Source organism: Paenibacillus tyrphae, assembly GCF_027925525.1.
GTDB lineage: Bacteria > Bacillota > Bacilli > Paenibacillales > NBRC-103111 > Paenibacillus_G > Paenibacillus_G tyrfis_B.
On sequence record NZ_BSDJ01000038.1, the window covers coordinates 1 to 57,671 of the forward strand.

Here is a 57,671-nt window from a genome sequence, read left to right on the forward strand (position 1 = left end):
CCAATCAAGTTCACGGGTTTCAAGAGCGGCTGGAGGGATATACCCCACCGGTGTATGCAGAGAATTTCTACGCGAAGCGGGTTTCTCAACAAGCGAAGCCCCTAACCTTTCACATGGTCAAGGGGCTCGCAATTCTAACCTTAATCCGTCAAACGGCAAGTAAACGTGGACTTCGCCATCCGTTTCCCGTCGCAGAAAATATCCACTTCGATCTTCCCGTACCTGCGGCTCATCTCCAGCACGTTCGGCACGCATTCGATTACGCTATCGATCGGGATCGGCAGCAAAAAATAATTCGAGGAACTGTCCACGATTAAGTCGCCTCTTTTTTGCTCCCGGATCGTGCGGATCGCAACCTGGCTCATCAGAGTCGTCAAAATGCCTTCCGACACCGTCCCGATCGGATTGGTCATTTGGGCGGTAACGGTTCCCCTGTAATAAAATTCACCGTCCTTGCCCCGCACTTTCTCCATCCCGGACCAGATTTGATCCTCAAGGGTTTCCCCGTGCTGCGGCTGCGTTTGCAAATACTGCATCGCCTTGAGCACATCGTCCCGGCTGATCACGCCGACCATTTTTCCGTCCTTGCCGACTACGGGCAGCAGCTCGATGCCCTCCCACACCATCGTATGGCTGACCGAGGCGACGGGTGCCTGGTCGCTCACGGTGAGCGGGTCCAGCGTCATGAGCTGGTGAATCGGCTGTCCCGCTTCGGCGCCGACGACGTCCTTTGCCGTCACCATGCCGATCGGCTTGTTCCGTTCGTCCGCGACCGGGAAGCGGGTATGCCCAGTTTCGTCCATCCAATGGCGCATGTCCGAGACGGTATCCTCGGCGCGCAGCGAATAGACTCGGGTATCCGTTCGGATAATGTCGCGGACGAGCATAATTTTTTTCTTGATCAATTGGTCGTAGATCGCGCGGTTGATCATCGTCGCCACGGTGAACGTATCGTAGCTGGTGCTAATAATCGGCAGCTCAAGCTCGTCGGCCAGCTCCTTGGCCTCGTCCAGCGTCTGGAAGCCGCCCGTCACGAGGATGCCGGCGCCCTGCCCCAACGCATAGAGATGCGCCTGGGTACGGTTGCCGACAATGAGCAGATTGCCCGGCTCGATGTAGCGTTTCATCGCTTCGAGCTGCATCGCCCCGATCACGAATTTATTCAAAGACTTATGAAGGCCGCCCGCACCGCCGAGCACCTCGCCGTCCACAATGTTGACCACCTCGGCGAACGTCAGCTTATCGATCGCCTGCGGTTCTTTTTTCTCCACCCGCACCGTGCCCGTACGGTCCTTCGTGCTGACATAACCCAGACTTTCCGCTTCCTTCATCGCGCGGTAGGCCGTTCCCTCGCTGACTTCGAGGGCCTGGGCAATTTTACGGACGGAGATGTGCGTTCCTACGCTCAATTCCTCGATGTATCGAATGATCTGCTCGTGCTTGGTCAGCGTCTCTTCCTGCATCACTTCACCCGCCTAGTTTACAACGGTAACAATCTTTAACAATTATACTATAAGCGGATGCACAAAAATAGAGCCCAGACACCGACAAGTGTGACTTGCATTCATTCTTTTACCGGCTCGCTGGGAACTTCAACACCTGAGGTATATCCTCCGCTGTTGATTAACCCGGTAAAGGCCGGGCCTTGAAATCCCGGGTCGATGATCTGACGGGTACGCGAATGAACGCCATCGCAGCCGATCAGGTAGTCTCCGGAGACGCTGGTGCCGTCCTGAAAAGTCGCAACGGCTCCTCCTTCCGCGGCTGCCTTAATATCTTCCAGCTTTTTGCCGCGAAGGATGGGGATGCCCTGGCGTTCGACTTCATCCGAGAGGATGTTGCCTAGAGGAACGCGCTTGATAAAAACGCTTTTCAAGCCTCCTCCCACCAGCACGCCGCCGCCCAAATGCTTCCCCCTTCCATTCCACATCTTCCATTTACTTACCGCAGATCCTTCCTTCAAGACCGCTTGGTCAAGTCCGAGCTCCTGCAGGACAGCCAACCCGTTGCAAGATAACGTAAGCGAGAACCCTTCGGAAGATGTTCGTGCTTCGTAAATCTCCGCCTCAATACCCACTGCCATTCGGCCATCAGCACCGCCCGCTTATACTCGGTTTCAAGCATGAACAATCTGGGGATAGTATCTTTGTAGGTTTGCAGATCCGAGCTTACGCGTTGAATTTCTTTTTCAAGAAGGGACGATCTTCGTTCCAACTGCTGCAAGACGTCATCCGGCGTCAGTAGAGACAGGAAAGATACGGCAACGGGAAAATCGGGGAACTCTTGAGAAGGCACAGACAGCATATCCCGAAGCCATTCCCGAAATAGCTTCCGACCGTCCTCCGTAGATTCGTAAACCGTACGGTCGGGTTTTCCGGGTTCCTTCAACGTTTCACGAACTGCGATCAATCCGTCCCGCAGCAGACGATCGATCGTTTGATAAATACTCGTACGTTGGCGTACGTTAATCACTTCATCCTTTCCTCTTTCTTTAAGCAGTTGCTGCATTCGGTATGGGTGCATCGGTTCTTCCGCAAGAAGCGCAAGGATGGCCAGGGCGACGGGGGAACGTTGGATTGTATTCGTCTTTTTCATAGTTATAATGTTACTATCTATAACTATGTCAACTGGTTTCATCACTTCCGTACTTGAAAAGACCTATCGTACTAAATTATTATGTTCATTATCATCCTAACGCAGAAAGAAGTGGCCGAATTGCATCAATATATTGCACACCTAGGTTCTTTTCCCATTCGTTCGTACAGCATCTTGTTTGTTTTGGCGATTATCCTTGGCGTTGGATTTACGATCACGTTAGCCAAGCTGCAAAAAAAAGATCACTTGGCAGAGCATTTGATGAACTTGATTGTGCCGATGATGATCGGAGCCATTATCGGTTCCAGATTTTGGACGGTATTTTTCTTTGATTGGGAGTTTTACTCCAAACATCCGGGAGAGATTATCGCGATATGGCATGGCGGCTTGTCGATTCAGGGGGGAGTAATAGGGGCGATTCTTGTAGGGATTTGGTATGTTCGTAAGCACAAACTATCGTTTTGGGAAATGGCAGACTTGTGCGCTCCGGGTCTCATTCTTGCCCAAAGTATCGGCCGCGATGCCAACTTGATGAACGGCGATGCTTTTGGCGATCCGACAGGCGGCAATTTTGGTATTTTGTATCCCGAAGGCACCAACGCAAGAGCCACCTATGGCGATCAACCGCTATGGCCCGCCGAAGTATGGGAAGGACAAATGGATATTGTCATTTTTGCCCTGCTCATGATTCTTTTGAGAAAAAAATTAAAACGCGGCTATCTGTTTCTTGCGTACAATATCCTCTACAATATAGGACGATTCCTGTTGGAAATGCTGCGCGGCGATTCGCCAAGATATTTATTTCATTGGACGGCAGCGCAATGGACATCGGCAACGATCGTTATACTTTCATTAGCAATTGGCGTTTACCTTCATTTTCGGGCTCCACAAACGGAAGAAGGCACGGCATAGCCATCCATCATTCGTCCGGTAAGGCTTGCAAAATATGTTCTTCAGGTCGCGAAAAATATCGCGGCTCTTTTTTTCTTGACCCTCCCCTTGGAGGAGTCTGTACACTAAAATACGAAAGGAGGAACACGACATACTGTATACGGTCAAAGAAATATCTTCACTGTCCGGCGTAACCGTCAAGACGCTGCATCATTACCATAAAATCGGGCTTCTGCTGCCGTGCGCGGTCAGCGAAGCGGGATACCGGTTATATGGGATGAAAGAGCTGGAACGTCTGCAGCACATTTTGTTTTACCGGGAATTGGAACTTCCTTTGAAGGAAATTGCGCGGCTGCTTGAGGAGGAACCTGAGCGGCACTCGATTCTCGCGCGGCAGGAGGAACTGCTTCTGCTCCGCAAGCAAAGGCTGGAAACGATTATTCAAACCTTACAACAATCCATGTCCAGCATGGAGAAGGGAGAAATCATGAACAGTAAAGATATGTTCAAAGGATTCGAAAGCGCGCAGGAATGGGAAGAGGCATTGGAGGAACAGAATCGGCATTTGAAGGACGCCTACGGCTACGACATGCTCGATTCCGCAGAAATCGATGCGCAAAACATGAATGAGCAAGCTCTAGAGGCAGCGGCATTTATGAACCATATCGCAGAAGCTTTGCGAACGGGGATCAAGCACAGCGATGCGGAAATTCAGCGGCTGATCCGGGAACACCTAGACTTTATGAACAAGCACGGGCATACCGTCACCGCTGCGGATTTTGCGGCCCAAACGCGTTTTTTCCTCGGCGACGACTTTCATCTTCGCATGCTGGAAGGCCAGCAAACCGGATTGGCGTATTACCTGTCCGCGGCAGCCGAGTCCTACGCGGCGGCAGAACAACAATAAACAACATAGTCTCCCCAAAAAACTACAGCTCCCTTCCGCGCAGGAAAGGAGCTGTTTTTTTGCGAGTCGATACGGCCCGCTACTCTTGAATTGCCGAATTGTACATGCTCAGAAAGATGGGCGACAGCGGATAAAATACCGTTTCCGAGCACTTATAGCATTCCGTATGATAGCAGTCCGCCAGCTCCTCTACCGTTTCACCGCAGCGGCTGCAGCACTTGGCCGGAAGCTGTTCGTAAAATTTCGTCGATGATTGAAACATATTTCTTCTCCTCCGTTCCTTATAAATGTGCGTAGCTTGGGATGGTCAAAAAGTCCTCGAATGTCGCGGACGTCGTCATATCGCTAAACAGCGTTTTCGCCAGCATGTATTGTCCTTGTTCGAAACGGTCCGCGCCGACGCGCTCCCGAATCGCCTTCAGTTCTTCTTCGAGCAGCTCTCCGAACAGATCGGCCGTAACTTTGCGCCCGTCCTCCAGAATGCCCTTCGGATGATGAATCCATTGCCACAGCTGCGCCCGCGAAATTTCCGCAGTCGCCACGTCCTCCATCAGGTTGCGGATCGGAACCGCGCCGTAGCCCCGCAGCCACGCTTCCAAATAATGAAGCCCGACATGAATGTTCGTGCGCACGCCGGCTTCCGTAATCGGTCCCTGCGGAACTTCGAGCAGGTCGGCGGCCGTCACTTCGATGCCCGTCAGCTGCCGGTCGATCTGATTGGGCGCCGGCATCAGGCGGTCGAACACTTCCCGGGCAATCGGCACAAGGCCCGGATGGGCGACCCATGTTCCGTCATGCCCTTGTGTCGCTTCGCGCGTCTTATCCGCACGGACCTTCCGCATGGCCTCCTCGTTGGCTTCGGGATCGTCCTTGATCGGAATTTGCGCGGCCATGCCGCCGATGCAGGGCGCTCCCCGCTTGTGGCACGTCTGGATCGCGAGCAGCGAATATGCCCGCATAAACGGCGATTCCATCGTCACCAGGCCGCGGTCCGGCAAAATGACATGCTCCTGATTTCTGAGCTTTTTGATGTAGCTGAAAATATAATCCCATCGTCCGCAGTTGAGACCTGCGCTGTGCTCCCGCAGCTCATACAAAATTTCGTCCATTTCAAAAGCCGCCAGGATCGTCTCGATCAGCACCGTCGCTTTGATCGTGCCTACGGGGATGCCCAGCTTCTCTTCGGCAAAGGTGAAGACATCGTTCCACAATCTCGCTTCCAGATGGCTTTCCAGCTTCGGCAAGTAGAAGTACGGGGCGCTCCCCCGATCCAGCAGTTCCTGCGCGTTGTGGAAGAAGAACAGGCCGAAATCGAATAGTCCTGCCGACATCGGACGCTGATCGATCCATACGTGCTTTTCCTCCAAATGCCAGCCCCGGGGGCGGACCTTCAGCACGGCCGTCTGTTCATTCAGCGCATACGTCTTGCCTTCCGGGGACTCAAAGCGGATTGTTCGCCGCACGGCGTCCCGCATGTTGATTTGTCCTTCGATGCAATTGCTCCACTGCGGCGAATTCGCATCTTCAAAATCCGCCATATACAGCTTCGCACCGGAATTCAGCGCGTTGATGACCATTTTCCGGTCGCCGGCAGGCCCGGTGATCTCGACTCTGCGGTCGGCCAGATCGGGCGGGATCGGCGCAATGCGCCAATCCCCGCTGCGAACTTCCGCCGTCTCCTTCAAAAAATCGGGCAGTTCCCCTGCATCGATCCGCTCCTGCCGCTCTTCCCGCTGTTTCAGCAAGGAGAGACGCCGATGACCGAATTTTTTCTCCAATTCCGCTATAAATTCCAGCGCGTCGGGAGTCAAGATTTCAAAGTAAGCCGGGTTGTGCATTCGGCCCTTCAGCAGCACGCCTTGTGAAACCGCATGATACGTCATCGCCTTGGCCTCCTTAGCCCGCAAACTGTTCCGCTTCGGTAGAATCCTTGAGCGCCGTCGTCACGGAATCGCCTCCGGACAAGACAAGCGATACTTCATCGAAGTAGCCGGTTCCGACTTCGCGTTGGTGGCGGGTCGCTTCGTAGCCGTAGCGCTCGCTGGCGAACTCCGACTGCTGCAGTTCCGAGTAGGCGGCCATTCCGTGGTCGCGGTACCCTCTAGCCAATTCGAACATGCTGTGGTTCAACGAATGGAAGCCGGCCAGCGTTACGAATTGGAATTTGTAGCCCATCTTTCCTAATTCCCGTTGGAACGCCGCGATCGTGGCATCGTCCAGCTTCTTCTTCCAGTTGAACGAAGGCGAGCAGTTGTAGGCGAGCAGCTTGCCAGGGTACTTCGCGTGGATCGCTTCCGCAAACCGCCGCGCTTCCTCCAGATTCGGCTCAGACGTTTCGCACCAGACCATATCGGCATAAGGAGCGTATGCGAGACCGCGGGAAATGGCTTGGTCCAGCCCGTCTTTGACATAATAGAAGCCTTCCGGCGAACGCTCGCCTGTTAGGAACGGCTTGTCGTTATCGTCGATATCGCTGGTCAGCAGCTTGGCTGCGTTCGCATCCGTTCTGGCGATGATCATCGTGTCGACGCCCATGACGTCGGCAGCGAGCCTGGCGGCGATCAGATGGCGGACCGCCTGCCGGGTAGGCAGCAGCACCTTGCCACCCATATGACCGCATTTCTTTTCGGAGGAGAGCTGATCCTCGAAGTGAACGGCCGCAGCTCCCGCTTCGATCATCGCTTTCATTAATTCGAAGACGTTGAGCGGTCCGCCGAAGCCCGCTTCCGCATCAGCCACGATCGGCAGGAAAAAGTCGATGTTCTCTTTCCCTTCCGCATTCTGGATTTGATCCGCTCTTTGCAGCGTCTGATTGATCCGCTTGACTACGGCAGGTACGCTGTTCGCAGGATACAAGCTTTGGTCGGGATACATCTGGCCGCTCAGGTTGGCGTCCGCCGCCACCTGCCAGCCGCTGAGATAGATGGCCTTCAGTCCCGCCTTCGCCTGCTGGAGAGCTTGATTGCCTGTCAGGGCGCCCAGGGCATGAACGTAATCTTCCGTATGAACCAGCTTCCACAGCTTCTCCGCTCCCCGCTGTGCCAGTGTGTGCTCGATCAGTACCGAGCCACGCAAGCGAAGCACGTCTTCCGGACTGTAAGGGCGCCGTACCCCTTCGAACCGTTTCGAATTCCATTTTTGCTGAAGCTGTTCCGATTGCGCTTTACGATTATTGTTTGTCATCCCTTTTGCCCTCCTGAAATTGGTTATAAGTTATATGAGTGATTTCGATGTTAGCGATTGGAAATCGATGCGGACTACTCGTGGCTTTCTACGTAGCCGTTGCCGCAGCACCAGAAGCAGATGGTAACCTTCTTGCCTAAAGCGTCCCGGTATTCCGGCGTCTGCTTTTCGTCGTTCGCAGATACGCCGCCGGAATGAAAGTTAGGGGATTCAATTTCGCCATGACCGTGACATATCGGACAATTCATGTGAACTACCTCCATTTGTTATTATTATAGTACAGTGTTTTTGTTCGATGAGGTTATTATATAACAATAATTCGAACTGTTCAATACTGTTTTTAAAATTTTTTATCTGTTTTATAACAGCATATGCAAAACAAGCTTTGCCTGCATGCTCCAAATCCGCGATAAAACGCCAAAAAGCGGCTCCTCCCTTTTCGGGAAAAGCCGCTTCTCGGATGTGTATTGAACCCATGTTACTCCGCCGAAGAGCGCGCCCGCTCCGAACCGGAATCGTCCGCTCCCCCGGCGAGGCCGTCCATCACCCGCTCCACGAATTTGCTGATTCCATCGGTCGCTGCCCTATCCTCCTGATCCGGAGGTGTCGTAATGCTGTTATTCGTAAAATGTTCGAAATACCCCTCTTGTTGTTCTTCCCGCTCCATCGCCAAACCTCCACCTGTCAAGATGAAGATAGGGTTGACGCCAGGCGCGATAATTATTCACTTAACAAAACAAACTCCCTTATCGCCGGCCGGGCAATAAAGGGAGTTTGTTCATGCTGCAGCGTTATGACGACGCGGTTATTATTACTGCACCGCTTTTTCCGCTTCTTTCACCATCTCGGCCACGGAAAGCAAGCCGCCGCCGGACAGGTACCAGTAGTTCGAATCCAGATAAATGATTTTGCCGCTTTTGTAGGCTTTCGTTTTCTTCGTCAGTTCATTTTCCACGATTTGCTTCGCCGGCGTTCCGTTACCGACAACGGCGTCGCGGTCGACGACAAACAGATAGTCCGGGTCTTTCTGTGCCACGTACTCGAACGTTACGCTTTGACCGTGCGTCTCCACCTTGATATCTTTGTCTGCAGGCGTGAAGCCGAATACGTCGTGGATAATGCCGAAGCGCGAGCCTTGGCCGTAAGCGCTGGTCTTGCCGCCGGTCGTCAAGATGACCAATGCGGTTTTGCCGCCTGCGGACGCTTTTTCCTTCAGCTTCTTGACGGAGTCGCTGATGGCGGCGAACTCCTTCTCCGCTGCCGCTTCCTTGCCGAAAATTTGGCCGAGCAGCTTCACGTTGTCTTCGAACGATTTCATGTAGCTTTTATCGTCCACGCCCATAAAGATCGTCGGAGCGATCGCTTTGAACTCATCGTATTTGGCCGATTGCCGTGCGGAAATGATGATCAGATCGGGCTTGAGCTGGTTGATCTTCTCAAAGTCCGGCTCCATCAGGCCGCCTACGTTCGCATACTTGCTGTCCTTGTATTTGGACAAATAGGAAGGCAGGTTTTTCGACGGAACGCCGGCCACTTCTACGCCCAGTTTATCCAGCGAATCCAACGTGCCAAAGTCGAATACAACGACCTTCTTCGGGTTTTTCTTGACTTTCGTTTCTCCAAGCTTATGTTTAATCGTCAGCTCTTCACTATCTTTCGGTGCGGCCGTGTTCGCGTTCTTCGCATCGCCGCTGCCTGCGCCCCCTGCCGCATTGTTGGAGCTGCCCGAACCGTTCGTTCCGCACGCCGCAACCATAACGGCCAGCAGCACGATCATGAGCATCCATGACACTTTTTTCATCTTTGACCACCTCGATAATCGTAATATTTATTGCAAAGGACGGCATAGCGTCCCTTGGACAATCAACTAAGTAAAATACACGCAAATCTTGTTCTCGTTGATATCCTCGATATGAATATCCATGTCGTAAATGTCCTTGAGCACGGATTCCTCGATGATCTCCGCCGTCGGGCCTTCGCGGACCAGCTTCCCGTCCTTGAGCGCCACGATGTAATCGGCATGGCAGGAGGCAAAATTGATGTCGTGGATCACGATGACAATCGTCTTGCCCAGCTCGTCGACCAGCCGCCGCAGCACCTTCATAATCTGTACCGAATGCTTCATATCCAGATTGTTGAGCGGCTCATCCAGCAAAATGTACTCGGTATTCTGCGCGATGACCATGGCGATGTAAGCCCGCTGCCGCTGGCCGCCGCTCAATTGGTCGATATACTTGTGCTGCATGTCTTCGAGCTCCATGTAGCGGATCGCTTCTTCGACGAACGCCCAATCTTCCTTCGTCAGCTTGCCCTGCGAATAAGGGAAGCGGCCGAAGCTGACCAGTTCGCGCACCGTCAAGCGGATGCCGATGTGGTTGGACTGCTTCAGAATCGAGATTTTTTTGGCCAGCTCGCCGCTCTTGTACTGCCCGATTTCTTTGCCTTCGATCCATACTTCTCCCTCGTCCCTCGTCAGAAGGCGGCTCATCATGGACAGCAGCGTGCTTTTGCCAGCGCCGTTCGGCCCGATAAATGCGGTGATGCTTCCCTTGTTGACCTTGACGGAGACTTGATCGACGACGCGCTTGTTCCCGTAGGTTTTCGTTACGTTGCGTACTTCTACCACGATTTGTTCTCCTTCAACAAAAGATATAGAAAGTAAGACCCGCCGATGAAATTCACGATGACGCTGAGCGTGGTCGTAAAGGTGAACACCCGTTCCACCATCAATTGCCCGCCGACCAAGGCGATCATCCCGATCAGGACCGCTCCGACAATAAGCTGGCTGTGCCTGTACGTGCGCAAAAATTGGTGCGTGACGTTGGCGACAAGCAGCCCGAAGAACGTAATCGGTCCGACCAGGGCGGTGGCGATCGACGCCAGAATCGCGACGACGATCAGCAGTCTTTTCACGATGCTGTCGTACGGCACGCCCAGATTGATCGCATGCTCTTTCCCTAACGAAATCACATCCAAGTAGGTAAGAAGCTTCTTGAAATACAGCGTAATGACCAGCACCGCGACGACCGAGATCGTCAAAAGATCGGAGTTGACGCTGCTGAAGCTGGCAAACAGCTTGCCCTGCAGCACCAGAAACGCGTTCGGGTTGATCAGCATTTGCATAAACGAGGACGTGCTTTGAAACAGCGTTCCGAGCACGAGCCCGACGAGCAGCAAATAGTAAATGTTCGTTCCCTCTTTGCGGAACATCAGTCGATGCAGCAGAAGCGCGAACAGCACCATCAAACCGACGGACAGCCCGAAATTCCATTGATTGCTGATCGTCGTCAGGCCGGTTGCGCCGAAAATAAAGACGATCGCGGTTTGGATCAGCATATACAGCCAATCGAGCCCGATCATGCTTGGCGTCAGTATCCGGTTGTTCGTAATCGTCTGAAATATCATGGTTGAGAAAGCGATACAGAAGCCAGTAAGCAGCAGCGCGAGCACCTTTTTGCCCCGGCGGGGAAGGATATAATCCCAATTGCCGCCCGACTGGATGACCATAAACAGCACAATCAAAGCCACCGCGATCACGGCAAGCAAGATTAACTTGGCTTTATTGCTCATATTTCTTTCTCCTCATAAGCAGGTAAAGAAAAATCCCGCTTCCGATAACCCCCACGGTCAATCCGATCGAAATTTCATACGGATAAATGATCACCCGCCCGAAAATGTCGCAGGCCAACACGAAGACGGCTCCGAGCAAAGCGGTATGGGGAAGATTTTTTTTCAGGTTGTCCCCTTGATAAATGGTGACGATATTCGGAATGATCAAGCCCAGAAATGGAATCATGCCCACCGTCAGCACGACGACCGAGGTGACCAGGGCAGCGATCACTAGTCCGATGTTGACCACCTGCCTGTAATTCAATCCGAGGTTGACGGAAAAATCCTCGCCCATCCCCGCGACCGTAAACTTATTGGCGAACAAGTACGCCAGCACTGTGGCGGGAATGCTGATATACAGCAGCTCGTAGCGGCCTTTCAGCACACCCGAGAAGTCCCCGTGCAGCCACGACGACATGCTTTGAATCAGATCGTATTTATAGGCGAAAAAGGTTGTCATCGATTCGATCAGATTGCCGAGCATAAGACCGATGAGCGGGATGAAGATCGCATCCTTAAATTTCACCCGGTCGAGAATTTTCATAAACACGTATGTACCGGCCAGCGAAAAGATAAAGGCGACGGACATCTTCAGCAGCGGAGTCGCCTCCGTGAAGACCAGCAGGGCGACCAGAATGCCCAGACTGGCCGAATCCATCGTGCCCGCGGTCGACGGGGAGACGAATTTGTTGCGGCTGAGCTGCTGCATAATGAGGCCCACGATGCTCATGCTCATGCCCGCGATCAGAATGCTGATCAAACGCGGGAAGCGGCTGATCATTAGCACCTCGACCTTTTCCTCGTTCCACTGCACGATATCGGTCAGCGTCAAATCTTTCGCGCCAATGAATAAAGAAGCAACGGATAAAACAATCAGGGCAAGGACCAAATAAGTTTTTCTCATAACGTTTCCTAACAATAGTTTAGTGGTAAATAATCCGATAATGATATTCATTATCAATGTAACGATATTGAGAATCATTCTTAATGAACAATCTTAAATTATATTAGACAACAAGGCTGTGTCAGTCAAGGCTTTTTTCGAAATTTACCGGAAACAGAGTAGTCATTTGAGGGAATAGATGTTACGAAGGGGTGAAGTTTCTACTTCCGGTCATTGCTCCACCCCACAAAGTGAAGTCGAATCGGGGAAGCTTGGTCCCGGTAGGGACAGCTGGAAATTTTGATTGAAGCCGCTTAATTGTGCTATATCTTCTCGATAGGGAAAAATAAAGACAATTCACCGTTATTATCTTTAGGGTCATAAAATTCTTGAACTGCTCCAGCCAATATGTGGGAATTACTTGGTAAATAATCTTCCATGATATGATTAAATGTTTCTTTATAGGAATCTAGATTACACTTAACCACAACATATTTAAATGATGGAATGATCCATTTAACCCAGCCATGCGGGGCTTCAGCATCGTCTAACACCTCACACCCCGCTAAGTATTTCCCCTCGTTTCTCCACCTTTCGAACTTTCCATCCACATCACTCATGGCACCCCAAATCCCAACAATACTACCGTCAGAATTCAATTTTGCAAGATTGCTTATTTCAGCAAATTTACTGTTTGCCTCTTTCCATAATGGCGGTATCCAAACGGAACCTTCCGTGGCAAGTCCCTCCCCCATCTTGCCGATAACTGTAAATTTCCGTTTAACAATAATATCGACCACTTGTTTTCCCCCTCATACTAAAGATTTAGCACGCACACAAACGCGCTCATTGCCGACCTGAATCCATCCTTCTCCAATCCCCGCAATACCGATAGCTTCCGAAGCTGCAGAACACCATCATGCTTTTTATCAAAATTTCTTTTCACGAGCCTTCCGGCAAGCTTCATTCCACCGGTGGTTGGGAATCTCCGCCATGCGCTAAATCGTAGTCGGCTCTCGCCGCCTCGACATGCGGGTAATTTACTCTTGCCCATTGCCTTAGCTCTTTCATCGGTTGAAGCAGCGTTTCGCCCAGCGGGGTTAGCGAATAGTCGACGGTTGGGGGCACGGTTGGCGTAACATGGCGTCGGACCAGCCCGTCCCGCTCCAGCTTTCGGACCGTTTGCGTCAGCATTTTTTTGGAAATCCCGTCGATTCTTCTTCCCATTTCCCCGTAGCGGACGCTCCCGTCTTCCAGGGTGTACATGACGAGCGCCGTCCATTTATCGGATATCAATTCAAGAACTCTGCTGTAGCCGCAAGTCGCCGGCGAGTTTCCGCGTGGTCTCGTTTCGGTTGAAGATGTCAAATGATTTCCCTCCTATGCACCTGGAAGTATCCAGGACACCAAAAAGTGCCTACTTATGTAATTTTAGTTTATCTACTATTGTATGTCTATGCCGCCCGCCAAAGTTGAAATCCGGAGCATGAGCGAGCGTACAAGCGAATATATTTGTTTACTAATGGGAGGAATGAACATGTCAAATCTAATGAAAGCCCGGCCCAAGCTGTATGTGATGGACAACGGCCGGATGAGCATGGACAAAAACTGGCTGATCGCCATGCACAATCCGGCAACGGTCAGCAACCCCAATGCGCAGACGCAGTTCGTTGAATTTCCGATTTACACCGTATTGATCGATCATCCGGAAGGGAAAATTTTGTTCGATACGTCCTGCAATCCGAACTCGATGGGCGCCCAAGGACGCTGGACCCAAGCGACCCAGCAGGCGTTTCCCTGGGTGGCAAGCGAGGAATGCTACCTGCATAACCGGCTGGAGCAGCTGAAAGTAAGACCCGAGGACATCAAGTTCGTAATTGCCTCCCATCTGCATCTGGACCATGCCGGATGCCTGGAGATGTTCACGAACGCGACGATTATCGTCCACGAGGACGAGCTGAACGGCGCGCTGCAATCCTATGCCCGCAATCAAAAAGAAGGCGGCTATATTTGGGCGGACATCGATGCGTGGATCAAAAACCATTTGCAGTGGAAAACGGTCAAGCGCACTGAAGATAACCTGGATCTGGCCGAAGGCATCAAGATTCTTAATTTTGGAAGCGGCCATGCCTGGGGCATGATAGGCTTGCACGTCGACATGCCGGAAACGGGCGGAATCATCCTCGCTTCCGATGCCATCTATACGGCGGAAAGCTTCGGCCCGCCGGTCAGGCCACCGGGCATTTTGTACGATTCGCTCGGTTACCGGAGCGCGGTAGAGAAAATCCGGACGCTGGCTAAGCGAACGAACTCTCAAGTGTGGTTCGGGCACGATGCGGATCAATTCAAAACGTTCCGCAAATCGACTGAAGGATATTACCAGTAAAAATTTTCGGACATTCGAAAGGAAATGCCCTGTTTGTATCGAATAGTTTTGTAGACAACCGCATAACGAAATCGATAAGGTGCCTTTGCGCAGAGCAAAGGGTAACAGGGAATCGGGTGCAAATCCCGAGCGGTCCCGCCACTGTATTCGGGGAGTTTCTTTCCATGACGTCACTCGATTCACCCATCGGGGAAGGCGAAAGAAAACGACGATCCGAGAGCCAGGAGACCTACCTTATGGATGCACCCCAAAGCCTTCGCGGAAAGGAGCGGTGTACGAACATAGCCGGACAATGACCTGTGTATTGTCGTTTGTTGGCACGCGTACCCGAGACCCATCCTACAGGATGGGTCTTTTTTAGGTTTACGAGTATCGTTCAGGAGGAAAAATTTATGAAAAAGAAAAAGACGATCGGCACCCTGCTTTTGGTAAGCGGTTTAACGCTGTATTTGTCGTTGAACGCACCCGAATCCGCTTACGCCATGCACATTATGGAAGGATTTCTTCCGTTCGGCTGGGCCGTTTTCTGGTGGGCCGCCTTTCTGCCCTTCTTCATTCTCGGGCTGCGGGCGCTCCGGAAAATAACGAAGGAAACGCCGGAGCTGAAAATTATGCTCGGTCTGGCCGGGGCCTTCACCTTCGTGCTGTCGGCACTGAAAATTCCGTCCGTGACGGGAAGCAGCTCGCATCCGACGGGCACAGGGCTCGGAGCGGTCATGTTCGGTCCGCTGCCGATGAGCGTGCTGGGCTCCATCGTGCTGCTGTTTCAAGCTCTGCTGCTTGCCCACGGCGGGCTGACGACCCTCGGAGCCAACGCGTTCTCCATGGCTGTCGCAGGTCCGTTCGTAGGTTACATGGTGTACAAAGGAATGATGAAGTCGACCGGTAAGCAGAAGCTGTCCATCTTCACGGCGGCGACGCTCGCCGACCTGTCCACTTATATCGTAACGTCGCTTCAATTGGCGCTCGCTTTTCCAGCCGAGCAAGGCGGCGTAGCGGCTTCGTTCCTCAAATTCGGCGGCATTTTCGCCATCACGCAAATTCCGCTGGCCATCAGCGAAGGTCTGTTGACCGTATTGATCTGGAATTGGCTGCAAGCCTACAGCTCGGAAGAGCTGTCACTGCTGCAGCGTAAAATGAAAGGAGCGCGCGAGCTATGAAAACCGGAACCAAAAACATCCTGCTGCTTGTCGCCGTCGTCCTGCTGGCCGTGCTGCCGCTGCTCTTCGTGAACGCGGAGTTCGGCGGTGCCGATGGCGCCGCCGAAGAAATGATCAAGACGATCCAGCCGTCCTACGAGCCCTGGTTCTCGTCGCTGCTGGAGCCGCCGGCCGAAACCGAAAGCATGCTGTTCGCGCTGCAGGCTGCCATCGGAGCCGGATTTATCGGATACGTGATCGGCCTGTTCCGGGGTAAGGCGTCCAAGTCGAAACCGCAATGATTCGGCTGATCGATTCGCTTTCTTACAGCAACCGGCTGCGCGGCATGTCCCCGATGTGGAAATGCGGCTTCGCAGCCGCGCTGTTCATACTGTCGTACGGGTCGCATCCTCCCGTCCAAGCAGCGATTTTCGCCTGGATGATCGTGTGGGTCGTCCGGTATGCCCGAATTCCGCTGAAAGCTCATATGGTGATGCTGGGAACGGCTTGCCTGTTTTTTATCGCCAGTCTGCCGGCCCTGCTCATCGAGATCCAGCCGGGAAGCGTCGCCGCTCCCGGCTCCTCTGCGTTCGTTCTGTGGTCTCGGCCGTACGGGTCCGTCTATGTCACCGAGACAGGGCTGCATACGGCTGCGGCGTTGTTCATGCGGGCGGCGGCTTGCTTGTCGGCCGTTTCGTTCGTCATGTTCACGACCCCGGTGGCCGAGCTATTTCAAGTGATGAAACGGCTGCGGGTTCCGACTCTGGCGCTTGAGCTGATGCTGATCACGTACCGCTTCCTGTTTATTTTGACGGAGACGGCGCACGATCTGTATACCGCGCAGCGGGCCCGCGGAGGACACAACGGCTTTCGCGGCAAGCTGAACGACACGGCAATGCTGATCGTCCGGCTGTTCGTCAAAACGATGCATCGCTACAAAGGATTGTCGCACGGTCTTGTCTCCAGAGGATTTACCGAGGAAATCCGTCTTGCCCCTTACCGGGCCGGTACGGTTCCTGCCCGTTACCGCCTCGAAAGCGGCATCGGCATCGCGATATTATTGCTGCTGGAGTGTTGGCTCCGTTGGAGGGGAATCGTATGAAACCGATGTTGGAAGCACTGGACCTCCGGTACAGCTATCCCGGTACCCGGAAGGAAGCGCTGCGCAGCTTGACCTTGATAATACCGCAAGGAAAAAAGACGGCGATCTGCGGCCATAACGGGTCCGGCAAATCGACCTTTTTCCTGCATGCGATCGGCATCCACCGCCCCGCTTCGGGACAGCTGAAGCTGAAGGGCGCGCCTTTATCGTACCGCCGCGACGACCTGCTGCGGCTTCGCCGGCAGGTCGGTCTTGTATTCCAGGACCCGGAGCAGCAGCTGATCTTGAATACGCCATACGAAGACGTCTCTTACGGTCTGCGTAATGCCGGGCTTCCGGAGGACGAGATTGCCGTCCGTACGGAGCGGATGCTGCTCTCCATGGGGTTGAAGCCTCTCGCCGACACCCCGCTCCACCAACTGAGTCTGGGGCAAAAGAAGCGCGTCGCGCTGGCGGGCGTGCTCGTGCTGGAGCCCGAGCTTCTGCTGCTGGACGAGCCGACGGCCTACCTCGACCGCTTGTCCGAGCGGCAGCTGCTGGAAGAGCTGGACCTTGCCCAAGAGCAAGGGATTACGGTAGCGATGGCGACCCACGATATGAATCTGGCCTACGCTTGGGCCGATTGGGTGCTGGTCATGGACCAAGGCGCATGCTGTATGGCGGGTCCGCCGAACGAAGTATTCGCCGACGAAGAGAAGCTGCGCTCGCTTGGACTGGAGCCGCCGATGCTGCTGGAGCTATGGCAAGCGCTCCCGGCCGCCGTCCGCAAAGGCCATGTCCCGCCCCGCAGCATCGAAGCGATGAAAGCTTTTTTGCAAAACGGCTATGGGACTGCAGGCGCTCTTTAGCAAGCAAACCAAGCGGCTCCGCCTCCGCTGGAAATACTGCCTTTTTAAAATAATACTTGTATCATTATCGGTTTAGTTGTATATTGTTACAGAATCACAACTGAATATTGTGGGAACAGGTGCTCCCCTACGTTCGCGTATCGGAGCTTAAAAGGGAAGCCGGTGAAAAACCGGCGCGGTCCCGCCACTGTAACGGAGGAGTTTTACGCCATACTTAGCCACTGATCTGCGGATTGGGAAGGCCGGCGCAAGACCATGATTCCGGAGCCAGGAGACCTGCCTGTTCTGACAGCACTGCTTTACCTACGGGAGATAGGGAGGTGTTAAAGATGGCAGCCGCCGTGCGTATTCAACGAGGGGCATCTTTATCCTTTTTCGCTTTAGGGTAAAGATGCCTTTTTTTGTGTTTTCAGGATTCAAATAACAGACAAAAACAAATTTGAGGAGGCTCGTAAACATGAGTCGGATCGTAAGCAGCAATATCGGGTACCCGCGCATCGGGGCGAAACGGGAATGGAAAAAGCTTCTGGAATCGTTCTGGGCAGGCAAATTGCCGGAGGAGCAGTTTTTGAGCGGGCTGGAAACGCTCCGCCTGGCGCATCTCAAGGTTCAGCAGGAAAAAGGAATTGAGCTGATTCCGGTAGGAGATTTTTCGTTATACGACCATATGCTTGATACGGCGGCGATGTTCGGGCTCGTTCCGAAACGTTTTGCTTACGACGGCGGTCCGGTTCCTCTCGCCACCTATTATGCCATGGCCCGCGGAACCCAAGGCGCTCCGGCGTGCGAGATGACCAAATGGTTCAACACGAACTATCACTACATCGTGCCCGAATTGAACGGTCTGACTCCAACATTGACCGTGAACAACCCGCTGGAGGCTTACCGCGAGGCGAAGCGCACGCTCGGGATCGACGGGAAGCCGGTCCTGATCGGACCGTATACGTTCCTGAAGCTGTCCAAAGGCTATGCGCCGGAGCAGCTGGACGCCTTGATCGAATTGTTCCTGCCGCTGTATAAACAAATTTTGACCGAGCTGGAGCAGGAAGGCGCCGCGTGGGTACAGATCGACGAGCCGATTCTGGTTACATCCTTATCCGAGACCGATATGGAGCGAATTGCAGACATTTATTCGCAGCTGCACGCTGCCGCACCCGGTCTGAAGCTGATGCTGCAGACGTATTTCGATTCGGTCGAGCACTACGAGCGGACGGTCGCCCTGCCGGTTCAAGGCATCGGACTCGATTTCGTCCACGGAGCAGAGCGGAATATCGCCGCCCTGCGGACACATGGGTTCCCGGCGGACAAGGCACTGGGCGTCGGATTGATCGACGGGCGCAACGTATGGCTGGCCAACCTCGAAGCCAAGCTGCAGCTGCTGGATGAGGTGTCCGCTCTCGTCCCGTCGGGGACGTTGATCGTTCAGCCTTCCTGCAGCCTGCTGCACGTCCCGGTGACGACCCGGACGGAAGAGCAGGCCAACGCCGAACTGCTGCCCTTCCTGGCCTTCGCCGACGAGAAGCTGGACGAAATCGTTCTGCTGAGCAAGGCGGCGGCCGGAGAACGAACGGACGCCGTACGGTCCGGGCTGGAAGGAAGCGCACGGCTTGTTCGGGAGCTGAACGATTCTCCGTTCCGCAACCGGACAACCGTCCGTGCGGCTACCCGGCATATTGCCGGAGGTTCATCGGCCAGACAAAGCTCTTATTCCGTGCGCCATATTCTCCAGCAAAATAAATTCCAGCTTCCGCTCCTGCCGACAACGACGATCGGCAGCTTCCCGCAGACGCCGGAAGTGAGACAAGCGCGCAAACGCTGGAGAACCGGGGAATGGAACGAAGCGCAGTACCGGACCTTCATTCAGGAGCAAATCCAAGCCTGGATCAAGATTCAGGAAGAGCTTGGCTTGGACGTGCTGGTGCACGGCGAGTTCGAACGGACGGATATGGTGGAATTTTTCGGCGAGAAGCTGGACGGCTTCCTGTTCACCCGGAATGGCTGGGTTCAATCATACGGCTCCCGCTGCGTCAAACCGCCGGTCATCTACGGCGATGTCGAATTCGTCCAGCCGATGACGGTGGAGGAAACGGTCTATGCGCAGTCGCTGACGAGCAAGCCGGTCAAGGGCATGCTTACCGGTCCGGTCACCATCCTGAACTGGTCGTTCGTCCGCGACGATATCTCCCGGGAGCAAGTCTCCTACCAGATCGCCTTGGCATTGCGTCAGGAGGTGGAGGCGTTGGAAAGCGCCGGCATCGGCATGATCCAGATCGACGAGCCCGCGCTGCGCGAAGGCTTGCCGTTGAAACAGCAGGATTGGCAGCATTATCTGGACTGGTCGGTACACGCTTTCCGCTTGACCTCGGCCGCCGTGAAGGACACGACGCAAATTCACACGCATATGTGCTACTGCGAGTTTCATGACATTATCGACGCGATCCACGCTCTCGATGCGGACGTCATTTCTATCGAAACGTCGCGCAGCCACGGCGAGTTGATGCAAAGCTTCGACGAGCACACGTACGATCAGGGCATCGGTCTGGGCGTATACGACATTCACAGCCCGAGGGTTCCGGCCGTCGACGAGATGGTCCGCACGATTGAACGCGCGTTGTCCGTTTTGGAGCCGGATCTGTTCTGGATCAACCCGGATTGCGGGCTCAAGACGCGAGGTGTCGAAGAAACGGTCGCTTCCCTGCGCAACATGGTCGCTGCCGCCGAACAGTTCAGAGCGCGCTGCGCCAAAGCGTAGCCCATACGGAGCCATCCCGTAACTTGTAGCGGGGCTTACAGGGCTCTAAGCTACGAAAAAGCAAAAAAAGAAACCGCTTCTTTGCACAATGGGGTATGATCCCCATTGGACAAGAGACGGTTTCTTTGTCGTCACAGCCTTTGACGAAAAGAAGGCTGCTTTAGTGTTGGTGGCTTCGCGCCGATAGGTCAGTTGACTTTGACAAACGACCACTTTTGCGCATCCGTTCCATTGTCGCTCCACTGCTGGACCGCCGCGCCGTCAGCGGTCGAGGAGCCGGATACATCCGCGACCAGTCCGCTCGCTTTGGAAACAAGCTTGAAATAGCCGCCGCCCGCATCGACGATACTCCACCTTTGCGCAGCGGTTCCGTTATCGTCCCACTGCTGCAGCTGCACGCCGCTGGAAGTCGACGAGTTGGGCACATCCAGCACTTTTCCGCTGTGAACGGCCGTGAGCTTGTAGTAGCCGTCCCCGGTGCTCTCCACCTTGAACTTCTGGTTATTGGCGACGTAGTTGGTCCATTGCTGTATTTTGGCCCCGCTCTGCGTCGACACGTTCACCACATCCATCACCTTGCCGCTGGCCTTGGAGGCTATCGTATAAATACCTCCGTTGACAATGCCCGGCGAAGCTTGGTACACGCGCACGTAATCCACCAGCATTTGCGACGGGAACGGTGTGGAAGGATCGGGACTGCCGGGCCAATTCCCGCCCACGGCAAGATTCAGCAGGAGGAAAAACGGCCGTTGAAACTCCTCCGTGTTCCCGGTTCCATTTTCAATATAAAAAGCGTTGTATTCCTGGCCGTCCACAAACCATCTGATATATTTGGAGTCCCACTCTACGCTGTACACGTGATACTGGGAAAAATCGAGATTGCCGGAAACCCGCCCGTAATCGGCGTGTCCTCCCGCATCCCAGTGTACGGTGCCGTTGACATGCGGATTGTTGTTGACCCGTTCCATAATGTCGATCTCGCCGCATTTAGGCCAGCCTACCGCATTGATGTTCGAGCCCAGCATCCAAAATGCCGGCCACAGCCCTTGACCGGAGGGCAGTTTGATGCGCGCTTCGATTTTCCCATAAGTAAAGCTCTTCAAATTTTGGGTTTTAATCCGCGCAGAGGTGTAATTCATGCCGCCATAAGATTCCTTGCGCGCCGTAATGACGAGATTTCCGTCCGCAACCCGCACATTTTCGGGCCGGTTCGTATAATACTGCAGCTCATTGTTTCCCCACCCGTTCTGGCCCGTGCCGATCTCCGCAGACCAGTTGGCGGAATTTAAAGCATTGCCGTTAAATTCGTCGCTCCAGACCAGATTCCAGTTCGGGGCCGCATTCACATCGCCGATGGGCACCAGGGCGACCAGGAGAGTAAACAGCAGAAAAAAACTTAGCAGCTTTCCTCTTTTCAACATAAAATTCCCTCCTCATTTTCGGATCAAAGCTTCTGTCCCAAAGTAGATTAAATGACAGCGTTTACAGAAGCTGTAACTTCATTATAAACGGCCTCCAATTGATTGATCAACCTAAAATATGGGTTTATTTACATTTTGAAGAATAAGATAAATAAAAGCGGCAGCCTTGGACGTAACATGAAGTCCCGGACTGCCGCTTTATTTTTTCCCTGACCGTAATCCGTCAGATTTTTAATTGTATGTTATATAAATTCGCATAGGTGCCGCCCGATGCGATTAACTCTTCATGTGTTCCTTGCTCCTCCATCCCACGGTCCGTTAATACGACAATTCTTTGCGCATTTCTGACGGTGGACAACCGGTGGGCGATGACGATGGTCGTGCGATTGTCCGTCAGCCTCTCCAAGGAATCTTGCACGGCCTTCTCGCTTTCATTATCCAGGGCGCTTGTCGCTTCGTCAAAAATGAGAATGGGCGGGTTTTTCAGGAAAACGCGCGCAATGCTCAGCCTCTGCTTTTGTCCCCCGGATAATTTCACGCCGCGTTGACCGATATCCGTATCGTAACCATCCGGCAGCGACATGATAAAATCATGCGCATTCGCCTTTTTGGCGGCCTCAATGATCTCTTCCCTGCTTGCGTCGATTTTTCCGTAGCGGATATTGTCCGCGACGGTTCCGGTGAACAAGTAGACATCCTGCTGGACAATGCCGATGTTCCTCCTGAGCGAATGCAAGCCGACTTCATTGATATTCGTCCCATCAAGCAAAATTTGCCCTGCACTGACTTCGTAGAAACGGGGAATCAACGAGCAGAGGGTCGTTTTGCCAGCGCCCGAAGGTCCGACCAATGCAACGTATTCTCCGGCCTTGACATGCAGAGAAACGTCCTTGAGCACGTGGTCTTGATCTTCTTTATATTTGAAGCTCACATTTTTAAATTCCACGTTTCCTTGAACGTACGTCAGTTCGACGGCGTTATCCGCATCCCGGATATCCGGCTCCACTTCCAAAATGTCCATAAACCGGTCGAACCCGGTAATGGCTTCTTGATAAAGCCCGGCAAAATTCACGAATCGCTGAATCGGCTCGATGAGGATGCCGATAAATAGAAAAAAGGTAAGCAAATCGGCCAGCGCCAAGGAAGCGTTGACGATCGCAGCTCCGCCAAAGACCACCAGGGCGACGGTAATAAGCTGCGTGAACGCAATCAACCCTTCGTGAAACCAGGTCTCGCTTTTATAGCCGTCGCTTCGGCTTTGCACAAACCGTTTATTTTCGTAAGCGAACTTCTGCTTTTCCACCGATTCGTTGGTAAAGGATTGTACGACTCGAATCCCCGATAACGTATCTTCAAGCTGCGCGTTAATATCGCCGATCCGATCCCTGCTTCTTCTTAGCGCCCTGTTCATTTTCTTATTGAAAAACCACGCGTAAACGCCCATCACGGGCAGGAAGAGAAAGACGACGAGGGTAAGCTTAACGTCGATATGAAGCAAGATGATGAAGGCGCCGACAAACTTCAGGACCGAGATGAGGATATCTTCCGGACCGTGATGGAATAGTTCCGTCATAGAGAAAATATCGTTTGTCGCCCGGGTCATAAGTTGGCCTGTTTTTTGCTCGTCATAGAAGCGGAACGACAGCTTTTGCAAATGATCGAACAATTCGGTTCGCATGTCGCTCTCCATCTTCGCCCCCATCACATGCCCTTGATACGAAACGAACATGTTGCAAAGCGTATGCAAGGCGACCAGAACCAGCATGACCGCACCCATCGCGTAGATTTGCTCCAGCGCACGAGGTCCGCCTTCTTCCAAAACGTTTACGGTAATGTATCTGACGCATAAGGGAAGTGCCAGAGTAACGGCGGAAACCACAAACGCGCAAGCCAAATCCGCAAATAACAAACCTAAATAAGGCTTGTAATAAGATAAAAATTTTTTGAACCGAGTATTCAAGTCGCTTTCCTCCAATGATTTGGAGGGTTAACGAAGCGTTGCCCTCCAAGTTTTTTTCGTTTGGGTTTGGACTGCTCCTGTTTTTCTCATATACCTCACTCTTTTCTGAAATTTTTTATGAACAACATCCTCAACGTACCATACCCTTTAAAAAAGGATCAATCGTTAAAATCATTTAAATTATTTTTTCCGCTTGGTAGAGGTTCTTACCCCCTGATCCAGCCCTTCTCGTAGGCATAGCGCATCAATTGCACCCGGTTGTCCAAATGCAGCTTATGCAAAATATTTTTCAGATGGTTTTTCACCGTATGCTCGGAGATGGATAAAATTTCCGAAATTTCCCGGTTAGAGTTCCCTTTGGCCACGCACTCCAAAATTTCCTTCTCCCGCCCGGTGAGCGGCGAATGGTCGGGAATGCTCTGCCTGACGGAGGAAAACTCCTGAAGCAGACGCACGGCGATTTCGCGGGACATCGGGGCTTCGTCAATGGCGACGGCCCGCAAATATTCGTGCCAGGACGCGGGATGAAGATTTTTCAGCAAATAGCCCTGCGCGCCTTTCTTCAGCGCCTCGAACAAATGCGTTATATCGTCCGATACCGTAACCATGACAATTTTGACATACGGGAACCGTTCTTTAATCAGCTTCGTCGCTTCCAGGCCGTCCAATTCGGGCATGCGGATGTCCATCAGAATGACATCGGGCATCCACTGCTCCGCCAGCAGCACCGCTTCTTTTCCGTTCGTCGCCTCGCATATGATCTCAAACTCCGGGTCCGCTTGAATAATTTCCCGCATCGCCTGGCGCGCATGCGCATGGTCGTCGGCGAGCATAATTCGAATCGGTTGACTCATGGAATGGAATCCCCTCTCTTTCCTTACCGGCGGCGCTCGTTTCGCATCTTCTCGCCGTCCGGATCAACGATCGTACTCCTGTGATTCCATCTAACCATACCCTCCCGCAAACCCCCATGACTCAGTCGGGCTATTTCCCGCCGGACGATCGACAATTTCGTGACAAATCCCCGGCGGAAGCGCTTCAGTCTGACTCCAAAGTGCTATATACAAGCCGGAAACGAAAGTGCTAGGATTATCCTGAAAATGAAAGGAGGCGCATGTATGCATCGATGGATTATGGTGTCCCTGTGCGGAATTGCCTGCGTTCTGGGAATGGGATTTTTGTTCGCCGAGGTGCAGCGGCATTCGAGCGAGACTAAGCAGGAGGCGGCCGCTCCGGCTCTTCCCGATGCTCCGCTGAACGCCCAGGCTGCCGAAGCCGTCTACAAGCAGTCCTGCATCGCCTGTCACGGCAACGACCTGGAAGGCAAAATGGGACCGAATCTTCAGAAGATCGGCGGCAAGCTGTCGACCGAGCAGCTGTACAAAGTGATCCAGAACGGCCGCGGAGGCATGCCGGCGTTCAAGAGCAGCCTGAAGGACGAGGAGATTGCCAACGTCGCCCGCTGGCTGGCCGAAAAGAAATAATACGCGTGAAATAGGCGAAACGAATGGCGAAAAGATAACGAAACCGGAGGTTGAACAATTCACGGATGAAGCCATGGATTCAAAAGAACGGGTTTAAATTGACGGTCACCCTCCTGCTGGTCGCCCTTGCGATCTCCCTGTTTACCTGGTTCAACCAAGGGCCACCCCTGCCGGTCTTGAAGCAGGCACCGAACTTTGAGCTGAGCGGGTTGGACGGCGGGAAGGTATCATTAAACGATACGAACGGCAAAGTGCGTCTGGTCGAATTCCTGTTCACCAATTGCCCGGATGTGTGCCCGGCCACGACGTACAACATGGTCAAGCTGCAAAACGAATTAAAGAAAGACGGCATGTGGGGAAATAAGGTCCATTTTCTATCGGTCACCTTCGATCCCGAGCGCGATACGCCTCAAGCGTTCAAAACGTACGGAGACAAAATGGGGATGGATTACAGCGGCTGGACGCTGCTGACCGGGACGGAGAAACAAACGGCGGACGTCGCGAAAGACTTTGGCGTGATGGTGCAAAAGATGAAGGACGGCGGGTTCGTGCATACGGTCACATCGCTGTTTCTGGTCGACCAGCAAGGCCAAATCCGCAAAATTTATACGATGGGCGAAGAGATGGACAACGACGAGATTCTAAAAATGATCCGGCAAATCGCCGGATCAAAATAACGCTTATGGCGTCGGCTCAAGCAGGGGATCGGGAAGGTCCTCTGCTTTGTCTTTCTCTCTCCGGTACCACTGGAAGAACACGAGACCAAGCAGGCAGCCGTACGAAATTTCCTGCATAATCTTCATGATCACGCCCCCAAGCTGCTGGTCGGACAGCGGCGTTAACCACGGGCTAGAGAACGTCACCGGCTCCACCGGAATCGCATAGAACGGCAAGCAAAGCAGATGCGCGCCGGCGATGTAGGTCTCGTACATCGGCGCTTTGGCAAAAATGATGAGCGCGCAGGCCGGCGTCAGCAAAATGCCGTTTATGAAAATATACCCCATTTTTTTCAGCTCGCTCATCGCATAGATCGCCCCGGCTGGACTGAATACGGACCACCATAAAGCGAACGCCGAGAAGAACAGCAGCAAATGCAGCGCATTATGAAGCGCATAATTGGACATCGCCGCATCGAAAATCATCGGGATGTGATAGAAAGAAAACGCGCCGTTGAACAAAAACATCGCAAAGATCGGATTGCCGAAAACAAGGATCACCTTCCGGCTCCACGGATTGTCGCTGAGCGACCGGAAAAAGCCTTCCGGCATCCCCCGGAGCAGCAGCGGCGGAACGATCAGGTACATCACGGACTGCTGAAGCATATGAATGCTGAACCAGAAATGCCCGCCAAGATTTAGCGGCCCTCCGAGCGCAAAGTACAGCAAGAACAGCCCGACAAAAAAGCTCGCCATCTGCCGCCCGGACACCGTGCCGCCCTTGTAGCGCATGTAAAACACGGCCGCCAGCGCAACCGTCAGAAACATTTCCGGCCCCCACACTACCCGGAACCCGTACGTTTCCATCATCAACTGAAAGTCCAAGCTCAAAGCCTCCTTACCTTCTTCGACTTCTGGCATCCCCTCCATCTTACCTAATTTCGCTCCCGGTTCCTATGACACGAAAGGGCCATCTCGCTGTCACAAAGGAGACAAGCTTTGTTCACCGGACCGACGACGAAATGACTCATTCGAGGCATGCCGCCAGGGCATTCTAAGACTACAATGAGAAGCGTGAAGGAGGAACTGTCATGACCTTAGCTTACAAGATGCTCATCGCCGACGACGAGGACCGGATCCGCCGCATATTGAACCTGTATTTGAATAAAGACGGCGCCGCCGTGGACGAAACCGGAGACGGAACGCAGGCGCTGCAAATGGCTTTAGACCGCGATTACGATATTTTGCTGCTCGATTGGATGATGCCCGGCCTGAACGGCCCCGAGATTTGCCGGCTGCTCAAACAGGTTAAGGCTACGCCGGTGATCCTGCTGACGGCCAAAGCGGACGAAAGCGACCGCCTCCTCGGCTTCGAAGCCGGAGCGGACGATTACGTGCTGAAGCCGTTCAGTCCGCGCGAGCTGATCTGCCGCATTCATGCGATTCTGAAGCGGACCGCTCCGGGAAGGCTCCGGCTGGAGAACAAATCGCGCCACGACATCGTGCTGCCGCATTTGGTCATCGAGCATCTGGCCCGGCGCGTGCTGATCGACGGTCACGAGATCGCTCTGACTTTGAAGGAGTATGATCTGCTGCGTTATTTTGCATTAAACGAGAACAAGACGTTGACTCGCGAGGAGCTGCTGAAGGAGGTATGGAAGTACGAGGTGATCGTGGATTTTCGGACGGTGGACTCCCATATCCGGCGCATCCGGGAAAAAATGCAAGCCGTCTCTTCGCCTGCCGCCTCGATGCTTCGCACGGTCTGGGGCATAGGCTACCGCTTGGATGTGCCGGCTTCCTTCGCCCGTGGAGGGGGCGCCTAGCCCCGGTTCGGGACCGCCCTCCGGAGAGGAAACTCGTGCCGGGCGATGAAAAGAGCCGCTTCCGAACGAGCGGCTTGTCCGTCCTATGCGCTAATGAAGGTTAAAGGAAGCGTTGGCTCCCTTTTGGAAGACAGCACGGTATGTATCCGGCTGCACCAGATTCACTTGTCGTTGACAAAAACGCTTTGGGCTACGGTAAGAAAGGCTCGAACGGCCGGCGCAGCATCGGAGACGGAAGGACATGCTAACGCCACATTACGCCAGTCGGATACGTTCAAGCTGCGGATTTGGAGATTTTGCTGGGTCTTGAGAAATAATTCCGGGCCAATCGTGATTCCGAGCCCTTCCTGAACCATGTTAGCAATGGTGCTACAATCCTGCACTTCAAACCGGATAGACGGCTTGACCTTCGCTTGTTGAAAAATTTCTTCGATGTGCGATTGATACATTCCTTTTGGCATAATAAAGGGCTCGTCTTGCAAATCTTCCACAGCAATCATTTCGCGCTGCTGAAATTTATGACCCGCAGGAAAAGCGACAACCATCTTATCTTGGATGAGCGGTACCGTGTCCCATTTCGTATGCTTGTCCTGCTGCACAACAAATCCGATGTCGATGACTCCTGTATCCAACCATTCCGCCATTTCCTCATACGTGCCTTCGTAAAATCTGAATTCGATTCGGGGATGCTTCTTCTGGAATTTTGCAAGAATTTTAGGCAAAAGGCAGGAGGAAGCGCTGTAAAAAGTGCCGATACGCACGGTCCCCGCCTCCAAGCTTGCCGCTAAAGCCAGCTCCTGTTGAATGCGTTCCGTCCGATTTAAAATTTCCCGGATATGAATCAGCGTTTTTTGTCCGACCTCGGTGAGAACAAGCTCCTTCTTCCGATCGCGAATCAATAGCGTCGCGCCCCATTCCGCCTCCAGACTGGCGATCGCATGGCTCACGGCCGATTGAGTCATGTTCAGCTCTTCGGACGCTTTGGTGAAGCTGCCAAGCTCGATCACTTTGGCCAAAACCTTAAAGCGGGCAATAGTCATGAGCTTTTACTCATCCCCTTTATGAAAAATAACAATTTTACTCATGTTACCACGCGATATAGAATAAGGGCAACGTGTGACAAGGAGTGAAAAGGAATGAACCGATTTTCCATTTATTTGCTAGCTTTAGGTGCGTTCGTATCGGGTACGGCAGAATTCGTCGTATCCGGCATTTTGGAAATCATCTCTAAAGATTTTCAGGTTTCGATTTCATTGGCCGGACAGTTGGTCACGATCTATTCTTTATCGTATGCGTTAGGGGCTCTTGGATTGGTGATGCTGACGGCAAAGTTCGGGAGAAAAAAAGTGTTGCTCTATTCCATGGTTACTTTTATCGCTGGAAGCATGATTGCCTTTTTCAGTTCTCATTTCGGCCTGCTGATGTTTTCCCGAATTGTACTGGCCATGAGCGGGGGACTGTACATCGTTATTGCCACCAACTACGCAGCCCGGCTCGCCCCGCCTGCCAAACAGGGGAATGCGATGGCCACGGTCATTACGGGATTTACCGTTTCTTTAATATTGGGCGTCCCTGCCGGAACGCTGGTTGCCGCCTATATGGATTGGCGCTATATCTATCTCATGCTTGCCGCCGTTACGCTGATCGTTCTCCTGCTGCTGGCGAGATTCATCCCAAGGCTAGAGGGAGAAAAACCGATCCCTTTAAAGCATCAATTGCTTTTCATTCGCGACAGGCGGTTGATAAGCGGATTTCTCACTACCGTATGTTGGATTCTCGGGTATACGATGGTTTTTGCTTACATCGCTCCGCTGTTGAGCGCCTTTGCCGGTTTTTCGATCGAAATGGTCAGTATATCCCTTTTGACTTTAGGCGTGTTTGCTTTGATCGGGTCGCGTTTTGGCGGGTATGCCGTCGATAAATGGGGACCTGTCCGCACCATTTCCATTAGCTTGAGCATTCACGCGATGGCCTTGTTCCTATTGACCTTTACGGTAACTTCTACGATAGGGGTGCTGTTGACCCTTATGATATGGGGAGCCGCCGCATGGACAACGACTCCCGCAAAACAATTTTATTTTATTTCTTTAAAGCCTCAAGCGCCGGAAATTGTTTTAAGCTTCAATACCGCCTTAATGAATATAGGGATGACCTTAGGGGCCGGTCTGGGAGGACTGGTGACGGAGTATTCCTCCGTTCTGCATTTGCCATGGATTGGCGGCGTTATGGAATTGGCCGCCTTGGCCGCTATCTCTTATTCGTTTAGGTCGAATAAGAAAGGCGCATAAACCGGGCGGGGCCCACCCGCTGAAGTTACAACGGCAGGCCCGCTTCCAACTTGCCTAGCGCTTCGTCCAGCAATCCGGCGAAATCCGCATCCGGATGTTCCGCATAGTATAGCATCACCGAGATGTTGACGCCGATGACCGCTCCGGCGAAGGTTCGCACGGCTGCATCGTCCGGCTCCCGGCCGGTGCGCTTGGCTGCCAGCTCCGCGATCAGCTGCATCGTCTGAGTCAGGTTGTTCAGCGCTGCGGCCCGCAGCTCCGGCACCGTCATGATGAGCTGATTTCGTTCGCGCATCGTGGCGAGCTCATCGGCAGACATGTCGCCAATCGCGGAAACCATGGCCTGGCGCACTGCTTGTAAAGGACTCAGATGTGACGGTTGAGCTTCAAAAGCGTCAACGAGAACGGGATCGTAATTGTCTCTTAGCAGCACGTCCTCCTTGGTGGAAAAATACCGAAAAAAGGTGCTGGGCGAAATCTCCGCTGCCTCCGCAATCTGCTCCACCGTCGTGGCGTTATAGCCCAGCTCACGGAACAGCCGCAGCGCGTGCATTTGAACTGCTGCCATCGTTTTTGCTTTTTTGCGCTCGCGCAGCCCCATGGTTCGTTTATCGTCCGGTGACACCTTGCTCACTCTCCGATCTTGTTTTATTTATAGCTTCCCGCCGGGATGGTCCGCTCCAGAAATTGCTCAAGCTGATGATCCCGATCCTGCAACGCAAATTCGGCTAACAGCCGCTCTCCGACGCCCGATGCATCGGCGGCCAGCACGGCGCGGACCGCTTCCGCGTTCAATAATGCCCGCGGCGATAGGAGCAAACCGTTCATCATCATATATTTTCCGAACAATTCCATATCGGGCTTGCCGACGGCTTGCTTGCGGTACAGCTCAAAATATTTTTGGGCGAAGGCGATCCCTTCCCGCGAATGCGATCCCGTGTATTCCACGCCGGACCAGCACAGGTCGGCAACGGCCGTGAGCCACCAGGCGGGATCGATTGCCTCCTGCATCCGCCTAAGCGCTTCACGCTCGAAGAATGGCTTCGGCCGGGTGCGCCATTCGTGCAATTGAGTGGCCAGCAATTCCGCTTCGATGGCGGCGACGGTAATCCCTTGACCGTAAATCGGATCGAAGTTGCAGAGCGCGTCCCCCATCACAAGCAGCCCGGACGGCCACCGCTCCATCCGCTCGAAGCGCTGCCGGAAGCATTCCGGCACCCGAAACCCGCGCGGTGGCCCCAGCGGCTCGCACGCTTGCAGCAGCTCGGCAATCGAAGGATCCTGCAGAGCGGCCAGCTCCTGTTCGTATAGCCCGGCATCGGTCGTCGGGTAACGCTGTCCGCCGGCGTAATACAGTACGACTTCGGCCGTATCCTGTTCAACCGGTCCGAATACGGCAGTGCCGATTCCTTTGGCCGGAACGCCTTCGGTGACGACCACGCTCCATTGCTCCGCCACATGCGAAGGGATTCTGTAATAGCGCGTGCTGTACCCGAGCGAGGCTTTCAGACGTTCCGGTTCCGGCACGTGATAGCCGAGAGCCTGAAGCCATTTTACCAGCTTGGAGGACCGGCCGCTAGCGTCCAGCACCAGATCGGCTTCGAGCGTCATTGACTGCGCCGTCTTACTCCGTTCCCGAACCGCAACACCTGTTACTTTTGCGCCGTCCGAAGCCATCTGCAGCCCCGTTGTTTCGTACCCGCTTACAAACCGCACATTGGGGATCGCTTGAAGGCGCCGGCGAATGACCCATTCCAGCAGAGCCCGGCTGGCGCCCGCATCTTTCCGGTCAACCACTTCCATGGTTCCGTAAACACTGACGGACCGGATGCGTTTGCCCTCTTTCGGGAAAGCCCCTTGCGCCAGCAAATCGTCCGTCCAGCCGGGGAACAGGCTCTCCAGAATAAGCTTGCCGCGCGGCAGCAGCCGGTGCGGATGAAACGCCTGAGGCGTACCCGGACGGTTCCCGGGCTTGTCCGGAAAGTCGTCCTTGTCCACGACGAGAACTTCGTCGTAATGCTCCGACAGCACCCGCGCCGCCAGCATTCCAGCCATACTGCCCCCGATGACCAGCGCTCTTCTCCAATTTGGCTCGTTACTCATGCTCGCAGCTCCTTTTCAGATCGTTGGATTATTTTGATAGTTACACGATAATGATAATATATGTCTTTTGATAGTTACTGTCAAATTATAAAGCGATATCGTTCGGCAAAAAAAAGAAAACCGCTCCCCGGAAGGAACGGTTGACCTGAACGAATATTGTCCGCTGAACGGATGATCCCGATCAGACTGCTTCTGCTCTTAATTTTTTCCGAATCAGCCGGATAAACGATTCTGCGACCGGCGTTAACGGATGATCTTCGGCTGTGCATATCGCAATCGGCCGTTTCAGCTCGACATCCCGCACATACACTCGGGCTACCTCGCCCCGCTCGATATATTCGCGTGCCGCCATGGCCGAGATGAGATTTGCCCCGTACCCGGCACCGACCGCTCGAATCGTCTCGTGCAGTCCGTTAAACTGCATCCCGATCTTCGGCTGCCTTACGTTATAGGTCCGACACATCGACAGGAACCTTTCGCGGGTCGAGCTTCCCTCCTCCCGGATGACGAACGTTTCTTCCATCATTTCCTTTAAAGAGGCTTCGCGGTTCGCCAGAGGATGCCCGGCCGGAACGATGAACCACAGCTCTTCGTCGAACAGATGCTCCCATTTCATTCGGGGCTTCTCCCAACCTCCCGCAATAACGGCTACGTCTGCCCGGTGCTCGCTTAGGAGAGCGAACGCTTCGCGGGTATTGACGGTGATGACGTTGATAGCAACGTCTTCATGCCGGGTTTTGAAATACGCAATCCATCTCGGAAGCAGCACCGTTCCGGGGAGGTTGGTCACGGCAAGCGTCAGTTCCCCTCGTTTTCCCGCCGCAATGTCGCTCATCCGGTTCTCGATTTCGCGTTCCGCAGCGAACAGCTTGCCGGATAGAGCATACAGCTCGCGGCCCGCATACGTCAGAGCAATGCCCCTGCCCTCCGGCCGAACCAGCTTGAGACCGATTTCTTTTTCCAGATTTCTTAGATGCTGGGTGACAGCAGGCTGACTGATGCGAAGCTCCTCTGCCGCTTGGGTTACATGGCCGGTCTGGGCTACGGCATGAAATACTTTAAGCGCATGCAAATTCAAGGCTATCCTCCGTTCGCACGAAACTCATAAGTATAACTTATCGGTTGGTTATCATTATATATTAGTTTTTTTCGAGGGGGTGAACTATTTTAAGTATGATCGGCTTACGCTAAAGGACCTTTTGAGGAAGAGAGTGAATGTGAATGGATAAGACAACGATTCGCGGGAAAAAGGAAGTGCTGCGGATCTCATGGATTACGGCGCTTTGTCTAACGGGGGACTCGATGCTGTACATCGTGCTGCCTTTGTACTGGAAGGAAGCCGGTCTGGACTCGCTCGTTCAGGTCGGCATTCTTTTGTCCGTCAACCGACTGGTTCGCCTGCCCTTGAACCCTATCGTCAGCCGGATTTACCGTCATATCAGCCTGCGGCAAGGCATGCTCGCAGCGGTCGTGCTGGCGATCCTGACGACCGCTTCATACGGTTTCATCCACACGTTCCCCCTCTGGATTGCAGCTCGGTGCGTCTGGGGGCTGGCTTGGTCTTTGTTAAGGCTTGGCGCCTATTACGCCATCCTGGAGCTTTGCCGGGATCGCAACGAAGGCCGGCTGTTCGGCCTGTATAACGGTCACTACCGGCTGGGGAGCCTCGTCGGGATGCTGCTCGGAGGCGCCCTTGCTGAGATGCTGGGGCTTCGTACCTTAGCATGGCTTCTTGGTGCAGCGACCGTTTGCGGTGTTCCTTTCCTGCTGCGTGGCCTTCGAATCGACGATGTGCAAAAGAAATCCGTCCGGCTGGCGGAAGCTTCCGTTCCGATTCCGCAGCAGCGCTCCGGAACAGCCGCATTCATGACCGTGCTGAAAACCAAAGACGTCCCTTGGCTGCTCGCCGCCGCTCTAGGCTCGGCCATGATTTACGAAGGGATGCTGACCTCCACGCTCAGCAATTACGCCGAAACGAGACAGGCCTCGATGACGGTCCTCGGCTTTACGCTCGGCGGCGCGTTTATCGCCGGGGGACTGCAGGCGCTGCGGTGGGGCTGGGGCCCTTTTCTGTCGCCGTTCATCGGCAGCCTGTCGGATCGGCAGTCCAATAAAGCCCGCCTGCTGACGTGGACGATGGGCGCAGCAGCTGCCCTGCTGTTTTTGTTTCCGCTGCCTTTGCCCATGTGGGGCTGGATTGCTGTGGCCGTTGGGCTTTTGATGACATCGACTTGTACGACGACGCTCATGGATACCTTGGCGGGCTCCGTCTCAGGCACGCTAAGCATACACGATCGAAGAACCGTCATGACGGCCTATTCCGTCACGTTGGACGTGGGAGCGGCGCTCGGTCCGGCCGTCTCGTTCTGGGTGGTGCAGCAGGTGGGGTATCCTGCCGTTTATTGGGGAGCTGCGGCGATGTGGCTCGGGCTTTGCTGTTGTTTTTTCGTTGCGAAACCGTTCCCCGGAAGGAACGGCTTTGCATCATCTCCGCATCGACTCTAAGCTTGGATACTCGTATCCTCTGCCTGCGCTCCGATTGGCTTCGCGGCATGACACAATAATCCGGCCACCACCACGCCGATCAGCACGACAATCAAGGCGCGAAGTAAGCCGACGGACTCGCCAATGATCCCCAGGATCGGCGGACCGACAAGGAAGGCGAGGTACCCGGCCGTCGACACCGCGCCCACCCTCGCAGCGACCCCGCGGGGATCGTCTCCTGCGGCGGATAAGCCTACGGGAAATCCGAACGCCGAACCGAAGCCCCACAGCACAACGCCGATGGCGGCAGCCGTGTAGCTTTGTCCCCAAATGACGATAAGCAATCCCGCAATTGCGGATAGCGCGGAAGCCCGCAGGACGGCGACTCTGCCAAACCGGTCGAGCAGCATCCCGCCTGCTGCGCGGCCAATGGTCATGGCGGCTACGAACAAGCCGAAGGCAAACGAGCCCGTCGCCGGTGAGACATGGTAGCCGTCCACGATGACCAACGGAAGCCAGTCGTTCGCAGAGCCTTCCGCAAACGCCATTCCCAAGACGACGATCCCGATCAAAATCGTGCGCGGCTCTTTCCACACGGCCATGCGCTCCCGCGCGGTCATGGGCGGTTCGCCCGACTCCGCGGCACGCTCTTGCCCGGTTCCGGCAGGGACGAACCGGTAAAAATAGACGGCGCACAAAATCACGACAACCGCGGCAAGCGACAAATGAGCAAAAACGGACAGCCCGGCTCCAATCGCTGCCGAGCCCGCAACGGCCCCCACCAGATTGCCCACGCTGAATGCGGCATGAAAGCCGGTCAGCAGCGATTTTTGAGCGGCGCGCTCGACGGCTGTCCCCTCGACATTCATCGCCACGTCGCATATTCCGTTCCCGAAGCCGAAGACGGCCAATCCCAGGAACACTGCAATGCCGCCGCTAAGCCAAACCCCGCTCAGCGCCACGATTCCGAGTCCTCCCGAGCTGATCGCCAATCCGGCCATCATGACAAAGCGCCCTCCGCGGCTTGCAATAAGATGACTTGCGCTGAACAATCCGACGATGGAGCCGACGGCCAAGCCAAAAATAATCCATCCCATCTCGGCGGTAGTAGCGCCTAACGAATCCCTGATCGCGGGAGTACGCGAAACCCATGTGGCAAGCGCAAATCCGGGCAGCGCGAATATAAAATAAATGGCGACGCGCCATAGTTGAATTTGGCGGCTGCTTAGCGAATGTTCCATGCCAATTCTCCTTTTCAAGCCGGCTGCGCAATCAATCGATTCCGAGACCCAGCATCGTTCTGATCGTAAGTTGATTTAGCCCGTGGAAGTAATCTTCCTCCCAATCCCGGACAAGAAGGGACGGCAAATTATCTGCCGGAACATAGGACGCGCTTCCTTTTCGGACATCGGCAAGATCGCGTTCGGTCAGATCCGTACTGCAAAAAAGGACGGTATGCGGGTTCAGGGTGGCCGTAAACACGGCGACCAAACGGCTCATCGCGTCGATCAGCTTCGCACGCCTTTCCGTACCGTCCTGCGCGGAAGGTGGCTCTTGAACGGCTTGGGAAAAATTTTGCGAATCGTAAAGCGGCAAAAAGGAAACTTCGCCCGAAAAAAAGCTGCTCCCCCTTACCACGTCGCCGTTCACCATAATCCCGGCGCCGGGACCGTTCTGTCCCAGATACAGGTACACCAGAGAGCGGTTTTGGTCGTCTCCCGAGCGGTCATGGTACCCAAGAACGGTAGCGTTCATATCGTTTTCCACTTGGACCCGAAGCGAAAAGCGTTCCTCATACAAGGCTTTGAAATCGAAGTTCTTGAACTTTTCGTAATCGGGAATATGGAAGACGCGCCCATTGTTCACCGCTCCCGGGACTCCCAAGGTCAGAGCGCGCAAATGAGGATAACGCTGCACGAAGGTGCCGATCTGCTCGGTCAACCGCTCGGGTCCGTCGTGCAAAACGCCGGGAAGCTTCTCGCGCCCGATCACCTCACCCACATAATTCAGGAGCGCATAGGAGGAATAATCCTTTTCGAGTGCTACGGCGAGTCCCGTCATATGATCGGCATTTAACCGGTATTGCTTCGGACGCCGGCCTCCGCTGGATGCTCCCAGCCCCGTTAACACAACCTCTCCTTGGTTGTTCATTTCATCCAGCGTTTTACTAATCGTCGGAAAGCTGATGCCCGTACTCTGCGCAAGCTCGGCCGTGGTCGATACCAAATCGCGATACAGCACCGCACGAATTTGCCGACGAATCATATCCCCCATCATTTTGGGTTGAACGAAAGGAAGCTTCATGGCATTCACCGCCAACTTATTAAAGTTCTTTAATTACTTTCCGAGTGTATCACAGATTCGTCCGGGGCACAACGAATGAATTCCGTGAAATCCTAAACGACTTCCGGTACAAAAAAAGAAAGGGAAACGGCATGGCGCCGATTTGACCCAAGACGATGAAACCATCCAAACGCTTTACCATGATCTTCAATTAAGGTTTTGCTAATTTTATGTAAAGATTCGCGTGTGCGAGTCAACTAAAAAACTTCCCGCAAGCCGCTTTCGGCGGTTCACGGGAAGTTCTGTTATCCGATCCGTTGACCTTCCAGCCAACGGACCGCCTCTGCGAAATGGTCGCCCGACCGCGCTAAAGCGGCGGACGCTTCCTGCCTGTCGATGCCGAACCGGTGCATCAGAATCGCCAGGCGCGCATCGCCTTCGGCCCGCCGGGCCAGTTCCTCCGCCGCAGCCCGGTCCGCTCCGGTCGCTTCGCCAATAATGCGCACGACTCGGTCGCGCAGCTTGGCGTTCGTCGTCTGCACGTTCACCATCAAGTTGCCGTACACTTTGCCAAGCTGAACCATCACCGTTGTGCTGATCATGTTCAACACCATCTTTTGCGCGGTGCCGGCCTTCATGCGCGTCGAACCGGTGACTACCTCGGGGCCGACCGGCACCTCGATGCCGTGCACCGCCGCCCGGCTAAGCTCGGTACCCGTGTTGCACGAGATGCCCACGGTCAAAGCGCCGATCCGGTTGGCCTCGCGGATCGCCCCCAGCACATACGGCGTCCGGCCGCTCGCCGTAAGGCCGACGACCGCGTCCGCCGCCGTCGCATGGCGCGCGATATCCGCCGCTCCGGCTTCCAGATCGTCCTCCGCGTTTTCTACGGCGTTCATCATCGCTGTCTCGCCCCCGGCAATAATGCCGCGCACGAGCGACGATTCGACCCCGAACGTCGGAGGACATTCGGACGCGTCCAGAATGCCGAGCCGGCCGCTCGTGCCGGCCCCGATGTAATAAAGCTTGCCTCCCTGCCTCAACCGCGCCGCAATCGCGGTAATCGCTTCTTCGATTTGCGGCAGCGCGGTTTGCACGGAAGCGGCAATTGTACCGTCCTCGCCGTTGATCGTCTCGATGATTTCCCTCACGCTCATCCGGTCCAAATGGACGGACTTGGCGTTACGCTGCTCCGTAACCGGCTGCCGTTGTTCGTTATGCGTCATAAAATCTCCTTCCCTTCTCGGCTCCCTGATCGCATTAGTTGCCTTTCTCGTCCCGTCTTACTTGACCGCGCCCGCCGTCATGCCGTCCATGAACTGCCTGGAGGAGAGGGCGAACAGCACGATCATCGGCAGCGACGACAAGGTTAGCCCCGCGAACAGCACGCTCCAATCGGTGGAGTATTCGCTGAACAGCGTCAGCATGCCGACGGGAATCGTCTTTTTCACTTCGTCTTGGATGAAGATCAGCGGGAAGAAGAAATCGTTCCACACCGTGATGAAATTCATGATCATGACCGTTCCGAGCGCCGGTCGCATCAAGGGCGCCACGATGCTCAGCAGCAGGCGGATATCGGAGCAGCCGTCGATCCGGCCCGCCTCCTCCAGTTCCTTCGGCAGCGTCCGAAAAAATCCGGTCAAGATCAGGACCGACATCGGGATGCCGATGGCCGTATACATCAGAATCAGCGAAGTAACCGTGTTCATCAGCCCCAAATTTTTCATCAGCATGAACAGCGGAACGATGCCGAGCTTGACCGGAATCATCATGCCGAGCAGAAAGAAGAAGAACAGCGCCGGATTCCAGCGGAAAGGGTATCTCGCAATATAGAACGAAGCCAGCGAGCCGAACAGCAGGATCAGAGCAACGGATACGACGCTGACCGTCAGGCTGTTCCAGAAATAATCGAAGTATGGCAGCTGGTCCAGCAGCTTCTTATAGGCGGCCATGCTCCAGGACTTCGGCAGTCCGATCGGATTTTTGAAAATGTCGATGTTCGTCTTAAAAGAAGACAAGAGCATCAGAACGATCGGATAGAGGCTGAGAAGCGCAAACAGACTGGCGATAACATAATGTGACGCGCGTAATGCCGGGTTTGTTTTCACGAAGCGTCTACCCCCTTTCTAATACTCCATGTCCCGCTTGCGAACATAGGCCATAAACAATGCGGACAGTGTAGCGATAATCAAGAACAGCACGACCGCCAGCGCCGACCCGAGACCGACCGCAACGCCGTCGCCCGACGAGCCGCCGAAAGCCGTACGGTAAAAGAAAACGGCCAGCGTATCCGTCGAATGATACGGTTCCCCCTGCGAGCCTTGCATCGCATATATAAGCTCGAACGCTTCGAACGCGTGAATAAACGTAAATACGGTGAGAATGACGACGGATTGCGTCATCATAGGCAAAATGATCGAACGAATCAGGCGAAAGCCCTGCACCCCGTCCAGCCTCGACGCCTCGATCACCTCCTGAGAGATCGACTGCAAGCCTGCAAGCAGAATCAGCACCGCGAAGCCGACGCCGAACCAGCTGTTCGCGAGAATGATCGCCGTCAGAGCAGTGCCCGGCTCGCCCAGCCACGGCCTCGCCCATTCGGCAAGACCGATGTTCTTGAGCGCGAAGTTAACGACGCCGGAATTCGGGTTTAGCATCAGCTTCCACAGGAAACCGACGACGATGACCGACAGTAGCCGCGGCACAAAGTAGGCCATTTTGAACAGCTCCGCGCCCTTCACTTTCGTGTAAATAATGTACGCCAAAATGAAAGCGATACCATTTTGCACGATCATTTCCAGTATGAAATAGTAGACATTATGCCCGAACGCGTTCCAGAACAGCCCGTTGAACGGCTCCGTCGTGAACAGCTTGACGAAATTGTCGATGCCGACAAAAGCGCCCTTCTGAAGCCCCTTCCAGTCGAACAAGCTGTAGCTGAAAGCCGCTACGATCGGATACACGACAAACAGCGCGTAGACGGCGAGGGCAGGAACCGGGAACAGGTGGATGATCCCTCGTTTCCAGTTCAAACCCGGCTGCCGTTTGCTTGTGCGGTCCCATACCGCCGCTTCTCGATTCATTGCGCCCCGCCCTTTCTATCATGTTTATGTCGACCGGCGGTTTATTTGGCCGCAGGTTTGAACCAGGAATCGGCGCTCTTCTGCACGACATCCGTCACCGTGTCCGGTTTTTCCTTGCCGAGGAACATTCCTTGGAGAGCCGTCTCCAGCGTGGCCTTGGTCGTCGGGTTGCCTGCGCTGAAATGCACGACCATCGCATACGGCGTCGAATTGGCGGCAGCGAGCTGGATCATTTTCGCGACGAGCGGGTCGGAGGATTCCACGCCCGGAATCGTGCTCGGCTTCTTCAGATCGTCGGCTACCATCTTGCCGAATTCCTTCGTCGTCATGAACTCGATAAACTTCATAGCCGCCTCTTTATTCTTGGAAGCCGCGTTGACGGCGAACGAGCCGTCCACCCAGTTGGTCACGCTAGCCTTGCCGTCCGCTTTCACCGGAGGAACCGGGAACAGATCCAGATCGAGGTCCGGGTTCATCTTTTTCATGACCGCAATTTCCCAGTCGCCCATCACGATCATGCCCGCCTGCTCGGTGACGAACAGATTGCGCATGTCATCCATGCCGAGACCCGTATAATTTTCCGGGAAATATTTTGTCAGATCTTGAAGCATCGTGATCGAATCGGTGAACTCTTTGCTTTTGAAATTCGTTTTGCCTGCGAGCAGGTTGTTGACAAATTCGGTGCCGCCGTAAAATTGCGGGCCAAGCGCGCCATGCGTCAGGGACAAAATCCAGCCCTCCTTGGAGCCGAAGGCAAACGGCGCAATCTTGTTCTGCTTCAGCGTATCGGCCGCCTTCATCAGCTCATCCCAAGTTTTCGGCTCGGACAAGTTGAACTTTTTGAACAGCTTTTTGTTATAGAAGATTTGCGTCGAGCTGTAGACCGTCGGCACGCCGTATACTTTGCCGTCCTTGCCGGTAGCGGCCATTTTTGCTTCCTTCGGAATCGCTTGGAGCCCCTTGACGCTGTCGAGCGGCTCCAAGTATTTGGCGTCGGCGAGCGCGATGCCGGCGGCATACGGCCTGAGGTGGATGATGTCGGGGCCGCTGCCGGTTTGCAGCGCCGTATTCAGCACCGTGTTGTATTCGGTGTTTTTGGTCGGCTTAAATTCGATCTCGATGTCGGGATTCGTCTTGTTGAACGCTTTGATGATCTTCTCGTACACTTCTTTGTCTTCCGTCCGCCAGCTGCCCATCGTCAGCTTGACCTTCTGCGCTTCCGTTTTCTTTCCTCCGCCCCCGTTTGCCGCCGGAGCTTCCTGGGCCCCGTCCTTCGACGGGCTGCTGCAGCCCGTTGCGATGAGCGATATGGCGGCAGCGAGTGCGATTGCCGATTTCATGGTCTTGGTCCCCTTCATACTTAAGCCCTCCCTTGGATGATGATTCTCTATTTATCCTCGATGAGCGAGGTATAAACCGCCGTATGCAAAATCGGCCGCAGCTCCCGCATGATCGGACTTCGTCCGAAATGCACCGCGTTGGTCAAGAACACGACAATCAGCTCGTGGAACGGGTCGATCCACAGGCTCGTTCCGGTAAAGCCGGTATGTCCGAAGCTGCCGTGCGACCAAGACGCCCCGCAGGACGGCGCGCGATCCTGACCGTGCCATAGTTCCCAGCCGAGCGCCCGGCCTTGATACGGATTGCGGAAGCAAGCGTTGATCGTTTCTCTGTTCAGCAGCCCATCGCCGTCCGGGTCAAGCCATGCCCGGGCGTACTTGCGCAGGTCGTCCGCCGTTGTGAACAGTCCCGCGCTGCCGCTCACGCCTCCGAGATGATAGCTCTTCTCGTCATGGACGACTCCGTGCACATACCCGGTACCGTCGTCCAGCGGTTCTGTGGCGGCGATTCGTCCGAGCAGCTCTGGCCGCGGATTAAACATCGAATCGGCCATCCCCAGCGGGTCGAACACGTACCGGCGCGCGCACGATTCCAGCGATTGCCCGGATACGACGGCGGCGACTTCGCCGAGCAAAATCATCCCGAGGTCGCTGTATACCGCCTGCTCCCCGGGCTCCGTTACCAGCTCCTGCTTCAGCACGAGAGGAATGACGTCCCGGCGCTCCGTCCGCTTGGCGTAAGGAAGCTCGGGAGAAAGTCCGGACGTGTGCATCAGCAGGTGGGGCAGCGTCACGTTCGGATGGCGGAAGGCAGGAATATACGCTTGGACGGGATCGTCCAGCCGGAGCCTTCCCTGTTCCGCCAGCGTCAGAATGACCGGCAAGGTCACGGTGACTTTCGTTAACGAAGCGACGTCGAACATCGTGCGCTCGGTTATCTGGCACTCGGCGGTGCCGTCCGAATAGGACCCGTATGCTTGGCTCCATCGAACGTCAGCCCCCAGCGAGATATCCACCACGGCTCCGGGAATCGCCTTTTCGTTGACCCAACGCCGGATCAACCGGTCTACCGCGTCCCATTTATTTGGATCGGTCATCTCTCCATCGCCGCCCCTCTTTCTAATGTCCCAACACTTTTGTAAACGCTGTCATTGTTTATACTCATATTATAAAATATTATTTCATTTTGTAAATAGTGATATGAAATTTTATTTCCGGAATAAAAAAGCCTTGCGCCTAAAGCGCAAGGGGCAAGGGCAAAGTACGGAGAAACTTCAGACAAACAGAGGTGGGAGATATCCCCCACCTTAAGCGCGAGGACTCGATCATTGGGCATCATGAAAAATAAGCCCCAGACTGTAGCGCGTGCCTGCTGTAATCGTGCTTACGCCGTGACGGAGCGTCGTCCGGTATGTCCCGCGCGTGCCTTGCACCGGACGATGCTGTGTCGGAAAAATAAGTCCGGCTCCTTGCTCCAGCGCAATCGCATGGCCTCTGGACTGCGCTCTCGGCCTTTGCTCAACCAGCAAAAATTCGCCTCCCGCGAATTCCTTTTCCCGCTGATTCAAAACAAAGACGACCTGGAACGGGAAAAATACATCCCCGTACATATCTTGATGCAAACAGTTATAGCCCCCTGCCTCGTACTTCAAAAGCAGCGGCGTCGGACGGGTCTGTCCGTGCTCATGGCAGCGCTCCAGAAACTGCGCCAGCTCGGGAGGGTATACGGCTTCCTGCCCAAGCTGCGTCTGCCAACGGTTGGCCGCTTCAGCCAACCGGGGGTAAAACGAGACGCGCAGCTCCTGCAGCAGCGGCGGCAGCGGAGCCTGAAAGTACTTATATTCTCCAATGCCAAACCGGTACCGGGCCATATCGATCCGGGTCCGGAAGTGCGACTCCTCCTCATACATGCTTATGAGCTCGCGGCACTCCTCGTTCCGCAGCAACGGCGGAAACGCGGCAAAGCCTTGCTCGTCCAACACTTGTTGGATCGAAGGCCAATCCACCCCCGCGACGCGCTTCGTTATTGAATCCGTCATACCAAAGGCTCCTTCCGTGATCATTTAGCGACTGCCTTCATCATAACCAAAAAGCCCTGCAGCGTCTTTCCATATCATGCTTACCTATTTGGGTTTACGGCAGACGCTGTGCAAATCATCCATTTTTACCATTTCGAGCGTGTGACGGGACTCCGTTTCAATACCCGCAAGGCACTCGCTAAAATTAGCGGAACGAAGCCGCATCTATTTCCGCTCAATGGCCCGTTTGCACAAAATAGAGAACCTGTGGTGCGTAAACGCCCCGGAATCAGGGAATATGAGCATTTTTCGACACGATTTAGTCACCTCAGTTCCTCTATTGATGGTACCAAGCGTCAAAAGCTTCATTAGCGCACTGTAGTTCTTTTATGTTCAAACCGGGTCGTTCAACGGTTTCAACTCGCCGCGCCGCCGATCCCCGCATCCTCCCCCCCCCCCCAAAAAAAAGAGACCGCCCCTCGGCAAAAACATCTGCCTCTGGAACGATCCCTTACTCAACTCGCCTCACGCCTGTCTGTCCGCGCCCAGCCGACGGCTAGCGTCAAGCCTCGCCGCCCCCGGCGCTCCGGTTCGCGTCGGCCCGGCTCACCGCAAAATCGGCCAGCAGCCGCGCACCGTAGCCGGTCGCGCCGGCCGGGTAATAGCCGCGTGCAGCCTTGGCCTGCACGGTGTTCGCCATGTCGATGTGCACCCAGCGCATCGCATCGGCCACGAAGCGGCGCAGGAACAGCGCCGCTACAATCGCTCCGCCGTACGAAATCGGCGGAATATTGTTCATGTCCGCGTAATCGCTGCGCAGCAGCTCCTCGTAGTCGTCGACCAGCGGCATCGGCCACAGCCGGTCTCCGCAATGCTCGCCGATGGCGGCCAGCGTGTCGACCAGCTTGCGGTCGCCCCACGCCCCGGCGAGGCCTAGCCCAAGCGCCTCTCCGACGTTGCCCGTCAGCGTCGCGATGTCGACCACTTCCCGGGCGCCGAGACGCCCGGCGTGCAGCAGCGCATCGGCCAGCACAAGGCGGCCTTCCGCGTCGGTGTTGCCGACCTGAACGGAGAGACCGTTCGGGTACGTGACCACCGTGGACGGCACGAACGCCGCCGCGTCGGGCATATTGTCCGCGACCGCGATCAGCGCGACGATGTTCGCCTGCAGCTCGGAGCGGCTGATCATGTCCATCGCGCCAAGCACGGCGCAGGCACCGCCCATATCAAACCGCGCGTCGCTAATATCCCGTCCGGACTTGACGTTCATGCCGCCCATATCGAACGTAATGCCTTTACCCACGAGCGCCAGCAGCGGCTGCGACGGATCGGTGCAGAACGTCAGCTCGATGAGCGCGGGCTTGTACTGGCTTCCCTGCGCGACGGTCAATAGCCCGTTCATGCCCAGATCGGCCAACTCCCGCTCCCCATAGACGCGAACGTTCACCGACCGCTCCGCAAACCGCTCCCGAACGATCTCGACGAGCGATTCCGGATGCAGCACGTTCGGAGGTTCGTTGCACAGGTCGCGCGCAAACATGGTCCCTTCCGCACGAACCGCCGTCTGTTCTAACACTTCCTCATAAGAAGCCTCACTAGCGCATACCAGGTGCAGACACTCCACCGTACGGGCTTCCTTGCGGGATTTGTATTTGTCGAACGCATACGAACCGAGCAGCCAGCCCTCCGCCCAAGCGCGCATCGCCTCTTCCTCGGAAAGCGCGCCGCCCAGCGCCCGGACGAACGATTCCAGCATAACGGTCACGGTCACGAAGCCTTCCTTGTGAACCGCTCTGGCCGCATTCCCTGCCGCTTCGCGTACCCGTTCCGCATTGACCTTCGCCTCCGGTCCGAGACCGACGATCAGCACGTGTGCCTCTTCGCCGCGGCCGTAAAACCAAGTGACCGCGCCGCGGGCTTTCATCGCCGGCCGCAGCTCCAGCTGCGGAACCGGCTGTCCGGCGTGCTCCGGGCACAGATAAACCGTGACATCCGCCGTTTGAACGAATCCTGTCGTGATCTTCATCCTTTGCTCTCCCCATACAAGTGGCAAGCCACGTAATGGCCCGGCTCCTGCTCCTGGAACACGGGCGCCTTCGTCCGGCAAACGTCCATTGCCACCGGGCAGCGGGTATGAAACCGGCAGCCGGACGGCGGGTTGACCGGGCTGGGCAGGTCGCCCTTCAGCACGATTTTCTCGCGCTTCAGCCGCGGGTCCGGTACGGGCACGGAAGAAAAGAGCGCCTGCGTGTACGGATGCAGCGGCTTTTCGTAGATCGAGTCCTTATCCGCCAGCTCGACCATCGAGCCGAGATACATGACGCCGATCCGATCGCTGATATGCTCGACGACGCTCAGATCGTGGGAAATAAACAAGTACGTCAGCCCGAACTCCTCCTGCAAATCCTGCAGCAGGTTCAGCACCTGCGACTGGATGGACACGTCGAGCGCGGATACCGGCTCGTCGGCCACGATCAGACTCGGCTTCACCGCCAAAGCCCGGGCGATGCCGACGCGCTGGCGTTGACCGCCGCTGAACTCGTGCGGGTAGCGCTCGCCGTGGAACGAGCTTAAGCCGACGACTTCCAGCAGCCGCTGTACGTCCTTCTCCCGCTCCGCCGCCGACATCTTCTCGTGAATAAGCAGCGGCTCGGCGATGATGTCCTTGATCTTCATACGCGGATTGAGCGACGCATAAGGGTCCTGGAACACCATCTGCATCTGCCGGCGCAGCGGACGGATGCGGGCCTCGTCCAGCTTCCCGATCTCCTGCCCGTCGAACCAGATCTCGCCTTCGCTCGGCGCCAGCAGCCGCGTAATCAGGCGGCCCGTCGTCGACTTGCCGCAGCCGCTCTCGCCGACGATGCTGAACGTCTCACCCTTGCGGATGGAGAAAGATACGTTATCCACCGCCTGCAGCAAAACCGGCTTCCCGAACCACCCTTTCTTGATCGGAAACACTTTGCGCAGGTTTTTCACTTCCACCAGCGGTTTCGTCACGCTTTCCCTTCTCCCTTCGCGCTATCGTTCTCATATAGCCAGCAGCGGCACTTTCGGCCGCCGGTCGTCTGTACCAACTGCGGCTCCCGCTCGCGGCAGATGTCCATCACCTCAGAGCATCGGGGAGCAAACTTGCAGCCGGTCGGCATGTTCGTCAAGTCCGGCACGTTGCCGGGAATCGATTCGAGACGCCGGTGATTCTGGCGCAGCTTCGGCACCGAATGAATAAGCCCCTTCGTATACGGATGCTGCGGATCGTCGAAAATATCCAGCACGTTCCCTTCCTCAACCACGCGCCCGGCGTACATGACGATGACGCGGTCGCACATTTCGGCCACCACGCCCAAATCGTGGGTGATCAGCATGATGGACATGTCGTTCTCGTCCTTGAGCTTCTTCATCAGGTCCAAAATTTGCGCCTGGATCGTCACGTCCAGTGCGGTCGTCGGCTCATCCGCGATGAGCAGCTGAGGATTACAGGACATCGCCATGGCGATCATGACCCGCTGCCGCATGCCCCCAGAGAGTTGGTGCGGATATTCGTCGATGACATCTTCCGCGCGCGGAATGCCGACCAGTTTGAGCATATGAACGGCGTGCTCCCGCGCCTTGCTTTTATCATATTTCAAATGCAGGCGGATCGCTTCCACGAGCTGCTTGCCGATCTTGAGCACCGGATTGAGCGACGTCATCGGCTCCTGAAAAATCATCGCGATGTCCTTGCCCCGGATCGAACGCATCTCGCTTTCGGACAGCGCCACCAGATCCTTCTCCTGAAAACGGACCGTTCCCCCGACGATGCTCCCCGGAGTACCGTGCAGCAGCCGCATGACGGACAAGGACGTGACGCTTTTGCCGCAGCCGGATTCTCCGACCAGACCGAGCACTTCGCCTTTGTTCACATGAAAATCGACGCCGTCGATCGCGTTGACTTTGCCTTGATCCCGGGTGAACTGTGTCTTGAGGCCTTTCACGTCAAGTAGTTTTTGAGTCATTCGCGTTACTCCTGTTCTAATTCTTGATCTTCGGATCGAGCGCGTCTCTCAAACCGTCTCCCAGTATATTGAAGGCGAGAACCGTCAGGAAAATGGCGGCTCCCGGAAAATAAACGACATGCGGCGCGATGCTGAGGTAATCGCGGCCCATGCTCAGCATGGCCCCCCAGTCCGGGTCCGAAGGCTTCGCCCCGAGGCCGAGAAAGCTCAGGCCCGATGCGGCCAAAACGGTCGTCCCGATCCGCATCGTGAAATAAACGATCAGACTCGGAACGGTTTCGGGAAAAATATGCCGGGCAATAATCCGCACGTTGTTCGCCCCGATGGAGCGGGCCGCTTCCACATACAGCGACTCCTTCGTTTCCAAGGTGGCGCTGCGGATCAGCCTCGCGAACGACGGAATGCCGAAAATCGCAACGGCGACCACGACGTTCATCAGCCCCGGCCCAAGGATTGCGACGATCCCGATCGCCAGCAGCAGATCGGGGAACGAGAACATGACGTCGCTGCTTCGCATGATCAATCGGTCGAGCCAGCCGCCGTAATAGCCGCTGATCAGCCCAAGCACGGTGCCGATGGCCGCGCCGATCAGCACGGCGCTGAGACCGACGGATAGCGACAGCCGGGTACCGACGAGAATGCGGCTGAAAATATCGCGGCCGTACTCGTCCGTACCGGCCAAATGCTTCGCCGACGGACCGGACAAAATGTTGTCGTAATCCGGCACGGACGGATCATATGGCGCAAGCGCGGGACCGATGATCGCGACGATGACGAGCAATAAGATAAACAAGCCTGCGGCGAACGCGAGCTTTTGCTTTTTCATTTTGATCCAAAAATCGCGGAGCGGACTGCTTTTCATTAACGGAACGGCCGTGTCCGCGGTGTGGTCGATGACGATGTTTTGACTCATGGTGGTCCTCCTCAGTTCTGGCCCGACAGGCGAATTTTAGGATTGAGCACGCCATACAGGACGTCAACGAGCAAGTTGACCAGAATGAATTCGACGGCGAACAGCAGCAGCTCCGCTTGAATGACCGTATAATCGCGGAAAGCGATCGAATCGATCAGCAGCCGCCCGAGCCCGGGAATACTGAACACCGTCTCGACAATGACCGAGCCGCCGAGCAGAAAGCCGAACTGCAGCCCGGCCACGGTAACGACGGAGATCATCGAGTTTTTCATCGCATGTCCCCAGACGACCGCGCGCTCGTTCAAGCCTTTGGCCCGGCCGGTCCGGATGTAGTCCTGCTTCAACGACTCCAGCAGGGAGGCCCGGGAGAAGCGCGCCAGCATCGACATGATGCCCGCTCCGAGCGTAATCGAAGGAAGCACGTAGCCCTCCCACGAATCGACGCCTCCGGTCGGCAGCCAGCCGAGCTGCACGGAAAACAGCTGGATGAGCAGCAGTCCGAGCCAGAACGGCGGCACCGAAATGCCTGACACCGCGGTCAGCATGCTCAAGTAGTCCGGCCAGCGGTTGCGTTTCGTCGCCGAGATGACGCCGATCACGATCCCGAACAGCAGCGCCCAGCCCATGCTGAAAATCGTCAGCCAAATCGTCGGCATCATGCGCGAGGCGAGCATCTCCGTCACCGGCTGGCCCGTTTTGAGCGATTGACCCAAATCTCCCTGTAGCAGATGTGACATATAGATGAAATATTGCTCCCAGAGCGGCTTGTCGAGGCCGAGCTCGGCCTGAATGCGGCTGATGTCTTCGAGCGTAGCTTCCTTGCCGGCCACGAGCCGCGCCGGATCGCCGGGAATCAAGTGGATGAACAGAAAGATCAAGACGGAAACGATAAAAAGAATCGGAATGACGGCAACCAATCGTTTAAGCACATACTGAGCCAAGCTTTTACACTCCTCCTCTGAAAACCTGCCATTAGGCGAGATGCTGTGGTGAGCACCGCACCGGAGGGCGGGTCAACACAGCATCAGGTCAGGACTTACTTCTTGATTTCGGCTTCGCGGACGTTGATCGAGCCGTCCGGATATACTTTCACGCCTTCGAGGTAGTTTTTCTTGCCGGATACGATCTGGTCGACGGCAAGGAACACCCACGGAGCGTCTTTGTAGATTTGCGCTTGAACATCGGCGTAAACGGCTTTTTGCTCGTCGGCGTTCGACAGCTTGTTCGCTTTTGCGATCAACTCGTCTACTTTGTCGTTCTTGTAGTAAGCGGTGTTCGCTCCGTTCGGAGGGAACATTTCGCTCGCGAAGAGCGGGCGTGTCGCCGCATCGGCGTCGGCCGAGGACGGGGACCAGCTGACATACCACATTTGCACCTTGGATTCCTGCGGCGTTTTGGCCGAGTTGATCTCGTTGGACAGCGTGCCTTCTTCCATCGGCTTCACGTCAAGCGTGATGCCTACGGCTGCCAGCTGCTGCTGCACAAACTGCATGCCTTTGACCGTTTCGGAGTCGGAGCTGCCCCAGATTTCGGCTTTGAAGCCGTTTTCGAGGCCGGCTTCCTTCAGGAGCGCTTTCGCTTTCTCCACGCTGCCGTCATACGGCGTTTGCTTCGCATAGAATTGCGTTTTGGACGACATCGTCGAGTCCAGCTTCTCGGCGAAGCCCGATTTGACGACTTTGATATAGGCGTCTTTGTTGATTGCATAGTTGATCGCCTGACGGACGCGTACGTCGTCGAACGGCTTCTTCGTCATGTTCATCGTGATGTAGCGCGCAATCGTCGAAGGCGTCTTGTCCACGACGATGCCGTTCTTGCCGTTCACCTGCTCCACCTGCTCGGTCGGCAGCGGGTAGACGAAATCGGCTTCGCCCGTTTTCAGCATCGCGACGCGGGAACCATTCTCCGGCACCGGCTTGAAGGTGATGGTGTCCACCTTCGGCAGACCTTTTTCCCAATAATCGGCGTTCTTCTCGATCGTCATCCGGTCGCCCTGCACCCATTCCTTATACTTGAACGGACCGGTGCCCACCGGGTGTTGGCCGATATCTTTGCCGTACTTCTCCAGCGCCTGCGGGCTGATGATCATCAGCATGGCCAGCTTGTTCAGCATCGCGGAATACGGCTGGGACAGCGTGATTTTTACCGTTTTGGCGTCGACGACTTCGGTTTTCTCCACGGCGGCGAAGCTGCGCGCCATCTTCAGGTTGTTATCTTTGTTTTTCACCCGGTCGAGGTTGACCTTGACTGCTTCCGCGTTGAACGGCGTGCCGTCGTGGAACTTGATGTTCTCCTTCAGCTTGAAGGTGTATACCTTGGCGTCCGGGCTCACTTCGTAAGATTCAGCCAACACGGGCACGACCTTCATATCCTGATCGAAGCCGAGCAAGCCTTGATACATCGTGCGGTAGCCGGAAATGGACAGCGTATCGGCCGCGTTGTGCGGGTCCAGCGTCACGAAGTTGGCGTTGACCGCAATTGTGATGCCGTTGCCTTCCTTCTTGGCCGTCGGCTGCTGGGCCTCGCCTTGCTGCTGCGGCTTGCCTGCGCCGCCGCTACAGCCTGCAAACATCGCGCCGGCGAGCACCAATGCCGTAAATGCTGCGAAACGTTTTTTCATGGAAAATCCCCCCGTTTTTCATTGATTTATGCTAAATCTTCCTGCGAGACGAACGAATCCATTCGTCCATAAAAAGGAAGATCGTTACCCATGTGTCAGTGAAGCGCCAACTATAAACGGAATACGGTTTTTCTTTCGCCTACGACGATGTGGTTATCGTTCTTGATCTCCTTCGGAGCGAGCGCGTACAATCGGTCGATCGTATCGCGGTTGTCGTAGCCGATCTGCTCCAGAATCGAAGCGGCGATAATCGGCCACACAAGCTCCGAGCCGTCCAGAACTTTTAAGGCGAAGCTCATGCGCTCCTTTTTGAGCCCGAAGCCGTATACTCCTTTGGCGCCGCCCTTGGCGACAATGTTCGGATCGGTCAGCAGCGCGGTGCAGATAAAGTCGTGGCTGGCGATGATCTCCGGGTGCGCGTTCATATAGCCGGCGATTTTCGTCACCGCCGCTCTCGTATCGGCATCCGCTATCAGATCCGGGCAAGCCAGCTTCAGGTAGGCGCGAGCGATGTTGTGCAGCGGCATCGCATAAACCGGAAAGCCGCAGCCGTCCACCCCGATGCGGATGTCTTCTTTTGGATAGTCGGCCATCTCGGCCATTGCTTCCAAGCTGAGCTGCTGCGCCGGGTGGTCGATGCTCCAGTAGGTTTCGAGGTCGTAGCCAAGCTCCTTGGACAACGCGAGAAAACCGGAATGTTTGCCGGAGCAGTTATGGTACAGCTTGCGTTTCTCCAGATGATCCCAGTAGCAGGCCGCCCGCGGCGCTTCGTTGAGCGGGTAAGTCGGACAGCACAGGATGTCTTCTTCCTTCAGCCCGGTTTTTTGCAAAACCGATTCAAGCGCCTCGATATGATATTTCTCTCCTCGGTGCGAGGCGGCGAACAAAGCCGCTTCCTTCGGGCTCAGCTTGAATTTTTCGTCGATGCCGTTCTTGATGACCGGGATCGCCTGAAACGGCTTCGCCGCCGAACGCAAAAACGTCATATGCTGTTCGTCGCCGACAGCATGCACAATCCGTCCGTTCTCGTCCATTCCGCAGACGAGGCCCATATGTACATTTTCCAGCACGCCTCCGCGGTATTCTTCCACCAATCGTTCGAAGCCCATAAGTAACTCATTTCCTTTCGGCATGTGAAGTTCAAGATGTTCCGCTGCGGTTAACGACCCGATCCCTCGCTTTGCTAACGCTTTCAAGTCGGGTTCGTCGGGTCCGGAACCGCTTTAATTGATTCCTCGAACAAATTCAATTCGTTTATTTTCACCACTGATGTTAATAATAACAGTCGTTTTTTTCGCTTGTCAATAAATATTTGAATAAATTGTGAAGAAAACGACGGTTTCCGGGGAGGGATGGAAGGGTTCAAAATTTATTTATTCCAGTGACGGTATTAATTTCATCTCCTGTCGTTTTTGTCCTTTGTACAATAAAAAAACCGCCTTCCTCCAAGCCATTAGGCCGGGAGGCGTGCGGTTTTTCGGGTTTCACCCTTGTAGCTGTTATCCGTGCATTGTACGTTTTTTTCGGAATCACGGAATGGTCATCATTTTTGCGTTGCGCATCCTCTCAGGCCTGACCGGAAGGACACATCTAAGCGGTACGCTCGCTTGCGTCAAGCGCGATGCCCGAAAATTCTTGCAAAATTATCCATGTTTCGCATCAAGGCGTCCGTCTTCGCAAGCGGCGTCTGATCCAGCTTACGGTTCATGTCCAGCAGGAAGGAGGCCATATCGGTCGTATCGGCGCCTGCGAACCGGTTATCGAGCTTCGTCGTCTTCAGCTCGTGCATCAGTTGCTTCGTTTCCTCGCGATACTTGCTCACCCACTGTTCGTTTTGCGGGATTTTTTTGACAAACGAAAACAAAATGCTGCCCCAGTCGCCGCTGCCGGTTACCGCTTCGTTCAGCTTTTTGTAGGTATCCGGTTCGAACCTCTTCATCAGCTCGTTGATGTCCACATAATCCTCAGGTGCCCCGACCGGCCGGGGTGGCGGCATTTGGTAGGAGACGCTTCCTGTTGCCGAATCAACTGTCCCCTTCGCGCCGATGACGGCAATTTGATTCATGACCGCCATCAGCTCGGACGATTCGCCGCCCGACATATAACGGTCGGCCACATATCGGGCCTGCGCCAATCCCGCTTCCCGCAATGCGGCGCGCTCCCCTTCGTTCGAGTCGGAGCCGCCCGGCAGCAGATTGGAGCCGATGATCGTATGCACCGCATCGCTTACCTCCTGCGACTTCCCTTCAAGCAGCCGGTTCAGCGATTCGTCGATTTGGGCCGATACGAAAATTTTGCCCACGTGGTGCTTGATTGCACCTTCGGCCAACTGCCGGCCGGTCGGACTGATTTCGACCGTGTCATGCTTCAAGCCGGCAATCGTCCCCGGTCTCAGGCCGGGCTTACTCTCCTGATCTCGAAGTGTGTACAGGTTCAAGACGCTGCTTCCTTCGCCAGAAACTTTCACGTTACCCCTCCTCTTCAAAATAAAAGAAAAATGACACCCTACTGGATATATCGTCCATTTTCTTTCATTTATTTAGAGAAGATTCCATTTTCCATGCCCGCGCCAGCAGCCTTACCCCTTCCCGGATGTCCGTTTCGGACAGGCCGCCGAAGCCGAGCAGCACGGTCGGGGCCTCGCCAGCCTCCGGTCGCAGCCGGTAAGCCGAAGCCGGGTAGACGCCGACGCCTTCCCGGGCGGCCGCGCGCAGAAGCTCCGCTTCGTCCATAACTCCCCGGACCCGAAGCAGCAGGTGCAGCCCAGAGTCCGCGCCGATCATCTCGACGCCCGCCGGAAAAGTGTCGCGTACCGCGTACAGCAGCGCATCTCGCTTTTTGTGGTAGACGCTGCGCATTTTGCGCACGTGCCGTCCGAAGTCGCCGGATTGCATGAACAGCTGCTGCGTCTTCTGGAAGATCGGCGAGGCGAGCTGGTCGTAGCTGTGCCGGCGGCTGCGGAACCTCGCCAACAGCGCTGGCGGTAGCACAAGATAGCTGAGCCGGAACGCCGGCGTCAGCGCCCGCGAGAACGTGCCGACGTAGATGACCCGGCCGTCGTCGTCCAAGCTCTGCAGCGAAGGAATCGGCCGGCCGCTGTAGCGGAATTCCCCGTCGTAGTCGTTCTCGACGATGTAGGCCCGCCGCTCCTTCGCCCATTGGAGCAGCTTAAGCCGCTTGCCCGCCGACAGCGTCATGCCGTATGGAAATTGATGCGACGGGGTGACATAGACGGCCTGGGCACTGCTGGCCTGCAGCTCTTCGAGGCAGATGCCGTCGCTTTCCAGCCGAAGGGGCCGACAATCGAACCGGAACTGCCCGAACAGCGCTTTTACCCCGTCGTTGACCGCTTCTTCGGAAGCGATGCAGACGACGTCCTCGCGCAGCAATTGAAACAGCAAATCGAGCGAATGGTACGTGCCCGCCCCGACGACGATCTGCTCCGGCTGGCAGCGCACCCCGCGCATATGGTGCAGGTAGGCGGCAATTTCGGCGCGCAGCTCCGGCTCGCCCTGCAAATCGCCGTACAGCAGCAGACGGTTGTTTTCCGGCAGCAGACACCGGTTCATCAGCCGGCGCCATTTTGCCAGCGGAAAGCTCGTGATATCGACGCTGCCATAGCCGAAGTCGTAACGGAGCGGTTCATCCTGAGACGCGTGGTACGCGCGCTTCGGCGACGGCGAAACGGCGGAACGTTCCGCCGCCGCTTCGGTCTGCGCCTGCAGGGAGGCGGACGTGTCCAGCTCGGCGGCATACAGCCCGCTGCGCGGTCTGCTGTTCACATAGCCCTCGGCGAGCAGTTGCTCGTAGGCAAGAGCGACAGGCGACCGGCTTACGCCCAGGTAAGCGGACAGCGTGCGGATGGACGGCAGCCGCTCGTTCGCCGGAATGCGGCCGGCGGCGATTTCATCGCGGATATAGCGGTACAGCTGCATATAGAGCGCTTCGCCCGACGATTCGTCGAGCCTCGGCATCAAGTCGATCATTCCGGTTTCTCCTTTGCAATAATCTGTCACTCAAAAAATCACGAAACTGACCATTTTACCAATGCCAAAATGCAGTTATGCTCATCTTATCATCCCATCGCGCAAAGCGGAAGACGTGCATCCCATCATAAAATGACGCGCTGACCCCGTCAGCCGGATGTCAGGAGGAACCAAACCGATGACCCTTATTTTGCCGCATATCGATCGGCTTACCCCTTACGCCTTGGGCGACCTTCCGCCGGAAGGAAGCGGCGCAATCAAGCTGAATCAGAACGAAAGCCCATACCCGCCCTCTCCGCTTGTACTGGAGGCGCTGCGCACGCTTGGCGAAGAAGAGCTGCGCCGTTATCCCGATGCCCGCTGCGCACAGCTGCGCGCCGCACTTTCGCGGCTACACGGCGTCAAGGACGAGCAAGTCTTTTGCGGGAACGGCTCAAGCGAGATCATCTCTCTGGTCATCAAAGGCTTCATCGGCCCGAACCGGCGTCTGGCCCTGCCGGACCCGTCGTTCTCGCTGTATCATACGGTGGCCGCATCTTATCAGGCCTCTTCCATCGCCGTCCCGACGCGAAGCGACTTTACCGTCGATACGGAGCTGCTGATGAACAGCGGCGCGGACACGATCGTGTTGGTCAATCCGAATGCGCCTACCGGACACTTGCTGCCGCTCGAAGAAGTGGAACGGCTGGTCAGCCGCTTCCCGGGGCTGGTCGTCATCGACGAAGCTTACATCGACTTCGCCGATCCCGGCGCCACGGCTATCCCGCTGGTGGACCGCTATCCCAACGCGATCGTCGTCCGCACGTTTTCCAAGGCCTACGCCCTGTGCGGAGCGCGGGTCGGCTATTGCGTCGCTGCCGAGCCGCTCATCGCCGCGCTGGAAAAGAGCAAAGACATCTACAACATCAACGCGATCAGCCGGAAGCTTGCCGTGGCCGCTCTGGAGGACTGCGAATACACGGAGCGCACGGTAGCGCTGGTCAAGGCGACGCGCGACACCTTCATCGCCGAGCTTCAGAGCCTCGGCTTTGATGTCATCCCTTCGCAAACGAATTTCGTCTTGTGCACGCCTCCGGCGGGAGCCGGAAAGCCCGATGCCCGCCAGTGGTACCGGAAGCTGCTGGAACGAAACATCTACGTCCGCCATTTCGAGCACCCCCGTCTGGCCGACAAGCTGCGCATTTCCATCGGTACGGACGAAGAAATGGCTGCCGTTACCGCCGTGCTGCGCGGACTGCTCGCTTAAAGACAAGAAGCTCCCGCCCTTTTTCGAAGGGATCGGGAGCTTTTTTCTCGATCGAAGCGGATGCCATGTACCGTGAGTTCCATCCGTTTTACAAGAAGAGCAGCAGCCCGGCTACACACTTTACGGAAAAACGGGAGGCAGCGACAACCCGCCCTTCGGGTTTGTTCAGCTCAAGGAAGACACGCTCGTTTTCGCAGCCCAAGTCGATGGGAAAATCACCGCATTGAATAAGGCGATGGACATTACCAAGCGCGTCTTAAAGGGACGCCTTCTTCCCTAGCTTCGCAATTGTTTAAATGCAGCGCACATCTTCCGGTCCTGTACTTGAGCCGAAGTGGGGCACTTTTTTCATTTTCTATCCATTCGACTGTGGTATAATTTTGCTATTCCTATCATCATTTGCCGATAATTACGGACGACGGAGGAACCTTCCTATGAATCCCAGCAGTATAGAACACATGATGCAGCAACTTAACGCAACAACAGATTTGGCCGAACGCAGGCGCACGGCAAAGGAAATCATCGATGAAATAGCGACTCCAGCAATGGAAGACGCACTAAAGGGTCGCCAAACCGGCGAATTGGGCACCTATCTGAACGTCGACGACCCGGAACAGGTTGTCGCGCTGATCGAAATTGTTCACCAGTGCCTTGAAGAGGGCGGGGATTTATCCGGGTTCATAATCCCCATTGCACGGCTTCATCATCTGGACCGGAAAGAATCGGAGAAAACCGATACGGAGCTTTATCTTCAATACCGCGCTGCCGCCCTGCTCGATGCCTTGGTGGCCGCAAAAGCCCCTTTCCCGGATGAAGCGGTACAGCTTATCCTCGCTGCGGGCAAGCGTTATGTAAAGGATAAGGCAACCGAACAATACATTTGCAGTATCCACTGGAGACTGGCGGATAGCGGCGTCAATATATCTGGCGCGATCCCATCGCTCGTGACGGTTTTTAAAAACGGGGAGACGAGCGAGCTCGTTCGTTATTCGCTTTTAGCGTTATGGGCCGCCGTTAGGCAAGGGTACTTCGATACGCCAATTCCCGACAGCGATCTATCATACCAAGTCTGGCTTAAACATCTTATTTCCAGCGGCACGTATAAGCTAAAAAAGAAAGATGAACCCCACCAACTGGGAATCATCGGCTGCCTGATCGAAACGATAAGAACCTATCCCGAATTCAAAGCGCTCGCCGTCGAATATTTGGAACAATGTAAAATACGGGAGCCCAAACGTCTGACCACGGATTTACAGCAGGACCTGAAACAATATTTCGACTTATGTCGGGAATAGCATGGAAGGTAATTAAAGCAGCCTCAGAGTGAAATCCGGGCTGCTTTGTCATGGACATTATTTATTACGTAAGGCATTTCCTTGCATTTCGTGTCGCGGGATTTAAGCAGATAGCGAAGCACAAACGCCCTGAACTTGAGGAAAAGAAAGGCAAATCAATTCAATGATACAAATTCTGGATAGTGGCTTAAACTGCAAATGCCTCTCCTGGTCGGGGTGCTTTGTTTTCCCGTCAAGTTCCAGACTTCCTCTGCATACTTGACGTTTTCCTCGCAGTCATAATCTGTATAGGCAATCTCGTGTTCTTTGAGTAAATTTTTATTGGTCCCCTTATTCTCAATCAACTCCTTGCTCTCCATCAAATGCCTTTATGCC

55 protein-coding genes and 2 riboswitches (1 of these 57 running past the window's edge) are annotated in these 57,671 nt (G+C 55.1%); of the genes, 15 read left to right on the plus strand and 40 right to left on the minus strand.

Annotated features, from left to right (window positions below; genetic code table 11):
- Window positions 1-140 precede the first annotated feature (140 nt).
- The 3 genes from QMG93_RS30400 to QMG93_RS30410 form a co-directional block, all read right to left on the minus strand.
- Window positions 141-1,463 carry a DRTGG domain-containing protein gene (locus QMG93_RS30400; RefSeq protein WP_281943231.1) on the minus strand — a complete coding sequence of 441 codons (1,323 nt, stop codon included), beginning with the start codon at window positions 1,461-1,463 and terminating at the stop codon, window positions 141-143.
- Between the two features lie 101 nt (window positions 1,464-1,564).
- Window positions 1,565-2,077: an FAD-dependent oxidoreductase gene (locus QMG93_RS30405; RefSeq protein ID WP_281943341.1), complete on the minus strand. Its 513-nt coding sequence runs from the start codon at window positions 2,075-2,077 to the stop codon at window positions 1,565-1,567.
- A complete protein-coding gene (locus QMG93_RS30410; RefSeq protein ID WP_309299697.1) occupies window positions 1,960-2,637 on the minus strand; it encodes a PadR family transcriptional regulator in 678 nt (225 codons plus the stop codon). The genes QMG93_RS30405 and QMG93_RS30410 overlap by 118 nt, the downstream gene beginning before the upstream one ends.
- A gap of 69 nt (window positions 2,638-2,706) precedes the next feature.
- Here QMG93_RS30410 and lgt point away from each other — a divergent pair, with 69 nt between their 5' ends.
- Together lgt and QMG93_RS30420 are read left to right on the plus strand one after the other, a co-directional pair.
- Window positions 2,707-3,507 (plus strand): prolipoprotein diacylglyceryl transferase, encoded by an 801-nt coding sequence (gene lgt / locus QMG93_RS30415; protein ID WP_309299698.1) that lies wholly within the window; start codon window positions 2,707-2,709, stop codon window positions 3,505-3,507.
- 130 nt (window positions 3,508-3,637) lie between these two features.
- A complete protein-coding gene (locus QMG93_RS30420) occupies window positions 3,638-4,393 on the plus strand; it encodes a MerR family transcriptional regulator (RefSeq protein WP_281943343.1) in 756 nt (251 codons plus the stop codon).
- Between the two features lie 79 nt (window positions 4,394-4,472).
- On the opposite strand, the gene yhfH is transcribed toward QMG93_RS30420, so the two are convergent.
- The 11 genes from yhfH to QMG93_RS30475 all read right to left on the minus strand — a co-directional run bounded on the left by yhfH (window position 4,473) and on the right by QMG93_RS30475 (window position 13,436).
- The gene (gene yhfH, locus QMG93_RS30425; RefSeq protein WP_281943238.1) at window positions 4,473-4,655 is read right to left on the minus strand and encodes a protein YhfH; all 183 of its coding nucleotides are present in this window, start codon (window positions 4,653-4,655) and stop codon (window positions 4,473-4,475) included.
- A gap of 19 nt (window positions 4,656-4,674) precedes the next feature.
- The gene (gene aceB, locus QMG93_RS30430) at window positions 4,675-6,276 is read right to left on the minus strand and encodes a malate synthase A (RefSeq protein ID WP_281943240.1); all 1,602 of its coding nucleotides are present in this window, start codon (window positions 6,274-6,276) and stop codon (window positions 4,675-4,677) included.
- 13 nt (window positions 6,277-6,289) lie between these two features.
- A complete protein-coding gene (aceA, locus tag QMG93_RS30435; RefSeq protein WP_281943243.1) occupies window positions 6,290-7,576 on the minus strand; it encodes an isocitrate lyase in 1,287 nt (428 codons plus the stop codon).
- 74 nt (window positions 7,577-7,650) lie between these two features.
- Complete coding sequence (locus tag QMG93_RS30440; protein WP_157244156.1) at window positions 7,651-7,824, minus strand: hypothetical protein; 174 nt, start codon at window positions 7,822-7,824, stop codon at window positions 7,651-7,653.
- Window positions 7,825-8,054: 230 nt separating this feature from the next.
- Window positions 8,055-8,243 (minus strand): hypothetical protein, encoded by a 189-nt coding sequence (locus QMG93_RS30445; RefSeq protein ID WP_281943248.1) that lies wholly within the window; start codon window positions 8,241-8,243, stop codon window positions 8,055-8,057.
- A 144-nt stretch (window positions 8,244-8,387) separates the two neighbouring features.
- Window positions 8,388-9,377, minus strand: a complete 990-nt coding sequence (locus QMG93_RS30450; RefSeq protein ID WP_281943250.1) for a siderophore ABC transporter substrate-binding protein — start codon at window positions 9,375-9,377, stop codon at window positions 8,388-8,390.
- A 66-nt stretch (window positions 9,378-9,443) separates the two neighbouring features.
- Entirely contained in the window at window positions 9,444-10,202 is a 759-nt protein-coding gene (locus QMG93_RS30455) for an ABC transporter ATP-binding protein (RefSeq protein WP_281943251.1), read from the minus strand.
- Window positions 10,196-11,146, minus strand: coding sequence for an iron chelate uptake ABC transporter family permease subunit (locus QMG93_RS30460; protein WP_281943252.1), 951 nt, complete (start codon window positions 11,144-11,146; stop codon window positions 10,196-10,198). The genes QMG93_RS30455 and QMG93_RS30460 overlap by 7 nt, the downstream gene beginning before the upstream one ends.
- Window positions 11,136-12,089 (minus strand): ABC transporter permease, encoded by a 954-nt coding sequence (locus QMG93_RS30465; RefSeq protein WP_127461121.1) that lies wholly within the window; start codon window positions 12,087-12,089, stop codon window positions 11,136-11,138. Before QMG93_RS30465 ends, QMG93_RS30460 begins: the two co-directional genes overlap by 11 nt.
- A 302-nt stretch (window positions 12,090-12,391) precedes the next feature.
- Window positions 12,392-12,868, minus strand: coding sequence for a GyrI-like domain-containing protein (locus tag QMG93_RS30470; protein ID WP_281943255.1), 477 nt, complete (start codon window positions 12,866-12,868; stop codon window positions 12,392-12,394).
- A 163-nt stretch (window positions 12,869-13,031) separates the two neighbouring features.
- Complete coding sequence (locus QMG93_RS30475) at window positions 13,032-13,436, minus strand: winged helix-turn-helix transcriptional regulator (RefSeq protein WP_413789360.1); 405 nt, start codon at window positions 13,434-13,436, stop codon at window positions 13,032-13,034.
- A 169-nt stretch (window positions 13,437-13,605) separates the two neighbouring features.
- On the opposite strand from QMG93_RS30475, the gene QMG93_RS30480 reads away from it, so the two are divergent.
- From QMG93_RS30480 to metE, 6 genes are all read left to right on the plus strand, one after another.
- A complete protein-coding gene (locus tag QMG93_RS30480; protein ID WP_127461119.1) occupies window positions 13,606-14,454 on the plus strand; it encodes an AhlS family quorum-quenching N-acyl homoserine lactonase in 849 nt (282 codons plus the stop codon).
- Between the two features lie 60 nt (window positions 14,455-14,514).
- Window positions 14,515-14,706: riboswitch (cobalamin riboswitch) on the plus strand.
- Between the two features lie 140 nt (window positions 14,707-14,846).
- Window positions 14,847-15,614 (plus strand): energy-coupling factor ABC transporter permease, encoded by a 768-nt coding sequence (locus QMG93_RS30485; protein ID WP_281943258.1) that lies wholly within the window; start codon window positions 14,847-14,849, stop codon window positions 15,612-15,614.
- Entirely contained in the window at window positions 15,611-15,895 is a 285-nt protein-coding gene (locus QMG93_RS30490) for an energy-coupling factor ABC transporter substrate-binding protein (protein ID WP_127461117.1), read from the plus strand. Before QMG93_RS30485 ends, QMG93_RS30490 begins: the two co-directional genes overlap by 4 nt.
- The gene (gene cbiQ, locus QMG93_RS30495; RefSeq protein WP_281943261.1) at window positions 15,892-16,695 is read left to right on the plus strand and encodes a cobalt ECF transporter T component CbiQ; all 804 of its coding nucleotides are present in this window, start codon (window positions 15,892-15,894) and stop codon (window positions 16,693-16,695) included. The genes QMG93_RS30490 and cbiQ overlap by 4 nt, the downstream gene beginning before the upstream one ends.
- A complete protein-coding gene (locus QMG93_RS30500) occupies window positions 16,692-17,543 on the plus strand; it encodes an energy-coupling factor ABC transporter ATP-binding protein (RefSeq protein WP_281943263.1) in 852 nt (283 codons plus the stop codon). Before cbiQ ends, QMG93_RS30500 begins: the two co-directional genes overlap by 4 nt.
- 100 nt (window positions 17,544-17,643) lie before the next feature.
- Window positions 17,644-17,842, plus strand: a riboswitch (cobalamin riboswitch).
- Window positions 17,843-18,000: 158 nt separating this feature from the next.
- The gene (gene metE / locus QMG93_RS30505) at window positions 18,001-20,295 is read left to right on the plus strand and encodes a 5-methyltetrahydropteroyltriglutamate--homocysteine S-methyltransferase (RefSeq protein WP_281943265.1); all 2,295 of its coding nucleotides are present in this window, start codon (window positions 18,001-18,003) and stop codon (window positions 20,293-20,295) included.
- Between the two features lie 188 nt (window positions 20,296-20,483).
- Here the strand turns inward: metE and QMG93_RS30510 are convergent, their stop codons facing one another.
- The 3 genes from QMG93_RS30510 to QMG93_RS30520 form a co-directional block, all read right to left on the minus strand.
- Window positions 20,484-21,716: an RICIN domain-containing protein gene (locus QMG93_RS30510; RefSeq protein ID WP_281943267.1), complete on the minus strand. Its 1,233-nt coding sequence runs from the start codon at window positions 21,714-21,716 to the stop codon at window positions 20,484-20,486.
- 223 nt (window positions 21,717-21,939) lie between these two features.
- Window positions 21,940-23,676, minus strand: a complete 1,737-nt coding sequence (locus tag QMG93_RS30515; RefSeq protein ID WP_281943270.1) for an ABC transporter ATP-binding protein — start codon at window positions 23,674-23,676, stop codon at window positions 21,940-21,942.
- A 206-nt stretch (window positions 23,677-23,882) separates the two neighbouring features.
- A complete protein-coding gene (locus QMG93_RS30520; protein WP_054973898.1) occupies window positions 23,883-24,530 on the minus strand; it encodes a response regulator in 648 nt (215 codons plus the stop codon).
- Between the two features lie 264 nt (window positions 24,531-24,794).
- On the opposite strand from QMG93_RS30520, the gene QMG93_RS30525 reads away from it, so the two are divergent.
- Both QMG93_RS30525 and QMG93_RS30530 read left to right on the plus strand, forming a co-directional pair.
- Window positions 24,795-25,160, plus strand: a complete 366-nt coding sequence (locus QMG93_RS30525) for a c-type cytochrome (RefSeq protein ID WP_281943273.1) — start codon at window positions 24,795-24,797, stop codon at window positions 25,158-25,160.
- A gap of 65 nt (window positions 25,161-25,225) precedes the next feature.
- Window positions 25,226-25,837, plus strand: coding sequence for an SCO family protein (locus tag QMG93_RS30530; RefSeq protein ID WP_010498014.1), 612 nt, complete (start codon window positions 25,226-25,228; stop codon window positions 25,835-25,837).
- 3 nt (window positions 25,838-25,840) lie between these two features.
- On the opposite strand, the gene QMG93_RS30535 is transcribed toward QMG93_RS30530, so the two are convergent.
- Entirely contained in the window at window positions 25,841-26,701 is an 861-nt protein-coding gene (locus tag QMG93_RS30535; RefSeq protein WP_281943275.1) for a cytochrome c oxidase assembly protein, read from the minus strand.
- A 206-nt stretch (window positions 26,702-26,907) separates the two neighbouring features.
- Here QMG93_RS30535 and QMG93_RS30540 point away from each other — a divergent pair, with 206 nt between their 5' ends.
- Window positions 26,908-27,642 carry a response regulator transcription factor gene (locus QMG93_RS30540; RefSeq protein WP_281943277.1) on the plus strand — a complete coding sequence of 245 codons (735 nt, stop codon included), beginning with the start codon at window positions 26,908-26,910 and terminating at the stop codon, window positions 27,640-27,642.
- A 161-nt stretch (window positions 27,643-27,803) separates the two neighbouring features.
- On the opposite strand, the gene QMG93_RS30545 is transcribed toward QMG93_RS30540, so the two are convergent.
- Window positions 27,804-28,682 (minus strand): LysR family transcriptional regulator, encoded by an 879-nt coding sequence (locus QMG93_RS30545; protein ID WP_281943279.1) that lies wholly within the window; start codon window positions 28,680-28,682, stop codon window positions 27,804-27,806.
- A 96-nt stretch (window positions 28,683-28,778) separates the two neighbouring features.
- On the opposite strand from QMG93_RS30545, the gene QMG93_RS30550 reads away from it, so the two are divergent.
- Window positions 28,779-29,930: an MFS transporter gene (locus QMG93_RS30550; RefSeq protein WP_281943280.1), complete on the plus strand. Its 1,152-nt coding sequence runs from the start codon at window positions 28,779-28,781 to the stop codon at window positions 29,928-29,930.
- 25 nt (window positions 29,931-29,955) lie between these two features.
- On the opposite strand, the gene QMG93_RS30555 is transcribed toward QMG93_RS30550, so the two are convergent.
- From QMG93_RS30555 to QMG93_RS30565, 3 genes are all read right to left on the minus strand, one after another.
- A complete protein-coding gene (locus QMG93_RS30555) occupies window positions 29,956-30,531 on the minus strand; it encodes a TetR family transcriptional regulator (protein WP_281943347.1) in 576 nt (191 codons plus the stop codon).
- Between the two features lie 47 nt (window positions 30,532-30,578).
- On the minus strand, window positions 30,579-32,033 hold the full coding sequence (locus QMG93_RS30560; protein ID WP_281943281.1) for an NAD(P)/FAD-dependent oxidoreductase: 1,455 nt from the start codon (window positions 32,031-32,033) through the stop codon (window positions 30,579-30,581).
- A gap of 181 nt (window positions 32,034-32,214) precedes the next feature.
- On the minus strand, window positions 32,215-33,111 hold the full coding sequence (locus QMG93_RS30565) for a LysR family transcriptional regulator (RefSeq protein WP_281943283.1): 897 nt from the start codon (window positions 33,109-33,111) through the stop codon (window positions 32,215-32,217).
- A gap of 143 nt (window positions 33,112-33,254) precedes the next feature.
- Here QMG93_RS30565 and QMG93_RS30570 point away from each other — a divergent pair, with 143 nt between their 5' ends.
- Window positions 33,255-34,538: an MFS transporter gene (locus tag QMG93_RS30570; protein ID WP_281943285.1), complete on the plus strand. Its 1,284-nt coding sequence runs from the start codon at window positions 33,255-33,257 to the stop codon at window positions 34,536-34,538.
- On the opposite strand, the gene QMG93_RS30575 is transcribed toward QMG93_RS30570, so the two are convergent.
- The 17 genes from QMG93_RS30575 to QMG93_RS30655 all read right to left on the minus strand — a co-directional run bounded on the left by QMG93_RS30575 (window position 34,535) and on the right by QMG93_RS30655 (window position 54,755).
- Window positions 34,535-35,758 carry an MFS transporter gene (locus QMG93_RS30575; protein ID WP_281943286.1) on the minus strand — a complete coding sequence of 408 codons (1,224 nt, stop codon included), beginning with the start codon at window positions 35,756-35,758 and terminating at the stop codon, window positions 34,535-34,537. The two genes, QMG93_RS30570 and QMG93_RS30575, sit on opposite strands and share 4 nt — an antisense overlap.
- 31 nt (window positions 35,759-35,789) lie before the next feature.
- Complete coding sequence (locus tag QMG93_RS30580; protein ID WP_281943288.1) at window positions 35,790-36,821, minus strand: ROK family protein; 1,032 nt, start codon at window positions 36,819-36,821, stop codon at window positions 35,790-35,792.
- Window positions 36,822-37,105: 284 nt separating this feature from the next.
- Window positions 37,106-38,026, minus strand: coding sequence for an N-acetylmuramic acid 6-phosphate etherase (gene murQ / locus QMG93_RS30585; protein ID WP_281943290.1), 921 nt, complete (start codon window positions 38,024-38,026; stop codon window positions 37,106-37,108).
- 57 nt (window positions 38,027-38,083) lie between these two features.
- Complete coding sequence (locus tag QMG93_RS30590) at window positions 38,084-38,908, minus strand: carbohydrate ABC transporter permease (protein WP_281943292.1); 825 nt, start codon at window positions 38,906-38,908, stop codon at window positions 38,084-38,086.
- An 18-nt stretch (window positions 38,909-38,926) separates the two neighbouring features.
- Complete coding sequence (locus QMG93_RS30595) at window positions 38,927-39,883, minus strand: carbohydrate ABC transporter permease (RefSeq protein ID WP_281943294.1); 957 nt, start codon at window positions 39,881-39,883, stop codon at window positions 38,927-38,929.
- Between the two features lie 41 nt (window positions 39,884-39,924).
- A complete protein-coding gene (locus QMG93_RS30600; RefSeq protein ID WP_281943297.1) occupies window positions 39,925-41,241 on the minus strand; it encodes an ABC transporter substrate-binding protein in 1,317 nt (438 codons plus the stop codon).
- 29 nt (window positions 41,242-41,270) lie between these two features.
- Entirely contained in the window at window positions 41,271-42,320 is a 1,050-nt protein-coding gene (locus QMG93_RS30605) for a serine hydrolase domain-containing protein (RefSeq protein WP_281943299.1), read from the minus strand.
- Between the two features lie 228 nt (window positions 42,321-42,548).
- Window positions 42,549-43,262: a 2OG-Fe(II) oxygenase gene (locus QMG93_RS30610; RefSeq protein WP_281943301.1), complete on the minus strand. Its 714-nt coding sequence runs from the start codon at window positions 43,260-43,262 to the stop codon at window positions 42,549-42,551.
- Between the two features lie 541 nt (window positions 43,263-43,803).
- Window positions 43,804-45,267 (minus strand): leucyl aminopeptidase family protein, encoded by a 1,464-nt coding sequence (locus tag QMG93_RS30615; RefSeq protein WP_281943303.1) that lies wholly within the window; start codon window positions 45,265-45,267, stop codon window positions 43,804-43,806.
- On the minus strand, window positions 45,264-46,241 hold the full coding sequence (locus QMG93_RS30620) for an ABC transporter ATP-binding protein (RefSeq protein ID WP_281943305.1): 978 nt from the start codon (window positions 46,239-46,241) through the stop codon (window positions 45,264-45,266). Before QMG93_RS30620 ends, QMG93_RS30615 begins: the two co-directional genes overlap by 4 nt.
- On the minus strand, window positions 46,238-47,236 hold the full coding sequence (locus QMG93_RS30625) for an ABC transporter ATP-binding protein (RefSeq protein WP_127461092.1): 999 nt from the start codon (window positions 47,234-47,236) through the stop codon (window positions 46,238-46,240). The genes QMG93_RS30620 and QMG93_RS30625 overlap by 4 nt, the downstream gene beginning before the upstream one ends.
- Window positions 47,237-47,252: 16 nt before the next feature.
- Window positions 47,253-48,149 carry an ABC transporter permease subunit gene (locus QMG93_RS30630; RefSeq protein WP_281943308.1) on the minus strand — a complete coding sequence of 299 codons (897 nt, stop codon included), beginning with the start codon at window positions 48,147-48,149 and terminating at the stop codon, window positions 47,253-47,255.
- Window positions 48,150-48,160: 11 nt separating this feature from the next.
- The gene (nikB, locus tag QMG93_RS30635; RefSeq protein WP_281943310.1) at window positions 48,161-49,090 is read right to left on the minus strand and encodes a nickel ABC transporter permease; all 930 of its coding nucleotides are present in this window, start codon (window positions 49,088-49,090) and stop codon (window positions 48,161-48,163) included.
- Between the two features lie 95 nt (window positions 49,091-49,185).
- Window positions 49,186-50,769: a glutathione ABC transporter substrate-binding protein gene (locus tag QMG93_RS30640; RefSeq protein WP_281943312.1), complete on the minus strand. Its 1,584-nt coding sequence runs from the start codon at window positions 50,767-50,769 to the stop codon at window positions 49,186-49,188.
- 110 nt (window positions 50,770-50,879) lie between these two features.
- Entirely contained in the window at window positions 50,880-51,878 is a 999-nt protein-coding gene (locus tag QMG93_RS30645; RefSeq protein ID WP_281943314.1) for an asparaginase, read from the minus strand.
- A 503-nt stretch (window positions 51,879-52,381) separates the two neighbouring features.
- Window positions 52,382-53,236 carry a hypothetical protein gene (locus QMG93_RS30650; RefSeq protein ID WP_281943316.1) on the minus strand — a complete coding sequence of 285 codons (855 nt, stop codon included), beginning with the start codon at window positions 53,234-53,236 and terminating at the stop codon, window positions 52,382-52,384.
- Window positions 53,237-53,300: 64 nt separating this feature from the next.
- Window positions 53,301-54,755 carry a PLP-dependent aminotransferase family protein gene (locus QMG93_RS30655; protein ID WP_281943318.1) on the minus strand — a complete coding sequence of 485 codons (1,455 nt, stop codon included), beginning with the start codon at window positions 54,753-54,755 and terminating at the stop codon, window positions 53,301-53,303.
- Between the two features lie 178 nt (window positions 54,756-54,933).
- On the opposite strand from QMG93_RS30655, the gene hisC reads away from it, so the two are divergent.
- Window positions 54,934-56,001 (plus strand): histidinol-phosphate transaminase, encoded by a 1,068-nt coding sequence (gene hisC / locus QMG93_RS30660; protein ID WP_281943320.1) that lies wholly within the window; start codon window positions 54,934-54,936, stop codon window positions 55,999-56,001.
- Between the two features lie 434 nt (window positions 56,002-56,435).
- A complete protein-coding gene (locus tag QMG93_RS30665) occupies window positions 56,436-57,296 on the plus strand; it encodes a hypothetical protein (protein WP_281943322.1) in 861 nt (286 codons plus the stop codon).
- 368 nt (window positions 57,297-57,664) lie between these two features.
- On the opposite strand, the gene QMG93_RS30670 is transcribed toward QMG93_RS30665, so the two are convergent.
- Window positions 57,665-57,671, minus strand: partial view of a cation transporter gene (locus QMG93_RS30670; RefSeq protein WP_281943324.1) — the end only. It continues 197 nt past the right edge of the window; only the last 7 of its 204 coding nucleotides appear in the window; the start codon falls outside the window, past its right edge; it ends in the stop codon at window positions 57,665-57,667.

Bases quoted from the DNA above. Each gene is read 5' to 3' on its own strand.
- QMG93_RS30540 (WP_281943277.1), top strand. From the start codon at position 26,908: ATGACCTTAGCTTACAAGATGCTCATCGCCGACGACGAGGACCGGATC.
- aceB (WP_281943240.1), bottom strand. From the start codon at position 6,276: ATGACGTATCATGCGGTTTCACAAGGCGTGCTGCTGAAGGGCCGAATG.
- QMG93_RS30500 (WP_281943263.1), top strand. From the start codon at position 16,692: ATGAAACCGATGTTGGAAGCACTGGACCTCCGGTACAGCTATCCCGGT.
- QMG93_RS30665 (WP_281943322.1), top strand. From the start codon at position 56,436: ATGAATCCCAGCAGTATAGAACACATGATGCAGCAACTTAACGCAACA.
- QMG93_RS30580 (WP_281943288.1), bottom strand. From the start codon at position 36,821: ATGAAGCTTCCTTTCGTTCAACCCAAAATGATGGGGGATATGATTCGT.
- QMG93_RS30555 (WP_281943347.1), bottom strand. From the start codon at position 30,531: ATGGGGCTGCGCGAGCGCAAAAAAGCAAAAACGATGGCAGCAGTTCAA.
- QMG93_RS30445 (WP_281943248.1), bottom strand. From the start codon at position 8,243: ATGGAGCGGGAAGAACAACAAGAGGGGTATTTCGAACATTTTACGAAT.
- QMG93_RS30615 (WP_281943303.1), bottom strand. From the start codon at position 45,267: ATGAAGATCACGACAGGATTCGTTCAAACGGCGGATGTCACGGTTTAT.
- QMG93_RS30510 (WP_281943267.1), bottom strand. From the start codon at position 21,716: ATGTTGAAAAGAGGAAAGCTGCTAAGTTTTTTTCTGCTGTTTACTCTC.
- QMG93_RS30410 (WP_309299697.1), bottom strand. From the start codon at position 2,637: ATGAAACCAGTTGACATAGTTATAGATAGTAACATTATAACTATGAAA.
- QMG93_RS30400 (WP_281943231.1), bottom strand. From the start codon at position 1,463: ATGCAGGAAGAGACGCTGACCAAGCACGAGCAGATCATTCGATACATC.
- QMG93_RS30645 (WP_281943314.1), bottom strand. From the start codon at position 51,878: ATGGGCTTCGAACGATTGGTGGAAGAATACCGCGGAGGCGTGCTGGAA.
- QMG93_RS30530 (WP_010498014.1), top strand. From the start codon at position 25,226: ATGAAGCCATGGATTCAAAAGAACGGGTTTAAATTGACGGTCACCCTC.
- QMG93_RS30575 (WP_281943286.1), bottom strand. From the start codon at position 35,758: ATGGAACATTCGCTAAGCAGCCGCCAAATTCAACTATGGCGCGTCGCC.
- QMG93_RS30440 (WP_157244156.1), bottom strand. From the start codon at position 7,824: ATGAATTGTCCGATATGTCACGGTCATGGCGAAATTGAATCCCCTAAC.
- QMG93_RS30600 (WP_281943297.1), bottom strand. From the start codon at position 41,241: ATGAAGGGGACCAAGACCATGAAATCGGCAATCGCACTCGCTGCCGCC.
- QMG93_RS30560 (WP_281943281.1), bottom strand. From the start codon at position 32,033: ATGAGTAACGAGCCAAATTGGAGAAGAGCGCTGGTCATCGGGGGCAGT.
- QMG93_RS30655 (WP_281943318.1), bottom strand. From the start codon at position 54,755: ATGATCGACTTGATGCCGAGGCTCGACGAATCGTCGGGCGAAGCGCTC.
- QMG93_RS30550 (WP_281943280.1), top strand. From the start codon at position 28,779: ATGAACCGATTTTCCATTTATTTGCTAGCTTTAGGTGCGTTCGTATCG.
- QMG93_RS30525 (WP_281943273.1), top strand. From the start codon at position 24,795: ATGCATCGATGGATTATGGTGTCCCTGTGCGGAATTGCCTGCGTTCTG.
- QMG93_RS30630 (WP_281943308.1), bottom strand. From the start codon at position 48,149: ATGAGTCAAAACATCGTCATCGACCACACCGCGGACACGGCCGTTCCG.
- QMG93_RS30605 (WP_281943299.1), bottom strand. From the start codon at position 42,320: ATGACCGATCCAAATAAATGGGACGCGGTAGACCGGTTGATCCGGCGT.
- QMG93_RS30485 (WP_281943258.1), top strand. From the start codon at position 14,847: ATGAAAAAGAAAAAGACGATCGGCACCCTGCTTTTGGTAAGCGGTTTA.
- murQ (WP_281943290.1), bottom strand. From the start codon at position 38,026: ATGACGCATAACGAACAACGGCAGCCGGTTACGGAGCAGCGTAACGCC.
- QMG93_RS30610 (WP_281943301.1), bottom strand. From the start codon at position 43,262: ATGACGGATTCAATAACGAAGCGCGTCGCGGGGGTGGATTGGCCTTCG.
- cbiQ (WP_281943261.1), top strand. From the start codon at position 15,892: ATGATTCGGCTGATCGATTCGCTTTCTTACAGCAACCGGCTGCGCGGC.
- QMG93_RS30480 (WP_127461119.1), top strand. From the start codon at position 13,606: ATGTCAAATCTAATGAAAGCCCGGCCCAAGCTGTATGTGATGGACAAC.
- QMG93_RS30465 (WP_127461121.1), bottom strand. From the start codon at position 12,089: ATGAGAAAAACTTATTTGGTCCTTGCCCTGATTGTTTTATCCGTTGCT.
- QMG93_RS30490 (WP_127461117.1), top strand. From the start codon at position 15,611: ATGAAAACCGGAACCAAAAACATCCTGCTGCTTGTCGCCGTCGTCCTG.
- QMG93_RS30520 (WP_054973898.1), bottom strand. From the start codon at position 24,530: ATGAGTCAACCGATTCGAATTATGCTCGCCGACGACCATGCGCATGCG.
- QMG93_RS30545 (WP_281943279.1), bottom strand. From the start codon at position 28,682: ATGACTATTGCCCGCTTTAAGGTTTTGGCCAAAGTGATCGAGCTTGGC.
- QMG93_RS30570 (WP_281943285.1), top strand. From the start codon at position 33,255: ATGGATAAGACAACGATTCGCGGGAAAAAGGAAGTGCTGCGGATCTCA.
- QMG93_RS30460 (WP_281943252.1), bottom strand. From the start codon at position 11,146: ATGAGCAATAAAGCCAAGTTAATCTTGCTTGCCGTGATCGCGGTGGCT.
- hisC (WP_281943320.1), top strand. From the start codon at position 54,934: ATGACCCTTATTTTGCCGCATATCGATCGGCTTACCCCTTACGCCTTG.
- QMG93_RS30640 (WP_281943312.1), bottom strand. From the start codon at position 50,769: ATGAAAAAACGTTTCGCAGCATTTACGGCATTGGTGCTCGCCGGCGCG.
- QMG93_RS30595 (WP_281943294.1), bottom strand. From the start codon at position 39,883: ATGAATCGAGAAGCGGCGGTATGGGACCGCACAAGCAAACGGCAGCCG.
- QMG93_RS30625 (WP_127461092.1), bottom strand. From the start codon at position 47,236: ATGACTCAAAAACTACTTGACGTGAAAGGCCTCAAGACACAGTTCACC.
- yhfH (WP_281943238.1), bottom strand. From the start codon at position 4,655: ATGTTTCAATCATCGACGAAATTTTACGAACAGCTTCCGGCCAAGTGC.
- QMG93_RS30450 (WP_281943250.1), bottom strand. From the start codon at position 9,377: ATGAAAAAAGTGTCATGGATGCTCATGATCGTGCTGCTGGCCGTTATG.
- aceA (WP_281943243.1), bottom strand. From the start codon at position 7,576: ATGACAAACAATAATCGTAAAGCGCAATCGGAACAGCTTCAGCAAAAA.
- metE (WP_281943265.1), top strand. From the start codon at position 18,001: ATGAGTCGGATCGTAAGCAGCAATATCGGGTACCCGCGCATCGGGGCG.